At 64.7% G+C, this 56,408-nt stretch carries 52 protein-coding genes and 6 pseudogenes (1 of these 58 cut by a window edge); 35 read left to right on the top strand and 23 right to left on the bottom strand.

From position 1 onward, the window contains the following. The first annotated feature begins 30 nt into the window (after positions 1-30). The 19 genes from ACSQ86_RS33250 to ACSQ86_RS33160 all read left to right on the top strand — a co-directional run bounded on the left by ACSQ86_RS33250 (position 31) and on the right by ACSQ86_RS33160 (position 19,998). Positions 31-738, top strand: coding sequence for a cyclase family protein (locus tag ACSQ86_RS33250; protein ID WP_436310550.1), 708 nt, complete (start codon positions 31-33; stop codon positions 736-738). 13 nt (positions 739-751) lie between these two features. Next, positions 752-1,561 carry an ABC transporter substrate-binding protein gene (locus ACSQ86_RS33245; RefSeq protein ID WP_436310549.1) on the top strand — a complete coding sequence of 270 codons (810 nt, stop codon included), beginning with the start codon at positions 752-754 and terminating at the stop codon, positions 1,559-1,561. 8 nt (positions 1,562-1,569) lie between these two features. Then, a complete protein-coding gene (locus ACSQ86_RS33240) occupies positions 1,570-2,304 on the top strand; it encodes an amino acid ABC transporter permease (protein ID WP_436306955.1) in 735 nt (244 codons plus the stop codon). 43 nt (positions 2,305-2,347) lie between these two features. Next, complete coding sequence (locus tag ACSQ86_RS33235; protein WP_436310548.1) at positions 2,348-3,064, top strand: amino acid ABC transporter ATP-binding protein; 717 nt, start codon at positions 2,348-2,350, stop codon at positions 3,062-3,064. 767 nt (positions 3,065-3,831) lie between these two features. After that, complete coding sequence (locus ACSQ86_RS33230; protein WP_436306957.1) at positions 3,832-4,821, top strand: molybdopterin-dependent oxidoreductase; 990 nt, start codon at positions 3,832-3,834, stop codon at positions 4,819-4,821. 37 nt (positions 4,822-4,858) lie between these two features. Further along, the gene (locus ACSQ86_RS33225; protein WP_436310547.1) at positions 4,859-5,794 is read left to right on the top strand and encodes a transporter substrate-binding domain-containing protein; all 936 of its coding nucleotides are present in this window, start codon (positions 4,859-4,861) and stop codon (positions 5,792-5,794) included. 1,269 nt (positions 5,795-7,063) lie between these two features. Then, positions 7,064-7,978 carry a LysR family transcriptional regulator gene (locus ACSQ86_RS33220; protein ID WP_436310546.1) on the top strand — a complete coding sequence of 305 codons (915 nt, stop codon included), beginning with the start codon at positions 7,064-7,066 and terminating at the stop codon, positions 7,976-7,978. Between the two features lie 160 nt (positions 7,979-8,138). After that, the gene (locus ACSQ86_RS33215; protein WP_436310545.1) at positions 8,139-9,512 is read left to right on the top strand and encodes an SLC13 family permease; all 1,374 of its coding nucleotides are present in this window, start codon (positions 8,139-8,141) and stop codon (positions 9,510-9,512) included. 48 nt (positions 9,513-9,560) lie between these two features. Continuing rightward, a complete protein-coding gene (gene mdcA / locus ACSQ86_RS33210; RefSeq protein WP_436310544.1) occupies positions 9,561-11,243 on the top strand; it encodes a malonate decarboxylase subunit alpha in 1,683 nt (560 codons plus the stop codon). A 14-nt stretch (positions 11,244-11,257) separates the two neighbouring features. Beyond that, positions 11,258-11,590, top strand: coding sequence for a malonate decarboxylase acyl carrier protein (gene mdcC, locus ACSQ86_RS33205; protein ID WP_436310508.1), 333 nt, complete (start codon positions 11,258-11,260; stop codon positions 11,588-11,590). Then, positions 11,587-12,465, top strand: coding sequence for a biotin-independent malonate decarboxylase subunit beta (locus tag ACSQ86_RS33200; RefSeq protein ID WP_436310507.1), 879 nt, complete (start codon positions 11,587-11,589; stop codon positions 12,463-12,465). The genes mdcC and ACSQ86_RS33200 overlap by 4 nt, the downstream gene beginning before the upstream one ends. 14 nt (positions 12,466-12,479) lie before the next feature. Next, the gene (gene mdcE, locus ACSQ86_RS33195; protein WP_436310506.1) at positions 12,480-13,181 is read left to right on the top strand and encodes a biotin-independent malonate decarboxylase subunit gamma; all 702 of its coding nucleotides are present in this window, start codon (positions 12,480-12,482) and stop codon (positions 13,179-13,181) included. 14 nt (positions 13,182-13,195) lie between these two features. Next, positions 13,196-13,879 carry a malonate decarboxylase holo-[acyl-carrier-protein] synthase gene (gene mdcG / locus ACSQ86_RS33190; RefSeq protein WP_436310543.1) on the top strand — a complete coding sequence of 228 codons (684 nt, stop codon included), beginning with the start codon at positions 13,196-13,198 and terminating at the stop codon, positions 13,877-13,879. Further along, entirely contained in the window at positions 13,876-14,739 is an 864-nt protein-coding gene (mdcB, locus tag ACSQ86_RS33185; RefSeq protein WP_436310542.1) for a triphosphoribosyl-dephospho-CoA synthase MdcB, read from the top strand. Before mdcG ends, mdcB begins: the two co-directional genes overlap by 4 nt. After that, positions 14,736-15,644, top strand: a complete 909-nt coding sequence (locus tag ACSQ86_RS33180; RefSeq protein WP_436310541.1) for an ACP S-malonyltransferase — start codon at positions 14,736-14,738, stop codon at positions 15,642-15,644. The genes mdcB and ACSQ86_RS33180 overlap by 4 nt, the downstream gene beginning before the upstream one ends. A gap of 97 nt (positions 15,645-15,741) precedes the next feature. Beyond that, complete coding sequence (gene acs, locus ACSQ86_RS33175) at positions 15,742-17,664, top strand: acetate--CoA ligase (RefSeq protein WP_436310540.1); 1,923 nt, start codon at positions 15,742-15,744, stop codon at positions 17,662-17,664. A gap of 114 nt (positions 17,665-17,778) precedes the next feature. Further along, positions 17,779-18,324: an inorganic diphosphatase gene (gene ppa / locus ACSQ86_RS33170; RefSeq protein WP_436306967.1), complete on the top strand. Its 546-nt coding sequence runs from the start codon at positions 17,779-17,781 to the stop codon at positions 18,322-18,324. Continuing rightward, positions 18,321-18,977 (top strand): adenylate kinase, encoded by a 657-nt coding sequence (gene adk, locus ACSQ86_RS33165; RefSeq protein ID WP_436310539.1) that lies wholly within the window; start codon positions 18,321-18,323, stop codon positions 18,975-18,977. Before ppa ends, adk begins: the two co-directional genes overlap by 4 nt. A gap of 226 nt (positions 18,978-19,203) precedes the next feature. Continuing rightward, positions 19,204-19,998 carry a hydroxyacylglutathione hydrolase gene (locus ACSQ86_RS33160; protein WP_436310538.1) on the top strand — a complete coding sequence of 265 codons (795 nt, stop codon included), beginning with the start codon at positions 19,204-19,206 and terminating at the stop codon, positions 19,996-19,998. A 36-nt stretch (positions 19,999-20,034) separates the two neighbouring features. Here the strand turns inward: ACSQ86_RS33160 and ACSQ86_RS33155 are convergent. Together ACSQ86_RS33155 and ACSQ86_RS33150 are read right to left on the bottom strand one after the other, a co-directional pair. After that, a pseudogene (locus ACSQ86_RS33155) lies at positions 20,035-20,776 on the bottom strand (DDE-type integrase/transposase/recombinase); the annotation flags it as partial. A gap of 383 nt (positions 20,777-21,159) precedes the next feature. After that, positions 21,160-21,321 (bottom strand): hypothetical protein, encoded by a 162-nt coding sequence (locus ACSQ86_RS33150; protein ID WP_436310537.1) that lies wholly within the window; start codon positions 21,319-21,321, stop codon positions 21,160-21,162. Positions 21,322-21,409: 88 nt separating this feature from the next. On the opposite strand from ACSQ86_RS33150, the gene ACSQ86_RS33145 reads away from it, so the two are divergent. Both ACSQ86_RS33145 and ACSQ86_RS33140 read left to right on the top strand, forming a co-directional pair. Then, positions 21,410-21,862 (top strand): hypothetical protein, encoded by a 453-nt coding sequence (locus tag ACSQ86_RS33145; RefSeq protein ID WP_436310536.1) that lies wholly within the window; start codon positions 21,410-21,412, stop codon positions 21,860-21,862. Between the two features lie 41 nt (positions 21,863-21,903). Beyond that, positions 21,904-22,348: pseudogene (locus ACSQ86_RS33140) on the top strand (alpha/beta fold hydrolase); the annotation flags it as partial. Between the two features lie 405 nt (positions 22,349-22,753). On the opposite strand, the gene ACSQ86_RS33135 reads toward ACSQ86_RS33140, so the two are convergent. The 7 genes and pseudogenes from ACSQ86_RS33135 to ACSQ86_RS33105 all read right to left on the bottom strand — a co-directional run bounded on the left by ACSQ86_RS33135 (position 22,754) and on the right by ACSQ86_RS33105 (position 31,086). After that, positions 22,754-23,722 (bottom strand): ABC transporter ATP-binding protein, encoded by a 969-nt coding sequence (locus ACSQ86_RS33135; RefSeq protein WP_436310892.1) that lies wholly within the window; start codon positions 23,720-23,722, stop codon positions 22,754-22,756. Between the two features lie 98 nt (positions 23,723-23,820). Beyond that, complete coding sequence (locus ACSQ86_RS33130) at positions 23,821-24,840, bottom strand: ABC transporter ATP-binding protein (protein ID WP_436310535.1); 1,020 nt, start codon at positions 24,838-24,840, stop codon at positions 23,821-23,823. After that, a complete protein-coding gene (locus ACSQ86_RS33125) occupies positions 24,837-25,859 on the bottom strand; it encodes an ABC transporter permease (RefSeq protein ID WP_436310534.1) in 1,023 nt (340 codons plus the stop codon). Before ACSQ86_RS33125 ends, ACSQ86_RS33130 begins: the two co-directional genes overlap by 4 nt. A gap of 44 nt (positions 25,860-25,903) precedes the next feature. Continuing rightward, positions 25,904-26,880 (bottom strand): annotated as a pseudogene (locus tag ACSQ86_RS33120) (ABC transporter permease). Between the two features lie 55 nt (positions 26,881-26,935). Continuing rightward, positions 26,936-28,528: an ABC transporter substrate-binding protein gene (locus ACSQ86_RS33115; protein WP_436310533.1), complete on the bottom strand. Its 1,593-nt coding sequence runs from the start codon at positions 28,526-28,528 to the stop codon at positions 26,936-26,938. Positions 28,529-28,611: 83 nt separating this feature from the next. Then, positions 28,612-29,760, bottom strand: a complete 1,149-nt coding sequence (locus ACSQ86_RS33110; protein WP_436310891.1) for a M20 aminoacylase family protein — start codon at positions 29,758-29,760, stop codon at positions 28,612-28,614. Between the two features lie 147 nt (positions 29,761-29,907). Further along, entirely contained in the window at positions 29,908-31,086 is a 1,179-nt protein-coding gene (locus tag ACSQ86_RS33105; RefSeq protein ID WP_436310532.1) for a trans-sulfuration enzyme family protein, read from the bottom strand. Positions 31,087-31,231: 145 nt separating this feature from the next. On the opposite strand from ACSQ86_RS33105, the gene ACSQ86_RS33100 reads away from it, so the two are divergent. Beyond that, positions 31,232-32,146, top strand: coding sequence for a LysR family transcriptional regulator (locus ACSQ86_RS33100; RefSeq protein WP_436310531.1), 915 nt, complete (start codon positions 31,232-31,234; stop codon positions 32,144-32,146). Between the two features lie 141 nt (positions 32,147-32,287). Here ACSQ86_RS33100 and ACSQ86_RS33095 read toward each other — a convergent pair whose 3' ends face one another. Continuing rightward, positions 32,288-33,217: a LysR substrate-binding domain-containing protein gene (locus ACSQ86_RS33095; protein WP_436310530.1), complete on the bottom strand. Its 930-nt coding sequence runs from the start codon at positions 33,215-33,217 to the stop codon at positions 32,288-32,290. Between the two features lie 118 nt (positions 33,218-33,335). Here ACSQ86_RS33095 and ACSQ86_RS33090 point away from each other — a divergent pair, with 118 nt between their 5' ends. The 6 genes from ACSQ86_RS33090 (at position 33,336) to ACSQ86_RS33065 (ending at position 41,048) form a co-directional block, all read left to right on the top strand. Further along, positions 33,336-34,424: a tartrate dehydrogenase gene (locus ACSQ86_RS33090; protein WP_436310529.1), complete on the top strand. Its 1,089-nt coding sequence runs from the start codon at positions 33,336-33,338 to the stop codon at positions 34,422-34,424. Between the two features lie 146 nt (positions 34,425-34,570). After that, positions 34,571-35,926, top strand: coding sequence for a dicarboxylate/amino acid:cation symporter (locus ACSQ86_RS33085; RefSeq protein WP_436310528.1), 1,356 nt, complete (start codon positions 34,571-34,573; stop codon positions 35,924-35,926). 17 nt (positions 35,927-35,943) lie between these two features. Beyond that, positions 35,944-37,248 (top strand): glycerate kinase type-2 family protein, encoded by a 1,305-nt coding sequence (locus ACSQ86_RS33080; protein ID WP_436310527.1) that lies wholly within the window; start codon positions 35,944-35,946, stop codon positions 37,246-37,248. A gap of 1 nt (position 37,249) precedes the next feature. Further along, the gene (gene pyk / locus ACSQ86_RS33075) at positions 37,250-38,665 is read left to right on the top strand and encodes a pyruvate kinase (RefSeq protein WP_436310526.1); all 1,416 of its coding nucleotides are present in this window, start codon (positions 37,250-37,252) and stop codon (positions 38,663-38,665) included. A 12-nt stretch (positions 38,666-38,677) separates the two neighbouring features. Next, a complete protein-coding gene (gene eno, locus ACSQ86_RS33070; protein ID WP_436310525.1) occupies positions 38,678-39,961 on the top strand; it encodes a phosphopyruvate hydratase in 1,284 nt (427 codons plus the stop codon). 109 nt (positions 39,962-40,070) lie between these two features. Beyond that, entirely contained in the window at positions 40,071-41,048 is a 978-nt protein-coding gene (locus ACSQ86_RS33065; RefSeq protein ID WP_436310524.1) for a Bug family tripartite tricarboxylate transporter substrate binding protein, read from the top strand. A 361-nt stretch (positions 41,049-41,409) separates the two neighbouring features. Here the strand turns inward: ACSQ86_RS33065 and ACSQ86_RS33060 are convergent, their stop codons facing one another. The 3 genes from ACSQ86_RS33060 to ACSQ86_RS33050 are packed head-to-tail and all read right to left on the bottom strand — an operon-like array spanning position 41,410 to position 44,463. Continuing rightward, complete coding sequence (locus ACSQ86_RS33060) at positions 41,410-41,937, bottom strand: TniQ family protein (protein WP_436307746.1); 528 nt, start codon at positions 41,935-41,937, stop codon at positions 41,410-41,412. Positions 41,938-41,969: 32 nt separating this feature from the next. Then, entirely contained in the window at positions 41,970-42,794 is an 825-nt protein-coding gene (locus tag ACSQ86_RS33055) for a TniB family NTP-binding protein (RefSeq protein ID WP_436310523.1), read from the bottom strand. A gap of 37 nt (positions 42,795-42,831) precedes the next feature. Then, on the bottom strand, positions 42,832-44,463 hold the full coding sequence (locus ACSQ86_RS33050) for a Mu transposase C-terminal domain-containing protein (RefSeq protein WP_436306978.1): 1,632 nt from the start codon (positions 44,461-44,463) through the stop codon (positions 42,832-42,834). Positions 44,464-44,651: 188 nt separating this feature from the next. Here ACSQ86_RS33050 and ACSQ86_RS33045 point away from each other — a divergent pair, with 188 nt between their 5' ends. The 3 genes from ACSQ86_RS33045 to ACSQ86_RS33035 are packed head-to-tail and all read left to right on the top strand — an operon-like array spanning position 44,652 to position 45,551. Further along, positions 44,652-44,996, top strand: coding sequence for a VapC toxin family PIN domain ribonuclease (locus ACSQ86_RS33045; protein WP_436306979.1), 345 nt, complete (start codon positions 44,652-44,654; stop codon positions 44,994-44,996). Between the two features lie 47 nt (positions 44,997-45,043). Then, complete coding sequence (locus ACSQ86_RS33040; protein ID WP_436306980.1) at positions 45,044-45,388, top strand: hypothetical protein; 345 nt, start codon at positions 45,044-45,046, stop codon at positions 45,386-45,388. Positions 45,389-45,398: 10 nt separating this feature from the next. Then, positions 45,399-45,551, top strand: a complete 153-nt coding sequence (locus tag ACSQ86_RS33035; RefSeq protein ID WP_436306981.1) for a hypothetical protein — start codon at positions 45,399-45,401, stop codon at positions 45,549-45,551. A gap of 326 nt (positions 45,552-45,877) precedes the next feature. Here the strand turns inward: ACSQ86_RS33035 and ACSQ86_RS33030 are convergent, their stop codons facing one another. Next, positions 45,878-46,195, bottom strand: coding sequence for a hypothetical protein (locus tag ACSQ86_RS33030; RefSeq protein WP_436306982.1), 318 nt, complete (start codon positions 46,193-46,195; stop codon positions 45,878-45,880). 333 nt (positions 46,196-46,528) lie between these two features. Here ACSQ86_RS33030 and ACSQ86_RS33025 point away from each other — a divergent pair. After that, a pseudogene (locus ACSQ86_RS33025) lies at positions 46,529-46,759 on the top strand (DUF3363 domain-containing protein); the annotation flags it as partial. 121 nt (positions 46,760-46,880) lie between these two features. On the opposite strand, the gene ACSQ86_RS33020 reads toward ACSQ86_RS33025, so the two are convergent. The 7 genes and pseudogenes from ACSQ86_RS33020 to tnpA all read right to left on the bottom strand — a co-directional run bounded on the left by ACSQ86_RS33020 (position 46,881) and on the right by tnpA (position 52,427). Continuing rightward, positions 46,881-47,399, bottom strand: coding sequence for a hypothetical protein (locus ACSQ86_RS33020; protein WP_436306983.1), 519 nt, complete (start codon positions 47,397-47,399; stop codon positions 46,881-46,883). Between the two features lie 38 nt (positions 47,400-47,437). Next, positions 47,438-47,665 (bottom strand): annotated as a pseudogene (locus ACSQ86_RS33015) (transposase domain-containing protein); the annotation flags it as partial. A gap of 25 nt (positions 47,666-47,690) precedes the next feature. Next, positions 47,691-49,763 (bottom strand): recombinase family protein, encoded by a 2,073-nt coding sequence (locus ACSQ86_RS33010; protein WP_436306984.1) that lies wholly within the window; start codon positions 49,761-49,763, stop codon positions 47,691-47,693. Continuing rightward, positions 49,750-49,950: a hypothetical protein gene (locus ACSQ86_RS33005; RefSeq protein ID WP_436306985.1), complete on the bottom strand. Its 201-nt coding sequence runs from the start codon at positions 49,948-49,950 to the stop codon at positions 49,750-49,752. The genes ACSQ86_RS33010 and ACSQ86_RS33005 overlap by 14 nt, the downstream gene beginning before the upstream one ends. 308 nt (positions 49,951-50,258) lie before the next feature. Continuing rightward, a pseudogene (gene tnpC, locus ACSQ86_RS33000) lies at positions 50,259-51,614 on the bottom strand (IS66 family transposase); the annotation flags it as partial. Between the two features lie 82 nt (positions 51,615-51,696). Further along, on the bottom strand, positions 51,697-52,044 hold the full coding sequence (tnpB, locus tag ACSQ86_RS32995; protein ID WP_012745822.1) for an IS66 family insertion sequence element accessory protein TnpB: 348 nt from the start codon (positions 52,042-52,044) through the stop codon (positions 51,697-51,699). Next, complete coding sequence (tnpA, locus tag ACSQ86_RS32990; protein ID WP_436306986.1) at positions 52,041-52,427, bottom strand: IS66-like element accessory protein TnpA; 387 nt, start codon at positions 52,425-52,427, stop codon at positions 52,041-52,043. Before tnpA ends, tnpB begins: the two co-directional genes overlap by 4 nt. 761 nt (positions 52,428-53,188) lie before the next feature. Between tnpA and ACSQ86_RS32985 the strand changes: the two genes are divergently transcribed. After that, positions 53,189-54,418, top strand: coding sequence for an acyl-CoA dehydrogenase family protein (locus ACSQ86_RS32985; RefSeq protein WP_436306987.1), 1,230 nt, complete (start codon positions 53,189-53,191; stop codon positions 54,416-54,418). A gap of 397 nt (positions 54,419-54,815) precedes the next feature. Here ACSQ86_RS32985 and ACSQ86_RS32980 read toward each other — a convergent pair whose 3' ends face one another. Together ACSQ86_RS32980 and ACSQ86_RS32975 are read right to left on the bottom strand one after the other, a co-directional pair. Further along, positions 54,816-55,130, bottom strand: coding sequence for a type II toxin-antitoxin system RelE/ParE family toxin (locus ACSQ86_RS32980; RefSeq protein ID WP_436306988.1), 315 nt, complete (start codon positions 55,128-55,130; stop codon positions 54,816-54,818). After that, positions 55,127-55,408 carry a YlcI/YnfO family protein gene (locus ACSQ86_RS32975; protein ID WP_436306989.1) on the bottom strand — a complete coding sequence of 94 codons (282 nt, stop codon included), beginning with the start codon at positions 55,406-55,408 and terminating at the stop codon, positions 55,127-55,129. The genes ACSQ86_RS32980 and ACSQ86_RS32975 overlap by 4 nt, the downstream gene beginning before the upstream one ends. A gap of 423 nt (positions 55,409-55,831) precedes the next feature. On the opposite strand from ACSQ86_RS32975, the gene ACSQ86_RS32970 reads away from it, so the two are divergent. Then, positions 55,832-56,113: a helix-turn-helix domain-containing protein gene (locus ACSQ86_RS32970; RefSeq protein ID WP_436306990.1), complete on the top strand. Its 282-nt coding sequence runs from the start codon at positions 55,832-55,834 to the stop codon at positions 56,111-56,113. Further along, positions 56,110-56,408, top strand: partial view of a type II toxin-antitoxin system HipA family toxin gene (locus tag ACSQ86_RS32965; protein WP_436306991.1) — the start only. 991 nt of this gene lie beyond the right edge of the window; only the first 299 of its 1,290 coding nucleotides appear in the window; its start codon is at positions 56,110-56,112; its stop codon lies beyond the right edge, outside the window. Before ACSQ86_RS32970 ends, ACSQ86_RS32965 begins: the two co-directional genes overlap by 4 nt.

Here is a 56,408-nt window from a genome sequence, read left to right as displayed (position 1 = left end):
TACACTTTTGCCGAAATAGGAGCCCGACGCATGGTTGTTGATCTTTCGCATGTGTTTCACGACCGAATGCCCGGCGTTCGCTTCAAGAACGACGCTGGCGAGCCGATGGAGCTGACCGCCCGAATGCGGCCTTTCATGACCCATTCGCAGTCGTGCGCGCACTACGAAGGAAAGGCGTCCTTCGAGATTACCGACGTTGCGTTCCAGACCTCAGTGGGAACCAAGATGGACGCGCCGCGCCATCGCTTCGAGGGCGCCGCCGACATCGCCTCCATCGCACTCGACCGATTGATCCTCGACGGCGTCGTCATCGACGCCCGCCATGCAGGACCGGAACAGGAGCTAGGCCTGGGCGACCTTCGGATTCCCAGCGATATCGCGGGCAAGGCGGTGCTGTTCAACTTCGGCTGGGACCGTCATTGGGGAAGCGAAACATACCGCGCGCACCCGTTCGTCTCACGCGAGGTGCTGACACGACTTTGCGACGCAAACATCGCATTGTTCGGGGTGGACTGCTCGAACGCCGACTCGACCAAGGATCCGGAGCGCCCGGCGCACACTTGGTTCCTCAAGAAAGAGATCCTTATCGTGGAGAACCTGACCCGCCTCGAAAGCCTGCACGGCAGGTCGTTTGACTTCTTCTCCATTCCGCTGAAGGCGCGCGATGCGGCCGCCTTCCCGGTCCGGGCTTTCGCGCAGCTGCATCCGCCGATCGAGCTCACGTCCGATCCTCGATAAAAGGAATAGTCGCATGTCCAAGTTACTTGTATTGCTTTGTCTGTGGGCCGGATCTCTTGGAAGTGTCCATGCGCAGGAGATCAAACCGCCGGCGCAGCTCGTCACGCCGGGCCGGCTGACCTATGCGGTGGCCGGCACTTTCGCGCCCTTCGCGTTCATGAAAGACGGGGCGCTCACCGGCTTTGACATCGACATGGGCGCCGAGATCGCAAAGCGCATGGGTCTTGCCGCCCAACCCCTGAGCATCGAGTTCAAGGGCGTCATTCCCGCACTGCAAGGCGGCCGCGTGGACTTCATCAACGCCGCGATGTACATGAACGAGGCGCGCGCCAAAGAGGTGGACTTCATTCCCTACTTGCGCATAGGCACCGAGGTCGTCGTTGCGAAAGAGAACGTGAAGAAGATCACCGGCCGCGACGACTCGTTGTGCGGCAAGCGGGTGGCAGTCACGCTCGGCGGCATCCAGGAGACGTATGCGCGCGGCGACGACGCTCGCTGCAGGGCCGCGGGCAAGGACGGCGTCATCGTCATGACCTTTCCCACGGCGCAGGACTCGCTCCTGACGGTGCGGCAAGGCCGGGCAGACGCACTGTTCGACTCGACCCCCGGTGCCATCAAGGCCATGAGCGAACTGCCCGACGTGTACGTTCGCGTCGGCAGCACCTTCGAAGCGAACACGCGGCTTGGGTACGCCGTGCGCAAGGGCGATCAGGCCATGCGGCAGGCGGTGGAGGACGCACTCAAAGCCGTGGTGCGAGACGGCACCTACAAGCGCCTTGTCGTGAAGTGGGGCTTCCCCGCAACGATGTCCATCTTCGAATAGGCAACGCGATGACGCTGTCGCCCGAGCTTGTCCTCCAGTATGTCTTCTCGATTCCCTTCGCCAAGGGCGCCGGGGTGACACTGTTACTCACCGTGGCGTCGCTCATCTGCGGCTTGGCCATCGGGATGATGCTGGCGCTGGCGCAGGACTCGCGGCTTCGCCTCTTTCGCGGCAGCACCATCGCTTACTTATGGCTGTTTCGCGGCACACCGGTGCTGTTCCAGATCATTTTTATCTTCAACGTGCTGCCGACATTAGGCGTCACGCTGACCGGCTTTGCCAGCGCGGTGCTAGCACTCTCGCTCAATGAGGGTGCCTATATGGCCGAGGTGGTGCGCTCCGGCCTTCTCGCAGTGAAGAATGGCCAGCGCACTGCGGGACTTTCGCTCGGCATGCGGGATTGGGAAGTGATGCGTCACGTCGTGATTCCGCAGGCGCTGAAGGTGATCCTGCCGCCGCTGGGCAACCAGATGATCGGCATGCTGAAGCTCAGTGCGTTGGTGTCGGTGATTGCTGTCGAAGAGCTGCTGTTGATTGCCAATCAAACCGCAAGCGCCAACTTCAAGTATTTCGAGGCGCTGACCGCCGCAGGCATCTACTACCTCGCGATGACAACCGTCTTTATGGGCATACAGGCCCTGACCGAACGTGCCGTCAATCCTCGTGCGCGACGCACCGCAGCCTCCTCTTCGCTGACGCAACGCCTGCTCGGTATCACCGCGACCCGTACCCCCATCCGGTAAGAGCATCATGTCTTCATCCCTCAGTCGCGACGAGCTACTCTGCATGACGGGCATCCAGAAATACTATGGTGAACACCATGCGGTGCGGAACTGCTCCTTGACAGTCGCCCCTGGCAAGACGGTCGTGATCGTCGGCCCCTCGGGCTCCGGAAAATCCACGCTCCTGCGTTGCATCAACCTGCTGGAAACCATCAACGAAGGCTCAATCATCTTCAACGGCCAGGAGGTCGGCCGTGATCGCTCAAAGGCGTACCTGACCCGCAGACAGATGGGCATGGTGTTCCAGAACTTCGAGTTGTTCCCCCACCTGAGCGTACTGGAAAACATCATGCTCGCGCCGGTGCGCATCCTTCGCGCGGATGCAAGCCGGACACGCCGCGAAGCGTTCGAGCTGCTGGAGAAGGTCCGCATTCCTGACAAGGCGCATGCGTACCCCGACGATTTGTCCGGCGGCCAGCAACAGCGCGTGGCCATTGCTCGTGCGCTGGCCATGAAACCCCGCCTCATGCTGTACGACGAGCCGACATCCGCGCTTGATCCTGAGATGATCAAGGAAGTGCTCGATGTCATGGCGGACCTCAGCGAAGGCGGCATGACGAGCGTCGTTGTCACGCACGAGATGGGATTCGCAAAACGAGTCGCAGATCAGATCATCTTCATGGACGCCGGAGAGATCGTCGAGAACACCGCGGTGGACGCTTTCTTTTCGGGCGATATCACGCCGCGAGCCCAACGCTTTCTGCAGCAGATCGTTCATTGACGAGGTCCGCGGTCCTCAGGAGCACGCGTTCAGGGAACGCCCGATGGGCGCCTTAGGTCGTTTGACCTTCGACTATCGGGCTGCCATCTTCCAGCTACCGAAAAAAGGAACACTCCAGCGGGCTCTGCCACGACAGCGCCCCACTGCTCGCGCTGGAGGCGTTGGCAACCGAGGTCGTCCGCCTCATTCATTGCGGCGGCTTGAATCAGACGATGTTCGCCGAGCTGCTGTTAGCGGTAGCTTCTGCTGGCCGGAGAACCTGTACCCGAAGCCGGCAAGGCAGGGCACATCACCGGGCTGCTCCGGCGGTGTGATCGAGCGGTTCGCCCTGCCGATCATCTTAGATGAGCAGAGCTTTTGCGCCCCATTTTCTTCGCGAGCGCCTGCGCTGGTTCAGCGTCGGGACATGATGCTCGAGGGACCTCATCGCTCGACACCACCAGCTGAACGCCAGCCCCCAACCTGCCAGAGTTCTTCCAATGGATATCGCTGCCGCTGGAAATCTACATGCCCGGTCCTGCCGCCCTGACAGAGGACTGGCTCGACGAAGCACGCTGTCGACATGCCTGGTAGTTGGGCTATCGGGATGAGCGGGCATCGCGCCAGCCGACCTATATCAATACGGGATAGAGATGTGCCGACGTTCTATTGTTGTTCACAACCTAGAGAACATAGACTTTGCAGATGCTCCAGCGTCGTCAGCCTCCAGACACAACCCTTCCGCAGCCGTCACGCGACTACGCCGCGATTGCCAGTGCGATGTTGTCATGAGCGCCTACTGGTCCACCGGCGTCGACCTGCCGAACCTACAGCAACCTGCCCTTGCCCGGTTGACCGACTTTGTCACGCCGCTAGAGCACGTCTTCTTCTTACGCCACATGGCTATGCCGGAGATCGACAGGGCGACCTGGCGACTTGCCGTCGGCGGGCTGGTCCAGTATGAGTTGTCGCTCTCGCTTGCCGATCTCGAAGCCATGCCGCAGACCGAGGTCTGTGCAGTTCATGAGTGCGCGGGGCACCCGTTGCACCCTACGGTGCCGGTGCGCCGTGTGGCGAACGTTGTCTGGCGCGGTGTGCGTTTGTCCGAAGTGCTGAAGCAGGCGTGCGTATCGCCTGCCGCGCGTTTCGTCTGGTCCTACGGCGCAGATGGAGGCGACTACCACGGCATCGATATTCCCGCCTATGTCAAAGACATGCCAGTTTCGGAGCTGCATGGCGGCGAGGCGATGCTCGCCACGCACATGAACTCAGAGCCACTCAGTGACAAACATGGTGGACCGGTGCGCCTGGTCGTGCCTGGCTTCTACGGAACGAACTCAACCAAATGGCTGGTACGACTCGCGTTAAGCGACACGAGATCTCCGGGTTATTTCACGACAGTCATGTACAACGACCGCGTCGTCAAAGACGGCATTGAGCAGCTTTCTCCCGTCTGGAGGGTGGCACCTCACGCGGTGATGGTTCAGCCATCTGAGCACGCACGACTAACCTCCGGCAGTCAGAAGATCGTCGGTTGGGCATGGGGCGCTGATGCAATCACGCGCGTCGAGGTCAGCACCGACGAAGGCACAAGGTGGGCAGACGCACAACTTGACGCGCGCAATGACCATGCATGGCAGCGATTCGAGTTCGAGTGGTCGCCGCCATCTTCGGGTACCTACCAGCTGCGTTGCCGTGCGTTTGACAGTACCGGCCTCGGTCAGCCAGAACATGGTGTGCGCAATGCAGTTTTCTCGATCTCCGTCACCGTCGAGTAGTCGACATTCACCGCGTTCCATCCCCTAGGATTTAAGAATGAAGAAACAACTATTGGCCGTCGCACTCGCCGCGATGACAACGGCCTGCGTGTTCGCACAGACAGACAACACAGTCGCCAAAGTCAAATCTTCAGGCACCATCACCATGGGCGTGCGCGAGTCGTCGGGCGCCCTTTCGTACATGATTGGCGACGGCAAGTACGCAGGCTTTCATGTGGACGTTTGCCAGCGCGTCATCTCGAACCTGGAGCGCACGCTAGGCACGAAGGTCGAGGTTCGTTATCAGGCAGTGACCTCGCAGAATCGCATCCCGCTCGTGCTGAACGGCACAGTAGACATTGAGTGCGGCTCGACCACCAACAATCTCGCCCGCCAGAAGGACGTCGCCTTTGCGCTCACCACCTACGTCGAAGAAGTGCGCGTTGCAGTCAAGGCCGACTCCGGCATTGACTCGCTCACGCAACTGGCGGGCAAGGTGATCGTCACCACGACAGGCACGACGTCCGTTCAACTACTGCGCAAGCACAACCGCACAGCGGAACTCAAGTTCAAGGACGTGTTGTCCGGCAAAGATATGGCGGACAGCTTCCTGCTGCTGGAGTCAGGCCGTGCGGACGCCTTCGTGATGGACAGCCAAGTGCTGGCCGGCAACATTGCCACCTCAAGAAGTCCGGCCGACTACCGGATCGTCGGCGAGCCGATCAGCATCGAGCCAATCGCGATCATGCTACGCAAGGACGATCCAGCATTCAAGAAGGTGGTCGATGACTCCATTCGCGAACTGATCAAGACAGGAGAACTGGCCAAGATGTATGACCGCTGGTTCGTGCAGCCCATTCCACCGAAGAACATCAAGCTGAACGTCCCTGCCAGTGCTGCGACACGGGCCGCATGGGCCGATCCCAACGACAAGCCGCTGGAATCGTATGTGTGCAGCCCGCCTTCGTGCGTGCCGCCAGCGCCGGGTCGGTGACTCCGGCGTCTGCGCATATGCAGTGAAGCGCTAAGATTGAGAAGTCACCTTTCCGGCGAGTAGATCGCCGGCCTGCCCGCCGAGATGTCCCGGTTCCCCGATGACGAGGTGGCGATGCTGGCGCAGGAGGCCAAGCGCTATGGCAAGCGCATGGCTGCGCACGCCCTGTCCAGCGAATCGGTGACGCAGGCGTGCGCCACGACATCGAAATGGTCTACCACGCCAGTTTTGCCGTGCCGAGGCCTTGGACATACTCAAAGCTGCAAGGGACAGGCATTACGTCGCACCCGGGCATCGGTTGGTTGATCCGCACTACCTAAAATGCCGCCGAATTCGGCATCACCGAGGCCGCAGCCACGCGGATGGGCTACAAGCAAGGAAGTTGCGTGGGCTTCGCTGCGCGAAATGCACAAGCGCGGGGTCCGCATCCTCCCGCGCAGCGACCTTGGCTTTGCGTGGATGCCGCACGGCACCAACGCCAACGACCTGCAGCACTTTGTCGACTCCATCGATGACGTCCACGTTGGCTTTGCTAGCTGCAACTCAACTCGGTGACCAGATCATGCAAAGACCTGACGAACTCGGCCAATTGAAGGCGGGCTCACTGGCAGACATCGTTCTGGTGGACGTGATCCCTTGATGAATCTGGCTTTGCTCACGAATCCGGCCAAGGTTCAAAGCGCAATGAAGGAAGGGACGATCTACAAGGACTGCGCAACACCAGTGCCTCCAGGTGCGGCGCTGAACCAGGATGGCGCCCGACTCTCCGTTGCGAGAGCAGGGTATCCGGGAAGCGCTTGCCGAGATGAGCTGATTCGCACGAGAGAACGTGCGCGGCCGCCACATCTTCTGCGGACTTGTCAAAGCGAAAAGCGCGACTTTGGTTCTCGACAAAAAGGGATCAGGTCGAGAGGTCGAGACTGTCACGCCCGCTTTGGGGCTTGAAGCCGACACAGGCGACGGCGACACAAAGGGTCTCGGCCGATTCCGGCGGTCCGCCACATTCTGCCCTGCTCGCCGCTCTTGCCAGCGCCCTGCTTTGCGGTGCCGGTGGACTGCGCCCCCGCCTATCACTCTCTCCTCCTGGCATTTGGCTCGAGGTCCCCTGCGGCACGGACGGCGGTGGAGGAGGCTTTGGGTCAGGCTCGCCGTCGTAAGGCTCGCGGCTGGCTCCGCCCTGCCAAGACGAGTTCAAACTAACTGCAAAAAAGCAAGGTAAGTTGAGAACCGAGCTCAGAGTTACGATTGGCTTCCATCCGTAAGCCGCCCATGCTCCTCCGCGTCGACGAAGAGATCACTTTCCGCAAACTCGAGATCCTCCTGGCCTTCATGGAGACCGGCAATCTCGCCCGCGCGGCCGAAAAGCTTGAGATCAGCGCCGTCAGCGTGCATCGCGCCCTGCATGCGCTGGAAACCGGGCTGCGCTGCGCGCTGTTCCGGCACGAAGGCCGCAACCTGCACCCGACTGAAGCCGCGCACGCATTGGCCGAGGTGGCCCGCGAGGTGCTTCGCACGATGTCAGAGGGCATCCGCGCCACGCGAGAAGTCGCCGGGTACTCGGCCGACCGGATCCGCATCGGTTCTCTCTATTCGCTGACGAGTCGCACGGTGCCGCAGCTGATCATGGGAATGAAACTGCGCAAGCCGGAACTGCACACCGAGCTCGTCCTCGGGTCCAATGCCGACCTGCTGCAGAAGCTTCGGGAAGGCGCGATCGATGCCGCCCTCATGGCGATCCCCGAAGATGCTTCCGACGTCGAATCGGAGCCGCTGTTCCAGGACGACATCCAGTTCGCCGCACCAGTGGACTCTCCTTATTCAGCGCAGAAGGAGATCGACCTGAGCGCCTGCGCCGGCGAGCGCTTCGTGAGCCTGAGCGAAGGCTTCGTCACCTACAGCGGTTTTATGGAGTCGTTTCGTGTGGCCGGCTTCACACCGAACGTGGTGATGAAGACGGGCGACATCTTCTCCCTGATGAACCTGGTAAGCGGGGGCGTCGGCTACACGCTGTTGCCGGGCCGTGTGCGCGGCGCCATGCCTCAGAAGGTGCAGTTGATCCCGTTGCAGCCCAAGTACCTGATGCGCCAGACCATCGCGCTCAACTTTCTGCGCACTCGCGAACGCGATCCCAACCTGCTCGCGTTGCTGTCAGTGTGCCGCCTGGCGAAGGCGGAACTCGGCTGAACGGGAGCCATCGACTGGGCTCGGGTTAACCCTCGATCGTTTCAATTCGCGTAAGGATCGACGCGACAGCTTCATTGATCGTCCTGGAGGGGGTGCGTACCTTACGCACCCAGATGCACAGCCCGATGCGTCGAACCCCAAAACCCCCGGAGACGCGTTGATGAGTTCTCATTGGATTTCGATTTACGCACTGGTCGGCATGTTCGTGCTCGCCACCGTGCTGCCGATCAACATGGGCGTGATCGCCTTCGTCGGCGCCTTCCTGGTCGGCACGCTGGTAGCCGGCATGAACGCCAAGGCGATCATGGGCGGCTTCCCGGCCGACCTGTTTCTCACCCTGGTCGGCATCACCTACCTGTTTGCGCTGGCGCAGAACAACGGCACCATCGACTGGCTCGTCAAGCTGGCGGTGCGCGCGGTGCGCGGGCGCATCGCCGCCATTCCGTGGATCATGTTCTTCATCGCCGCGCTGCTCACGGCGGTGGGAGCGGTCAGCCCCGCGGCGGTGGCCATCATCGCGCCGATCGCGCTGGGTTTTGCCGCCAAGTACGGCATCAATCCGCTGCTCATGGGGCTCATGGTCGTGCACGGCGCGCAGGGCGGCGGCTTCTCGCCGATCAGCATCTACGGCGGTATCACCAACAAGATCGTCGCCAAGGCCGGCCTGCCGCTCAACGAGATCGCGACGATGCTGGCGAGCCTCGGCGTCAACCTGTCCGTGTCGCTGCTGCTGTTCTTCCTCATGGGCGGCATGAAACTGCTGCGCCAGAAGGCCGACGTGACCGGCGCAGTGCCAGCAACGCGTCGCACTGCGCATGCACAGGGCGGAGCGCAAGTGTTCGGCGGCGCGGAGGCCGAATCGTTCGCGGAAGAGCGGCGGGTCGCGACTGCGGCTGGCGAGTCGCTCATGGACGCGGCGCCGGCGGTCCCGGCCGACCAGGGTTCGCGCCTCTACCAGATCGTCACCGTGCTGGGTCTGCTGGCGCTGGCCGTGCTGACGCTGTTCTTCAAACAGGACATCGGCTTCGTGTCGATCACCATCGGCCTCTTGCTGACGCTGATGGCCCCCAATCTGCAGAAGCGCGCCCTGGGCCAGGTGTCGTGGCCCGAGATCATGCTGATCGTGGGTGTCAGCACCTACGTGGGCGTGATGGACAAGATGGGCACCATCGATTTCGTGGGCCACAGCGTGGCCGGTCTCACCTCGCCCATGGTGGCCGCGTTGCTGTTGTGCTTCGTCGGCGCCGTGGTCTCGGCCTTCGCCTCGTCGACCGCGGTGCTCGGCTCGCTGATCCCGCTGGCGGTGCCGTTCCTGCAGGGCGACACTGGCGTCAGCGCAATCGGCTTCATCGCGGCGATGGCCGTGTCCTCGACCATCGTCGACGTCAGTCCGTTCTCCACCAATGGCGCACTGGTGCTCGCCAATGCCAAGGGCGTGGACCGCGACGTGTTCTTCCGGCAGCTGATGGTGTACGGCGCCATCGTGACCCTGGTGGCCCCAGTGGTGGTGTGGCTGCTCTTCGTGGTGCTGTGAGGCGGCGCTCTCATTCGGCCGACATCCATTCAACCCTATCGGACTCCAATGAACTCCAGATCCTGGACCTCCAAGGCCGACGACCGCGCCGCCCGGCTGGCGCGCGCAGCCGATGCACTAGGGACGCGGCTCGCCGGCAAGCGTGTCGAAACGCAAGCGATCGCCACCCTGCTCGAAGCGGTGCTCTCGCCCGGCGACCGCGTCTGCCTCGAGGGCAACAACCAGAAGCAGGCCGACTTCCTGGCGCAGGCGCTGGTGCAGGTCGATCCGCAGCGGGTCCATGACCTGCACATGGTGCAGTCGGTGCTGGCGCTGCCCGAGCACCTGGACATCTTCGAGAACGGCGTGGCCGCCCGACTGGACTTCAGCTTCTCGGGGCCGCAGGGCGCGCGCCTGGCCAAGCTGGTGTCGGCCGGGCGCATCGAGATCGGCGCGATCCACACCTACCTCGAGTTGTTCGCGCGCTACTTCGTCGACCTGACGCCCAAGGTCGCGCTGGTCGCGGCGCAGGCGGCCGACGCCGAAGGCAATCTCTACACCGGCCCCAACACCGAAGACACGCCGGCCATCGTCGAGGCCACGGCGTTCTCCGGCGGCATCGTGATCGCGCAGGTGAACGAACTGGTCGACGGCAAGACCACGACGCTGCCGCGCATCGACATCCCGGCCGGCTGGGTGAGCTTCGTCGTGAAGGCGCCGCGCCCGAACTTCATCGAGCCGCTCTTCACGCGCGACCCGGCGCAGATCAGCGAGGTCCAGGTGCTGATGGCGATGATGGCGATCAAGGGCATCTATGCCGAGTACGGCGTGCAGCGCCTGAACCACGGCATCGGCTTCGACACCGCGGCCATCGAGTTGCTGCTGCCGACCTATGCCGAGTCGCTGGGCCTCAAGGGCAAGATCGGCAAGCACTGGGCGTTGAACCCGCACCCGGCATTGATCCCGGCGATCGAGGCGGGATGGGTCGAATCGGTGCACTCCTTCGGCTCCGAGCTCGGCATGGAGGACTACATCCGCGCGCGCTCCGACGTGTTTTTCACCGGCCCCGACGGCAGCCTGCGCAGCAACCGGGCGTTCTGCCAGGCGGCCGGCCACTACGCCTGCGACATGTTCATCGGCTCGACCTTGCAGATCGACCTCGACGGCAACAGCTCCACCGCGACACTGGGCCGCATCGCCGGTTTCGGCGGTGCGCCCAACATGGGCGCCGACGCGCGCGGCCGGCGCCATGCCAGCCCGGCCTGGCTCAAGGCCGGGCGCGAGGCGCGTGCCGGGCGCAGCGGCGCGGCCGGCACGCCGCGCGGCCAGAAGCTGGTCGTGCAGATGGTCGAGACCTTCCGCGAGCACATGCAGCCGGCCTTCGTTGAAAAGCTCGACGCCTGGACGCTGCAGGAGCAGGCCGGCATGGACCTGCCGCCGATCATGATCTACGGCGACGACGTCTCGCACATCCTCACCGAAGAAGGCATCGCCAACCTGCTGCTGTGCCGCAGCGACGCGGAGCGCGAGCAGGCGATCCGCGGCGTGGCCGGCTACACCGCGGTCGGTTTGGCGCGCGACAGGCGCGCAGTGGAGAACCTGCGCGACCGCGGCGTCATCCGCCGGCCGCAGGACCTGGGGATCGACCCACGCCAGGCCACGCGCAACCTGCTGGCCGCCCGCAGCATGCGCGACCTGGTGCGCGCCTCGGGCGGGTTGTACCAGCCACCCAAGCGCTTCAGAAACTGGTAACAGGAGATTCGACCATGAGCGACGTTCCCGCAGGGCTCGAAACCCTGGACTTTTTCTTCTCCGGCGGCCGGCCGGCCGGCGCCTTTGCGCCAGTGCTGGTCGGCGTCGTCGGCTCCGGCAACCTCGAAGTGATGCTCGAGCCGGCCGACGGCAATGACTGCGCAGTGCGCGTCGAGACCTCGGCGCGCGGCTTCGGCCCGATCTGGCAGGCCGTGATGAACGACTTCCACGCGCGCCATCCGCTGGCCGGCGTGCGCGTCTCGATCAACGACATGGGCGCCACGCCCGCGGTGGTGAGCCTGCGGCTCGACCAGGCCGTAGCCGAGATCACCGGAGGCAAGCCATGATCAGCTATGCCGAATGCTCGGCGCGCGAGCGGCTGGCGCTGCTGCTCGATCCCGGCAGTTTTCACGAGTGGCTGCCACCGAGCGAACGGGTCACCAGCCCGCACCTGGCGCAGCTCGGCGTGCCATCGGCCTTCGACGACGGCGTGGCGATCGGCCGCGCGACGCTCGACGGCCACGAGGTCTTCGTGGCCGCGCAGGAAGGCGCGTTCATGGGCGGCGGCGTCGGCGAGGTCCACGGCGCCAAACTGGTCGGACTGCTGCAGCGCGCCCTGCGCGACCGGCCGGCGGCGGTGCTGTTGCTGGCCGAATCAGGCGGCGTGCGATTGCACGAGGCCAATGCCGGATTGATCGCGGTGTCGGAAGTGATGCGCGCACTGCTTGACGTGCGTGCCGCCGGAATCCCGGTGATCGTGCTGATCGGTGGCGCCAACGGCTGCTTCGGCGGCATGGGCATCGTGGCGCGCTGTGCCGACCACATCGTGATGAGCGATGCGGGGCGCCTGGCGATGTCGGGGCCCGAGGTGATCGAGGCATCCCACGGCGTGGAGGAATTCGATTCGCGCGACCGTGCGCTGGTCTGGCGCACGACCGGCGGCAAGCACCGCTGGCTGACCGGTGACTGCGACGCGCTGGTCGAGGATGACGTCGCGGAATTCCGCGCGGCGGCTGTCGCGGCGATCGATGCGTCGAAGCCATTGACCCTCGCGGCGCTGGAGGAGGAGCACGCGTTGCTCACGGCGCGCCTGCACGCACTGCCCTCTGACACGGTCGGCCGCGATGAAGCGACGCTGCTCTGGAGCGCACTCGGCATCGCCGACGCGCAGCGGGTCCCGGAGCTTCCGGTGGAAGCCATGCGCGCGCTGCGCGCTTACTAACCGAGGCGCATCACATGCAATGGAATTCCCTTGTCACCCAGCTCTTCGGCTCATACCACGGCATGCGCGCGGACGGCGACTTTCTACAGGGCGAGGTGATGTTCGAAGGCGAGCCGCTTACGGTGATCGGCACCACGAATCACGCGCCGATCGGGGTCCGGCTCGCGCTGGCCCAGGCCCGTGTGGTGCTCGACACCATCAAGCAGCACCCAGGTCGGCCTATCCTGCTGCTGATCGACACGCAGGGCCAGCAGCTGCGCCGACGCGATGAATTGCTCGGCATCAACCGTGCGATGGCGCACCTCGGCGCGAGCATCGACCTGGCGCGGCGCCGCGGCCACCGCGTGATCGGCCTGGTGTACGACCAAGCCCTCTCCGGCGGCTTCATCACCTCGGGGTTGATTGCCGACGCCTGCTACGCGCTGCCGGATGCCGAGATCCGGGTGATGCGTATTCCCGCCATGGCGCGCGTGACCAAGCTGCCAGAGGACAAGCTCACGGCGTTGTCGAAGTCCAACCCGGTATTCGCACCGGGCGTGCGGAACTACGTGGCGATGGGGGGCGTGCGTGCGCTGTGGGAGGGAGACTTGCAGGCCGCGCTGCACGATGCGCTGGCCCATACGCCGACGCAAGATCGGCGCGCGCAGGACGGCGCCGAGCGCGGTGGACGCCAGCTTGCCGCCGCCGTCGTGCAGCGGGTGCTGGACGCCGCCTGACCGTCGCAAGCGCCATGGTCTTCCTGCGCCGCCACCAACTCGCCCGGCTCTCGGAGGCTGGGTGGTCCGCCGTCCTCGCCCGGCCCTGGGACAGGCATGCGCGCGACTGCCTGACGCATTGGGCGACGCATCGACTGCCGCTGGTGGTGACACGTCAGTCAATCGACGCCGCCGCCAACGGATGGATCGCACTGGGTCTGCCGTCGCCTGAGCGTTGGGAAAAGCGTCGGCTGGCGCTGCAGGTGTCGCGCGCTGCGGTGCTTGGCCTTGACGAGTTCCCGCGCCTTGCCGAAATCCAAGGGCTGCTGCCGCCGTCGGCGCGACGCGCGGTGAGCGATCTTGGTGACGAGCTCGACGCGTGCCATGCGGCAGCGCGCGTCTTCGGAAGCTACGGCTGGCAAGCGATCAGCGGTCTCGATCACGTGCGGCCGGACTCCGATCTCGACATGTGTTTGGCGGTCGACGGAGCGGCGCACGGGGATGCTGTGACGCGTGCGCTCCAGTCCTTCAGCACCACACGGCCCCGGCTGGACGGCGAGCTCGTGTTCGGCGACGGCGCGGCAGTGGCGTGGCGCGAATGGGCCGCATGGCGCGCCGGACACACGCGGGCGGTGATGGTCAAGCGAATGGACGGCGTGACCCTGCAGCGCGACACCGCATGGTGCCAACGTGTCGCATTGCCGGAGTTGGACGAATGACGACCGTTGCGCTTTCATTGCAACCGGATCCGCGGCTCACGCCCGCGGCGATCGGGCGCGCGGCCACGCTTGCGCTGTATGACGAGCTGTCGCTGACACCCAAGCCCGGACTGGTGACATTGATCGACTGCGGCAGCCACGAAGACATGGACGCGCACACCTTCATGCGCAGCCTGTTCGCGCTGCGCCGCTACTTCGCCCAGATCGCCGAAGGCGGCTTCGGCGGCGCAGATTTCGCCCTGCTGGAGCGGTACGGTATTGCCGCGGAAGCACGCATGCTCGCCGCCACCGGTGGCATCAACACGCATCGCGGCGCGATCTTCATGCTCGGCCTGCTGTGCGCCGCGGCGGGCGCCGCCCTGCGTGAGCACGGCGGCGCATTGCATCCACTTCAACTGCGTGATGCGTTGCGCCGGGACTGGGGCGATGCCCTGGCCACGCGCAGCCGACGCCCACCCACCCTGCCCGGGGGCATCGCCGCACGCCGTCACGGCCTGCGCAGCGCGTCCGAAGAGGCGGCGCTGGCGTTCCCGGTGCTGTTCGAGACGGCGCTACCCGCGCTGAGGGCCGCGCTGGCCCGCGGCCTGACGTCGCAACAGGCTCGGCTCGACACCTTGTTCCACATCATGGCGGTCCTGGACGACAGCAATCTCGCGCACCGCGGCGGCCTCGCCGGATTGCGCTACGCACAGCGCGCTGCGCGAGAGTTTCTGGATCGCGGAGGTGTCGCTCGGCCCACCGGACTTCAGGAGGCGCATGCAATTGCCGACGAATTCGTGGCGCGGCGCCTGTCGCCCGGAGGCGCGGCAGACACGCTCGCCGCAGCATGCTGGATCACGCGTGTGTGTGGAGGTCCATGAGCTTCGCGCTGCTGTTCTCCGGCCAAGGCAATCAGCACCCGGCGATGCTGCCGTGGATTGCCGACGATCCAATCGTGCGCGACATGCGAGCGCGCCTCGGTGTCAAGGACTGGCGCGCAGCGCTGGCCGATCCTGGCTGGGCCGAACGCAACGACAACGCGCAGACTCTGCTGACCGGCCTCGAACTGGCAGCGTGGAATCAACTGGCGCCCTTCGTGGCGCCACCCGCCGCGATAGCGGGCTACAGCGTAGGAGAACTGGCAGCCTTCAGCGCGGCGGGCGTGCTCGCTCCCGATTCAACCATCGAGCTTGCACAGCGGCGGGCCCAGGCCATGGATGAATGTGCGGCGAGTGCCCCCGGCGGACTGCTGGCCGTCACCAGTCTTTCCATTTCCGCAGTGGAAAGACTTCGCGCGGCAACCGGCCTCGCACTCGCCATCCGCAACGGCGAGGACAGCGTGATCCTCGGCGGACCGATGGCTGCATTGGTACAGGCGGAGCGAATGGTCTTGCTCGAAGGTGCACAGTGCACGCGGTTGCGCGTCAATGTGGCATCCCATACGCCGTGGATGCGCGAGGCGGCTGACAGCTTTGCGCGCACGCTTGAGAACGCTTCGTTCCATGCGCCACGAGTCGCCCTGTTCAGCAATGCAGCGGACCGCATCCGGGACGCAAGGTCTGCACGCGTCGCGCTGGCCGCCCAGATCGCCACGACGGTTCGTTGGGACGAATGCATGGAAAACGTCATGGCACGACACATACGCTGCGTGCTGGAGATCGGCCCGGGCCAGGCGCTTGCGCGCATGTGGAATCAGCGTTACCCGACTGTTCCGGCTCGCGCCTGCGATGACTTTCGCAGTGCTCCAGCGGTCGCTGCCTGGCTGAACAGCCATGCGGACCGATGAATCAACCCCGTCCTTTGGACGTCTTAGCTCAAGGCTACACAGGAGATCTACCGTGAACGAAAAAGAAACAAGGACCCATTTGATTCCAGTCCCGGATATGAAGGACGCCCATGTACCCGGCATGGCGGCCTACGACAAACTGGTAGCCGAGGCCGATGCCGATCACAGCGCCTACTGGTCGCGCCTCGCGCGCGAGTTCCTGATCTGGAAGACGCCGTTCACGAAGGGGCTCGACGACAGCCGGGCGCCGTTCTTTGAATGGTTCGAGGATGGCACGCTGAACGTCTCGTACAACTGCCTCGATCGTCAGGTCGAGCGCGGCCTGGGCGACAAGACGGCGATCATCTTCGAGGCCGACGACGGGCAGGTGACGCGCGTCAGCTACCGCGAGCTGCTGGCGCGCACCTGCCGCATGGCCAATGCGCTGAAGGCGCGCGGCGTCAAGAAGGGCGACCGCGTGGTCATTTACATGTCGATGAGCATCGAGGGAGTGGTCGCGATGCAGGCCTGCGCGCGCATCGGGGCCACGCATTCGGTGGTCTTCGGCGGCTTCTCGGCGCAGAGCCTGCGCGACCGCATCCAGGATGTCGGCGCAGTGATGGTCATCACCGCCGACGAGCAGCTGCGCGGCGGCAAACAACTGCCGCTCAAGGCGATCGTCGACGACGCCATCGCCCTGGGTGGCTGCGAGAGCGTGAAGGATGTCCTCGTCTACCAGCGCACCGGCGGCCCGATCGGCTGGAACCCCGCGCGCGACCGCTGGCTGCACGAGGAAATGAAAGACCGGGCCGAGACCTGCGAACCCGAATGGGTGGGTGCCGAGCATCCCCTGTTCGTGCTGTACACCTCAGGCTCGACCGGCAAGCCCAAGGGCGTGCAGCATTCCAGCGGCGGGTACCTGCTGCACGCGGCGTTGACCACGAAGTGGACCTTCGACCTGAAGGACGACGATGTGTTCTGGTGCACCGCCGACATCGGCTGGGTCACTGGCCACACCTACATCGCCTACGGCCCGCTCGCGCTGGGCGCAACCGAGGTCGTGTTCGAGGGCGTGCCCACCTATCCCGACGCAGGCCGCTTCTGGAAGATGATCCAGGACCACAAGGTCAGCGTGTTCTACACCGCGCCCACTGCCATCCGCTCGCTGATCAAGGCAGCTGAGGCTGACGAGGCGGTGCATCCGAAGCGCTACGACCTGTCGAGCCTGCGCATCCTGGGCTCGGTCGGTGAGCCGATCAATCCCGCTGCCTGGGAGTGGTTCCACCAGCACATCGGCGGCGGCCGCTGCCCGATCGTCGACACGTTCTGGCAGACCGAGACCGGCGGCCACATGATCACGCCGCTGCCGGGCGCGACGCCGCTGGTCCCGGGCTCCTGCACCCTGCCCTTCCCGGGCATTGCCGCGGCAATCGTCGACGAGACGAGCACCGACGTGCCCAACGGCCAGGGAGGCATCCTGGTGGTCAAGAAGCCCTGGCCAAGCATGATCCGCACGATCTGGGGCGACCCGGAGCGCTTCAAGGCGAGCTACTACCCGCCGGAGCTCAAGGGCTACTACCTCGCTGGCGATGGCGCCATCCGCGATGCAACGACGGGTTACTTCACGATCACCGGCCGCATCGACGATGTGCTCAACGTCTCGGGGCATCGGATGGGCACGATGGAGATCGAATCTGCGCTGGTGTCTTGCACCGATCTGGTGGCGGAAGCCGCGGTGGTCGGCCGCCCCGACGAAACCACGGGCGAGGCGATCTGTGCCTTTGTCGTGCTGAAGGGTCCCCGCCCGAGCGGCGAGGAGGCGAAGAAAATCGCCAATGAACTGCGCAACTGGGTCGCCAGGGAGATCGGCCCGATCGCCAAGCCCAAGGACATCCGCTTCGGTGACAACCTGCCGAAGACGCGCAGCGGCAAGATCATGCGCAGACTGCTGCGCTCGGTCGCCAAGGGCGAGACCATCACGCAGGACACGTCGACGCTGGAGAACCCGGCGATTCTGGAGCAGTTGGCCACGAGGAACTGAGGGAACTAAGACGGTCGATGTGGCCTTCGGCCCGACCGATGTACCTCTAGACAAAATGCCCGCGAGTTCACCTTGATCCTGCGTGGAAGTTCGCCAACCATCAATCAACATCCCATGCCCTTCGACAAAGTCTCCCCAGGCAAAGACGCTCCTGAAGCCTTCAACGTCATCATCGAGATCCCGATGAATGCCGACCCGATCAAGTACGAGGTCGACAAGGAATCGGGCGCGATCTTCGTCGACCGCTTCATGACGACCGCGATGCACTACCCGACCAACTACGGCTATGTGCCGCAGACGCTCTCGGGCGACGGCGATCCGGTCGACGTGCTGGTCATCACCCCCTGGGCGCTGGTGCCCGGCGTGGTGGTGCCGTGCCGGCCGATCGGCATCCTGATGATGGAAGACGAGGCCGGCGTAGACGGCAAGGTGCTGGCCGTGCCCACTGACAAGGTGCTGCCGATCTACAGCCACTGGAAGAAGGTCGAGGACGTGAACCCGATGCGCCTGAAGGCCATCACGCACTTCTTCGAGCACTACAAGGACCTCGAAGCCGGCAAGTGGGTCAAGGTGCTGGGCTGGGAAGGCATCGATGCCGCCAGGAAGGAAATCATGGACGGCATTTCCCGAAACGTCCAACGCATGCCGGAGACGCCATGAGACTGATGCTGTTGGGCGCCCCCGGGGCAGGCAAAGGCACGCAGGCAGCCTTCATTTGCCAGAAATACGGCATTCCTCAAATCTCGACCGGCGACATGCTGCGCGCCGCCGTCAAGGCCGGCACACCGCTCGGGCTCCAGGCCAAGGCCGTGATGGATGCCGGCGCCCTGGTGAGCGACGACCTGATCATCAACCTCGTCAAGGAACGCATCGCGCTGCCGGACTGCACCCAGGGCTTTCTGTTCGACGGCTTCCCGCGCACCATTCCGCAAGCCGAGGCCATGCGCTCGGCGGGCGTCAAGATCGACTACGTGCTCGAGATCGACGTGCCTTTTGCCGACATCATCGAACGCATGAGCGGGCGCCGCTCGCATCCGGCGTCGGGGCGCATCTACCACGTCAAGTTCAACCCGCCGAAGACCGAAGGCAAGGACGACCTCACGGGCGAAGACCTGATCCAGCGCGAGGACGACAAGGAAGAAACCGTGCGCAAGCGGCTCGAGGTCTACAGCCAGCAGACCCGGCCGCTGGTCGACTACTACTCGGCCTGGGCCAAGGCGGACCCGGCCACGGCGCCGAAGTACCGCGCCATCAGCGGCGTCGGCACGGTCGACCGGACCATGTCCTTAGTTCGGGCGGCGCTCAATGACTGATTACGCAGCAGCTCTGTCCGAACTTGCACAGCGCTGCGGGCGTTACGATTCTTGGTGGCTGGCCCTTTTTTTTTCGAAAGATGGTTTGGGAGCTTTGTAACAGCCACCTATCAATCCCTTTGCCAGCGACCTCCCCTTCTCTTCAAATTTAGCGACTTACGCCCCTGCCTTCAACGCCATGGGCCTTAAGTAAAGTGCCATTCGTATCTGACACCTGGAGCAACGCATGATCGTCGAGCGCATCTGGACCGGCAATGCCTATCGCAACTACAACTACCTGATCGTTTGCCCCGAGAGCGGCGAGGCTCTCGCCATCGATCCCCTGGACCACCAGAAATGCCTGGCCGCCGCCAAGGAGAAGGGTTGGCAGATCACGCAGATCCTCAACACGCACGAGCACCACGATCACACGGGCGGCAATGCAGCCGTCGTCGCGGCGACCGGCGCCAAGGTGATCGCGCACCACCGGGCAGGTTCCCGCATCGAAGGCGTGGATCGCGGCGTCAAGGCGGGCGACGTGATCAAGGTCGGCAAGACTGTCGAGCTCGAATGCATGGACACGCCCGGCCACACCATGTGCCACATCTGCCTGCGCTCCCACACCGAGCAGCCGGCGCTGTTCTCCGGCGATACGCTGTTCAACGCCGGCGCGGGCAACTGCCACAACGGCGGCAACCCGGAAGATCTCTACACCACCTTCGTCGAACAGCTGGCGAAGCTGCCCGCCGAGACGCGCGTCTATCCGGGCCACGACTACATCGAGAACAACCTGCGCTTCACGCTCGCGCGCGAAGCCGACAACGCGGCCGCCAAGGCGCTGCTGCCCGAAGTGGCCGGCCACGATCCCGCGACCGTGCGCGTCACCACGCTGGCGGAAGAAAAGCAGATCAACACCTTCCTGCGCCTGTCGAGCCCGAGTGTCATTGCGGCGCTTCGCGAGGCCTTTCCCGACCTGCCCGAAAAGCCGGATCCGAAAACCGTGTTCGTCAAACTTCGCGAGCTGCGCAATACATGGCGCTAGCTAACACTACTGCGCCTGCGTCTGCGCTTCGGCATCCACGAAGTCCGTGCGCATCGAGCTGCTGACCCGCCAGCCCACAAGGCGACGGGCGAACACATCGATTCACGAAGGCCACGTTAGCCAGCCCTGCCACGTGACACGTGACACGTACATGAAATCGCTGACCCACAGTTGATTCGGGCGCTGCGCGCAGAACTGCCGGTTGACCGGATCCAGCGGGCATGGTGGCATCGCTGATCGTGGTCTTCACCACCTTGCCGCGCATCACGCCTCGCAGCCACAGGCGCCGCCTCAGCCGCTCGACTGTGCAGCGCGCCGCCGCAGTGCCCTCACGCACCAGTTGCCTCCACACCTTGTCGGCGCCATGAACCTGCATGTTGGCCTGCCAGACCTGTTGTATCTCTGATGCGAGGTCATCGTCGCGTTGCGCTCTGGCGCGGCGCCTGTGCGGCTCGAGCAGCAGCGCCGCGAGGCGCCGATAGCCCGACAGGGCCATGTGCAGACCTTGCAGATCGGTTCGATCCCGAAGCTGTCGCGATGCTTTTCGATGGCGAAAAACGCGCTCGCCAGTTTAAGGATCTCGTTAGTCCCGCGCAGCTCCTTGGCCTCGCGCTCGAGTTCCTTCCTCCGCTGGGCCGCGCTGGTCGTGACCCTTCGCGCACGCCGGAATCAACCTCGCCGCGCTTGACTCATTCATGCAGGGTATGCGGCACGCAGCCGATCTCGGTGCAATCGATTCGATCGCAACCGGGTGCTCTCCACGGTGTTCCTGCACCATCCTCACCGCGCGCTCACGGACCTCGGGTGAGAACTTGTTCGACTTCTTCGTGGCTCAAACCACTCAAAGTGTTGAGCCTTCACAGGACCCGGGTGATTCAACATATGGATATCTTTAAACACGGTTTGCTTTCAACTAAATCTCCACACTTGGGCCCGATGGTCGTGCGTTTTCTTCTGCTAAGCTGATGGTCCAAACGACTCTTGAGGCTTCCGTGGGCGCCTTTGCTGAACTCAGTGAACCAGCTTTGCCGCTAAGCGCGCGTGGATGTCAGCGTCACAAGGACTTGATTGCAGCGGCGCTTCGCGTATTGGTTCGTGACGGGCATCATGCTGTAACTTTGCGCACTGTTTCAGTGGAAGCCAATGCAAGTCATGGGGCGATCAACGGGTCTGATCGCCGGCGGCCACTGTGTGACGACTTACTACACCGCCGCCGTCGCCAAACGTGAGCTTCCAGCTCTTGTCACTGAGCTCAAGGCTCAAATAGAGATCGCCCGGCGTAGGCGTTTCCTTGCGATGCAGCGCGGCCTGTGTCGTAGACATTTCCAAGCTCCTTTCGACAAACTGGGCCCCCGTTTTACGCCCCCAAGCCCTCCATAGCATCTATTACTTCGGCTCCCGAAGCGCCTTGATGTGCGCGGTCGCTGAAGATGTCTGCCGTCGAATTGCAAACCACCTTGCTCTCATCACTCCTAAGCTCGAGCAATGCGCGGACGATGCCGATCAGTTCGCCACTGTTCTTGCGGAGCACAACATCAAATATATGGTGAATGACCGTGCCATGGGCATGGCCATCACAGAACTGACGCTTGCCGGGGCGCGCGACGAAGCGTTGCGTGGCGTACTCGTGAAATGGGGAAAGATGGATGCCAGTCTGACGCGGAATAGCTTTCTGAAGCTTGGATCCACTGATCCAGATTTGGACTATGCTTTCGTGTTGAATTCTCTTGGCGGGCTTATCATGGCTCAACTCGCGATACCGCGCCGCGACTTCGAGGCGCGAATTCTGCGGCCTTCCTTGCTTCGGCTTGTTCGCAGTATCGCCAGCGAAAAACCGAATAACCGCTCGCGCGACATTTCGTAGTTAATCGATGGTCGAGAGGTTTTTGCGAGATCGCGGGCTGGCTGAAGACCGACAAGAACCCGGGCGGCCTCCCGATCGAGGTGTTCGACGGCATCCGCAAGGGCGAGTTGGAGAACCGCTCGCAGCTGTATCTCGACATTGCCTCGGGCCCGTTCTTCGGCTTCAACCGGCCGGGCGCGAAGGTGTCGCAGGGCTCCATCCAGTCGTTCTGGGCACAGGGCATGCAGGGCGGCCACAAGAGCACCTACGACTCGATTGCCGCGTTCTCTGCCACCCTTCACCGAAGACCTGAAGCGCTTCGACGTGCCGACCCTCGTCGTGCACGGTGACGACGATCAGATCGTGCCGATCGACGCATCGGGGCGGGCTTCCGCCAAGCTGATCAAGAACGCCAAGCTGATCGTCTATGCGGGCGCACCGCACGGACTCGCCGACACGCACAAGGATCGGCTCAACAACGACCTGCTGAATTTCATCAAGGAATAAGCAGGCTCCGCGGCGAGACCCTCCCCGGGACCATCGGCTTCCTGGCGCATGCGACATGCGCCAGGAGGCCGCAAGCTTTTGAAGGGGTCCCTGGGCAATGCCGCTCGGCGAATGCCCAGTGCCTAGTCCAGCGGGAGACGCCCCCAGATAGCATGAGCGCTGCCAACGAGAGATGCGTCTAACGGCACGCAGCACCCGGGTGTTCTCGCCATGCTCTCGCCCTTAAAAGTACCCCTCGTGTGAGGAAAACGGACGCCGTACTGCGGGTACATACGTCGCAAGTCGGGGCACGTCTCTATCTCGCCGTCGAGGCCCAATAGCTCGGAAGCCTGTCAGCAGCGCCGCCTGCATGCGCATGATGGGAAGCAACTGGATCATATAGATCAGACCGGCCCAGGTGTTCTTTCAGCTGTTGAGGTGACACGCGGACCAGTGCCCTGGCGCCACGGTCTTCGGCTGCGGACTCTCCGTGGCGCAGACCGGCATCGCGTGCGGGCACCGAGGATGGAAGGCGCAGCCGCCCGGAGGATTCATCGGGGAAGGAAGCTCTCCCTTGATGGGCACGTAGGTGCGCGAGCCGCCGTCCAGGCTCGGTACCTCGTCGAGCAGTGCACGGGTGTAGGGGTGTGCAGGCCTTATGAACAGTTCGCGCGCCGGCGCGGCTTCCACGATGCGACCAAGGTACATGATCAGCACGCGGTCAGCGATGCGTTCGACCACCGCGAGGTTGTGGCTGATGAACAGGTAAGCCAGTCCCATGTCGCGCCTCAGGTCCATGAACAGGTTGAGCACCTGCGCCTGCACCGACACGTCGAGCGCCGCCACGGCCTCGTCACAGACCAGCACCTTCGGCCGCACGCCGAGCGCTCGCGCGATCACGATGCGCTGGCGCTGGCCGCCTGAGAACTGGTGCGGAAAGCGATGGCGGTACGACGGGTCCAACCCCACCCTTTGCATCAGCCCGGCCACGCAGTCGTCCAGCTCGGCCTTTGCAACGATGCCGTGCACGCGAGGCGCCTCCCCGATGGCATCGCCCACGCGGATGCGCGGGTTAAGCGAGGCGAACGGGTTCTGGAACACCATCTGCACGCCGAGCTCGAAGGCGCGTCGCCCGGCGCGGTCCATCGTGAGGACGTTCTCTCCACCGTAGCGGATCTCACCCTCGCTCGGTGGCGCGATGCCGGCAGCGATGCGGCCGAGCGTGCTTTTGCCGCAGCCCGATTCACCGACGAGGCCGACCACCTCGCCCGCGTGCAGCAACAGTTCGACATGGCGAACGGCATGTACCTCGCCGGGGGGGTTACCAATCCCGAACCGTGCCATCCAAGCGGCCGCCGCGGAGGGGTGTACGCCGAAGCGTTTCTCGATGCCCATGAGTTCGAGCAGTGGCTGCCCCGGCGCCGGGCCTGTGTCAGCGGTGGTGGTGGTCGCTCCGGCGCGCTCGAGCTGTTCCGGTTTGCTGGTCATCGTGTTCATGCGCGTGCCTCCGAAGCGTCCATGCTCAGCGGAAACCAGCATCGCCACGACACGCCCGGCCGTGGGCTGGTGACCTCGGGCGCTTTCTCGCGGCATAGGACTTGCGCGTGCGGGCAACGTGGCGCAAAGGCACAGCCTGCGGGGCGCTCCAACGCACCGGGGGATGTGCCCGGAATCTGTGCCAACGGCTCGCCGTGCGCCCGCCCCATGCGGGGCACGGCAGCGATCAGCCCGGCGCTGTAAGGGTGGCGCGGGCGCTCAATCAGCTCACGCGTGGGGGCAGTTTCGACGATGCGACCGGCATACATCACGGCAACTCTGTCGGCAAGCCCTGCCACCACCGCCAGGTCGTGCGAGATCCACAGCAGGGCGGTGCGCGATTCGCGGCACAGCCGCTGCATCTCGTAGAGGATCTGGCTCTGGATGGTCACGTCGAGTGCCGTGGTGGGCTCGTCCGCGATGACCACGTCGGGCTGATGCAGCAGTGCAATGGCGATGGCCACACGCTGGCGCATGCCCCCCGAGAGCTCGTGCGGATACGCCGCCAGCCGCTTCTCCGGCGCGGCGATGCCCACCTTGATCAGGCTCCGCAGCGCGCGTTCCCGCGCTTCCTGTCGAGTGACCTTCACGTGCGCTGTAACTGCCTCAGTCATCTGTGTCCCGATCCGCATCACCGGATTGAGCGTCATCATCGGGTCTTGGAAGATCATCGCCAGCTTGCGCCCGCGCAGCGAGCGCATCGCCGAAGGCACTTCGCTCAGCAGTTCGCGCCCGTCAAGCAGCACCCTGCCCTGCAACACCCGCCCTGGCGGGTCGACCAAGCCCATGATCGAAAAGCCGGTCACGCTCTTGCCCGAGCCTGACTCACCAACCAGACCCAGGATCTCGCCACGGCCCAGTTCGAGGTCGACGCCGTCCACCGAGCGCACCGTTCCTCCGCGCGTCTCGAACACAGTGTGCAGGTCCTGCACCGACAGCACCGGCGAGGCCGCTGACAAGACGTCAGACGGCTTCATCGCGCGGCCCTCGGATTCGCGATCTGTCGCAGACGGTCACCCACTATGTTGAAGGCGAGGATGGTGATCGCCAGCGCCAGCCCAGGGAACAGACTCAGCCAATAATTGCCTGATATGAGATAGTCGAAACCATTGGCAGTGAGCATGCCAAGCGACGGCTCGCTCACCGGCACCCCAACGCCCAGGAAGGACAGCGCCGCCTCGGCGGCAATGGCCTCGGCAAAGCCGATGGTGGCTAGCACCATCAACGGCGGCATGCAGTTGGGCAGCAGGTGTCGCACCAGGCGCCGCGCCGGGCTGAAACCCAGACCCTGCGCGGCCTCCATGTACTCCTTGTCGCGCTCGACCATTGCCGCAGCACGCGCCGCACGCGCAAGGAAAGCCCAGCCGCCGACGATCAGCGCGATAGCGACCTTGTCGACTCCCTTGCCCAGAATCGACAGCAATATGAGCGCGATCAGCACGCCCGGTAGCGCCAACTGGATGTCGACGATGCGCATGATCAGCGCGTCAGCCCAGCCGCGCGCATAAGCGGCGATGAGCCCCATGAGCGTGCCGATTACCAGCACCCCGCTGACGGCGAGCACCCCAACATAGAGACTGATGCGCAGCCCATAGAGGATGGCCGACAGCAGGTCGCGGCCCTGCTCGTCGCTGCCCAGCCAGTAGCGCATGCTGCCGTCGCCAGAGAGGCTGCCGGGGGGCAGCTTGGAGTCAAGGATCTCAAGGCTTCCGAGGTCATAGGGGTTCTGCGGTGCGATCCATGGCGCCAGCACTGCGGCCAGCACGACAATGCCGAGCAATATGGCGGCCGCGCCGGCGATGCGACTTTCGAAAAGCTGCGCGAACAGGTTGCGCCATGCGGCACGGGTACGAGGGGGAACGGAGGCGGCAGCAACCTGTACAGCTGCATCGTCCTTCAAGGGCTGCGCCGCAGGTGCGGAAGCAGCCGCGAGAACGGGCTCCTGCGATGCAAGCGCGCTGCCCGGCAGCCCTTCGACGGAGGCATCGGCGCACATGCCTTCCGCGGGATCAGGGGAATGCGGATGAACAGGTACTGCACTCATGCGGCACGCCTCTTGAGCCGGATACGCGGGTCGAGAATTCCATACATCAGGTCCGCCAGCAGGTTGAGCACCACCAGGAAACTGACCACCACCATCACATAGGCCACCACAACTGGCCGGTCCAGCGCCAGGATCGAATCGATCAGCAGCTTGCCCGCGCCCGGCCACGCGAAGATCGACTCGGTGATGACCGAGAACGCCACCAGCCCGCCGAACTCCATGGCCAGCACCGTCACCAGCGGCACCATCAGGTTGCCCAGCAGGTGCACGCCCACGATGCGAGAGGCGCGCAGCCCCTTGGCGCGCGCGAACTGGATGTACTCACTCGACACGATCTCCATCGCCGCCCCGCGCGTGAGCCGCGCCAGCAGCGCGATCTTGGGCAGCGCGAGCGTGAGCGCCGGCAGCACGAGGTGGCGCAGCCATCGGCAGTGAGAAAGCTCCACTGGATGCCGAACATCTCACGCGTCTCGCCGCGGCCGGACGAAGGCAGCACACCCGCCCACACCGACAGCACCATGATCAGCACGATCGCGATCCAGAACGACGGCAGGCTGAGCCCCACGATGGAAAAGCCCATGCCCGCGCGCGACAGCCACGCCTCGGGTCGCACGGCCGCCAGCAGACCGAGCGGAATGCCGACCAACGCCGCAAGGCCCATGGCCGCCACTGCCAGCTCCAGGGTCGCCGGCGCGCGCTGGAAGATCAGGTGCATCGCCGGCTGTCCCGCCATGAAGCTCTTGCCGAAGTCCGCGTGCAGCGCGTCACCCAGGAAGCGCGCGTACTGCACCCACAAGGATTGGTCCAGGCCTAGAGCGCGGGCCACGCCCAGGCGCTCCTCGGGCGTGGCCAGGGGGCTGATCATCACGTCGACCGGGTTGCCGATCACATAGACGCCAGCAAACACCAGCGCGGACACCGCCAGCAGCACGACGGCGGTTTGCAGCAGCCGGGAGGACAGGAAGCCGAGCATGTGGAATCCTGGTCGGACGCGGTTGAGGAGTAAAAGGCCTGCCTGGTGCAGCGGCCTACTTCGCCGATCGCGCGACGGCGGCGTCGGGGCGCACGTTCTGCGACAGGTACAGCTGGTCGGCGCGTGGCACGTAGTCGAAGCCGCGCCGCATGGCAACGGCCGATTTCTCGAAGTGCAACGGAATCACTGCCACGTCGTCGACGGCTGCCTGCTCCACCTTGCGGGTCAGGGCGACGCGCTCGGAATCGTTGAAGTCCACCGCAGCCTTGTCGATCAACGCCGTGAGTTCGGGGTTGCGGTAGCGCCCGTAGTTGGTGGCGCCGTCGGCCGGGCGTTCGCCGCGTGGGGCGAACATCGCACGCAGGCGGTCGGTCGACGACGTGTCGGCCCAGCCCGCGATGTGGCTCGGGTACTCGTACGCCACCAGGTTCTTGAAGAAGATAGCGGTGGTGGGCGTATCTAGCGCCACTTTCACGCCGATGCGCCCCCACATCGAGGCCACTGCCTGCGCGAGCTTGGCGTCGTTCACGTAGCGGCCGTTGGGTGCGCCGAGCGGCATTGCGAAGCCGTTGGGATAGCCAGCCTCCTGCAGCAGCTTGCGCGCGCCGGCCACGTCGGCCGCAGGCAGCTTGGCTCCGCTGGTGCCACCTTCCATCATGGGCGCGATCACGTTCACCGTCGGTTGCGACATGTTCTCCATGATGCGCTCCCCAAGCACCTTGCGGTCGATGGCCATGGCCAGCGCGCGGCGCACGCGCACGTCCTGCAAGGGATTGGCCTCAATGCCGGCCAGCTTGGGCGGCGCGATGTCCAGGCCGATGTAGATGATGCGCGCCGTCAGCGCCGTGGCCACCTTCAGCTGCGGATCCTTGGCCAGGCGCGGCAGGTCGTCCGGCGAAGGGTCTTCGACGATGTCGACGCCGCCGGACATCAGCGCGCTCAGCCGCGCGGCCGGATTCGGAATGACGCGCAGCACCACGCGCTGCCACGGCACCGGCGCGCCCCAGTAGTTCGGGTTGCGTTCCAGCACGATCTCCGCGCCCCGGTTCCAAGACGTGAACGCGAAGGGTCCTGTGCCGACCAGGCCATCGCCGCCGTTGAGCTGCGAAGTCGTCTTGCCCTCTGGTGCGGGGCCCGAGGCGCGCTGCTTCGACATGATCATCACGCGCTCCACCATGCGCGGCAGGTTGGGCGTGCGCGTGGCGGTCTCGATGCGCACGGTGAGCGCGTCGACCGCCGTCACCTGCTTGACCCCGCGCACCAGCAGCGCGAGCGGCGAGGGGCTATTGGGCACTTTGGCCAGCCGGTCGAACGAGAACACCACGTCCTGCGCCGAGAAGGGCGTGCCGTCGGAAAAGCGCACGTTCGGCCGCAGCTTGAACTCCCACACCGTGGGCTCGACGGCCTTCCACTCGGTGGCCAGCGCGGGCTGCAGGCGCAGATCTGGCGTCGAGGTGACCAGCGCATCGAAGATGTGGCCGGCCACCTGCATGTCGGTGGTTATGGCGCGAAATGCCGGATCGAGCGACATCGGCTCGCCTTTCATACCCACCGTCAGCGTCTGCGCATCGGCCGGTGCGGCGGCAGCCAGGGCGAGTGCGGTTACGACGAAACCCAGTTGCCGGAGGGCGCGAGCAAGCTGCTTCATGGTGGTTCCTCTGAAATGACAGACGTTTGGGATCGGGTTCGATTGACAGAGCGGAGTGCCGGCTTCAGGTCACATGGATGCCTTCATACTGCGTCCGCGCGCAGGTAGCGTTCCACCAGCCGCACCCAGTAAGTGGCGGCAATGGGCAACAGGTCGTCGTTGAAGTCGTAGCCAGGGTTGTGCACCATGCAGCCACCGGTGGCGTGTGTCTCGCCCACGCCATTTCCCACGATGAAGTAGCAGCCGGGAACCGCTTCGAGCATGAACGAAAAGTCTTCGCTGCCGGTGACCGGGCGCACGCCATCCATCAGGCATTCGGGCCCCAGCCACTCGACGGCAATGTCCCGCGCGAAGCGGGTTGCGGCGTCGTCATTGATCGTGGCCGGACAGCCCAGGCGATAGTCGACCTCGGCGGTGCACTGCAACGCTGCCGCCTGCCCTTGCGCCACTTCGGCAATGCGCTGTTGCAGCTGTTCGCGCACGGCCGGGTCGAAGGCACGCACCGACAGCGTCAGCCGAACCTCGCCCGGAATCACGTTGGAAGCCTCGCCACCGTGGATCGCGCCAACTGTGATGATCGCCGTGTCGCGCGGATCGACGTTGCGCGAGACGATGGTCTGCAGCGCCAGCACGATGTGCGACGCTGCCACCACCGTGTCGTTGGCGCGGTGCGGGTTGGCTCCGTGCCCGCCCTTGCCCTTGACCACGATGTGCACCGTGTCTGACGAGGCCATGAAGCATCCCGACAGAAAGCCGAAGCTGCCCACTCGCGCGCCCGGCATGTTGTGCAGTGCAAACACCATGTCGCACGGGAACATTTTGAAGAGCCCCGCCTTGACCATGATGTCGGCGCCGCAGTCACGCTCCTCTGCTGGCTGGAAAATCAGGTGTAGCGTGCCGTCGAATTCGCGCGAGCGGGCCAGGTGGCGCGCCGCCGTCAGCAAGATCGCGGTGTGGCCGTCGTGGCCGCAGGCATGCATCACGCCGGGGTTGCGGCTGGCGTAGTCGAGGCCGGTCTCCTCGTGGATGGGCAGCGCGTCCATGTCGGCGCGGATGCCCACGCGCCGCTTACCGTTGCCCAGCTTCAGCGTACCGACCACGCCGGTGCCGGCCAACCCGCGGTGCACTTCGTAGCCCCATTCGGCCAGCATTTGCGCTACCAGCTCGCTGGTGGCGCGCTCCTTCAGCGACAGCTCGGGGTTCGCGTGGATCTGGTGGCGCACGTCGACCATCTCTTGCGTGATGGCGCGCACGCCTGGGAGCACCTTGTCAAAGTGCGGGGGAGTCGCGACGTGAGCGTGAGCGTCCGCGTGCGTATTCGTTTCAGTGTGCGTGTACATGGATGTGCGGTTGGAAGGGGTTGGCGGCGACGCGAAGCGTCAACCCGCCACCAGCGCTTGCTCCAGATCGGCGACGAGGTCGTCGGGATGCTCGAGCCCGACCGACAGCCGCAGCAGCCCTTGCGGCACGGTGCTGCGCGGCCCTGCGATCGACGCGTGGTGCTCGACAAGGCTCTCGACGCCGCCGAAGCTCGTGGCGCGGGTGAAGAGCTGCAGCCTGGCCGCCAAAGCCATGGCCGCCTTCATGCCTCCCTCGACTTCGAACGACAGCATGCCGCCGAAGCCGCGCATCTGCGCGCGGGCCACGTGGTGCGTGGCGTGACCGGGCAGGCCGGGGTAATGCACCGCCGTTACGCGCGGGTGCCCGACCAAGTACTCGGCAAGGCGCTGTGCATTGGCGCAGTGCACTCGCATGCGATGCGGTAGCGTCGGCAGCGAGCGCATCAAGAGCCAGCAGTCGAAAGGCGACAGCACGCCGCCGCCATACACCTGTGCGGCGCGCACGGCCTCGAAATGATCGTCGTTCTCGCGCGAGACCACCACGCCGCCCAGAACGTCGCTGTGCCCCCCGAGGTACTTGGTGGTCGAGTACGTCACCATGTCGCAGCCCAGCCGCAACGGCTGCTGGACCACGGGGCTCGCGAAGGTGTTGTCGACAACCACGCGAATGCCGCGCGCATGGGCCAGTTCGGTCACCGCAGCAATGTCCACGCACCGCAGCATCGGGTTCGACGGCGTCTCGATCCAAACCAGCCGGGTCTGCGGTGTCAGACTCGCACGCAGCGCGTCAAGCGAAGTGAACTCCACGAACGAGCGCTGCAGGCCCCACTTGGCAAAAATGCGGTCGAGCACGTTCACCGTGCCGTAGTAGCCCTGGGCCGGCGCCACCACGTGGTCGCCAGGCTGCAGGCCCTGGAAGATCGCCCCCGCTGCGGCCACGCCGGAACTGAACGCGGCCGCCGCCGCGCCGCCGTCGAGCAGCGCCACCGCCTCTTCCAGCGCGGCGCGCCCAGGATGGCGGTTGCGCCCATACATGAAGCGACGCGGATAGCTGCCGTCCACGTCGCGCTCGAAGGTGGTTGACAAGTGAATTGGCAGTGCGACCGCGCCGGTGCCTTCGTCGATCGCGCGCCCCGCGTGGATTGCCAGTGTTTCCAGCCGCAGGCCGGCCGCTTCCACCCCCTTGCCGCCTTCACCGCCGTCGCTTCTCGTGCGCATGCTGTTCATTCGTGGGCTCCCGATCGCCGCTGCAACGGACATCGATGCAGCGCGGACATGAATCTAGGGCTGACCAAAAGCAAAGTCCAATGCATTGTTGTATTGAATATGATGACTACGATTCATCATTTAAGGCGGCTCTCCGATGACCCTCGTTCAACTGCGGCATCTCGTCTCCCTTGCCTCCACCGGCTCGTTCACTCGTTCTGCCCGCGAGACATTCGTGACACAGCCTGCGCTCAGCCGCAGCATCCAAGCGCTGGAGGAAGAGCTTGGGCAGCCTCTGTTCGACCGCGTCGGCCACCGCGCAGAGCTCACCAACTTCGGCCGCGAGATCGTGCGGCGGGCGCGCCAATTGCTGATTGACGCGGACGAGCTCGTGACGTGTGGCGGCCGCACCGCCGACGGCCGCGCGGGGACCCTGCGCGTGGGGCTGGGCTCTAGCCCGGCCGCGATGCTGATGGCGCCCATCTTGCAGCTCGCCGCGAAGCACAAGCCCACATTGCGTGTGGGCGTGTCGCACGGCGACTCCAACCAACTTGCCATGGGCCTGCGCAGTCGCGATCTGGACGCGCTCGTGGTCGAGGTCCGGTCGCTCGAGCCCGCCACCGACCTGCACGTGGAGACGCTCGTGCAAATGCAGGGCGCTTTCCTGTGCCGCCCAGGCCATCCGCTCACGCGAGTGCGCGGCACCATCGGTTTCGACGCCCTCGCGCGCTATCCGCTCGCGTCCACCCTGCTCGACGACGACATCGCCCGCAGCATGATCGAGCTCTACGGCCCTCAGGCGCACCCCGACCATTGCCTATCGCTTCAGAGCAACGACCTCGCCAGCCTGGTCAAGGTGGCGCGCGAGAGCGACGTGGTCATGCTGGGAATTCCCCGTGCCGCTCCCGACTTGGTGGTGCTGCCCGTCAAGCCCATGCTGCCCGGTGCGGCACGCTTCGGACTGGTGACGCTCGCGGGGCGCACCGAGGCCCCGGCCATGCCGCTGTTGCGCGAGGTGTTGAGGAATGCGCTCGGCGATTTTGGAGGCTCCGCTGCTGATGAAGACTCATGAGACGCCAAGCTGAGATCCCGGCTGGGCAGGTCAGAATCGGCCAACCGCCGGATTCAGCTGCAGACTTTCGTCGAGCCACTGAGCTCCGTGCAGCTGACATTGCGCTCCGGACTTGCGGGCCCCGGGCTTTTTCTACACAGGCTACGCTTTCGCGCTCGCCGCCTGCTGAGTGAATGACAACGCCAAGAAGTCCACGAAGGCCCGGACCCGCGCGGCCAGTTGGTGCCGCTGCGGGTACACCGCGTAGATGTCGGCATCGGGCGTGAAGTACTGCGGCAGCACCTGTACCAGCCGGCCGTTGCGAAGATAGCGTTCGATGTCCCACTCGGCCCGCATCAGGATGCCGTGGCCGTCGAGCGCCCAGTTGACCGCGATCTCGCCATCGTTGGTCGCCAGGTTCCCGCGCGTCTTGACCGCTTCGGTGTTCGCACTGCGGCCTCTCCCGCTCGCCAGCCGCCAGACGCCGTAGGCTTCCTCGCCCTGGCGGATGCCGATGCAGTTGTGCTTCGTCAGGTCGTTCGGAACCTTCGGGATGCCATGCCTGGCCAGATAGGCCGGCGCCGCGCACAGCAGGCGGCGGTTGGCCGCGATGCGCCTGGCAATGACGCGGCTGTCCGGCGGTGCGCCGAATCGCACGCAGACATCGAATAGGTCTTCGGTCGGCGCCGGAGGGTTGACCGACAACTGCAGCTGCACCTCGACCTCCGGATACTTGCGCACGAACCGCGAGATCAGCGGCGCCACGTGGCTGCGCCCGAAGCCCAGCGTGGCATTCACCCGCAGCAGGCCCTTCGGGACCGCCCTGGAAACGCCGAGCAGTTCTTCCATGTCATCGATCTCTCCGAGGATCCGCCGCGCATGCTCCAGGTACAACTCGCCTTCGGGCGTGAGACTCATGCGGCGCGTCGAGCGATTGACCAGCGACACCCCGACGCGTGACTCCATCAGCGCGAGATGCTTGCTCACCGCAGGCGTGGTGATCCCGAGTTCTCGCGCCGCGGCGCTGAGACTTCCCGCACCGGCAAGCACGGAGAAAAAGCCCAGGTCCGCCGGCAGGATTGCACTGGTCATGGTCGCTCCACTGTTGAACTCAGGTTAACAATGGATTCACTTTAGCGCCGCTTCGATGGGGTGTCGAATTCTTACAGTACCCCTACCCCTTCAACACCACCCCCTCGGAGACAACCCCATGAAGACGTACAAGATCGCAACCATTCCCGGCGACGGCATCGGCAAGGAAGTCGTGCCCGCCGGCCAGCAAGTGCTGGAAGCCCTGGCCTCTGCCGGCAGCAGCTTCAAGTTCGAGTTCGAGAACTTCGACTGGGGCGGCGACTACTTCCGCGAGCACGGCGTCATGATGCCGGACGACGGCCTGAACGCCATTCGCGACAAGGATGCGATCCTGTTCGGCTCGGCCGGCGACCCGCACATTCCCGACCACATCACCCTCTGGGGCCTGCGCCTGAAGATCTGCCAGGGCTTCGACCAGTACGCCAACGTGCGCCCGACGCGCATCCTCCCCGGCATCGACGGCCCGCTCAAGCGCTGCGGCCCGGACGACCTCAACTGGGTCATCGTGCGCGAGAACTCCGAAGGCGAATACTCCGGCGTCGGCGGCCGCGTGCACCAGGGCCATCCGATCGAGGCCGCCACCGACGTGTCGATGATGACCCGAGCCGGCGTCGAGCGCATCATGCGCTTCGCCTTCAAGCTGGCGCAGTCGCGGCCCCGCAAGCTGCTGACCGTCATCACCAAGAGCAATGCCCAGCGCCATGCGATGGTCATGTGGGACGAGATCGCGCTGCAGATCTCCAAGGAGTTCCCGGACGTCAAGTGGGACAAGGAACTCGTCGATGCATCGACGGCCCGCATGATCAACAACCCGGCGTCGCTCGACACCATCGTCGCGACCAACCTGCACGCCGACATCCTGAGCGACCTCGCCGCCGCGCTGGCCGGCAGCCTGGGCATCGCGCCCACCGGCAACATCGATCCCGAGCGCCGCTACCCGTCGATGTTCGAGCCGATCCACGGCTCGGCCTTCGACATCATGGGCAAGGGCCTCGCCAACCCGGTCGGCACCTTCTGGTCGGTCGTGATGCTGCTGGAGCATCTCGGCGAGACCGATGCCGCGAAGCGCGTCATGCAGGCCATCGAGAAAGTCACTGCCGACAAGTCGCTGCACACGCGCGACCTGGGCGGCACGGCAACGACAGCTCAAGTCACCCAGGCCGTGTGCGACCAGGTGGCCGGCAGCGCGCAACGCAAGGCGGCCTGACGGCCCCTGACCCCGGCCGCCGGCGGCCGGGCTTTCCCTTTAGCTGAACCGATGGGCCGCGCGGTACGCGCCGCCTCTCAGCCTGAAGCGGCCGCCAAGCGCCGCAGGGACGAACTCGTGCCCACACATCCACCAGGAGACAAACCATGCGCCGCTTCTTCGGAAAGCTGTACGTCCAGGTGCTCGTCGGCGTGTTCGCCGGTGCGGCCCTCGGCTTCTTCGTCCCCCACATCGGCAGCGACTTCAAGCCGTTGGGCGACGTCTTCATCAAGCTGATCAAGATGGTGTTCGCACCGATCATCTTCGCCACCGTGGTGCTCGGCATCGCCCGGATGGAGAACATGAAGGAGCTCGGTCGCGTCGGCGTCCGGGCCCTGATCTATTTCGAGATCCTGTCGACCTTCGCGCTGGCACTCGGCCTGGTGGTGGTCAATGTCGTCGGACCTGGCAAGGGCATGAACATCGACCCCACGCAGCTCGATACCAAGGCCATCGCCGGTTACACCGCCGCCGGCGCCAAGCCCGAAGGCTTCATCGACTTCCTCATGCACCTGGTGCCGACCAGCGTCGTCGACGCACTCGCCCGCAACGACATCCTGCAGATCCTGGTCTTCGCCACCATGTTCGGCGTCGCGCTGTCCCACATCGGGCCGCGCGCCAAGCCGGTGGTGGACTTTCTCGACTCGTTCACGCACGGCGTGTTCTCGATCGTCGGGATGATCATGCGGCTGGCGCCCCTGGCGGCCTTCGGCGCGATGGCGTTCACCGTCGGCAAGTACGGCCTGGGCTCGGTCGTCTCGCTCGGCAAGCTGATGGGAACGATGTACGTCACCTGCTTCCTGTTCGTCGCTGTCGTGCTCGGATTCATCGCGCGGCTGTCGGGGTTCAGCCTGTGGAAGTTCCTCAAGTACATCAAGGACGAGCTCTTCACGGTGCTGGGCACCAGCTCTTCCGAATCCGTGGTGCCGCAGCTGATGCGCAAGCTGGAGCACGCCGGTATCTCGAAGCCGGTGGTCGGCCTGGTCGTTCCCTCCGGCCTGACGTTCAACCCGGATGGCCAGTGCATCTACTACACGATGGCCGCGATCTTCATCGCGCAGGCCACCAACACGCCGCTGACAATGACCGATCAGCTGGTGGTGCTGGGCGTGTTGCTGCTGACTTCCAAGGGCTCCGCCGGGGTCACGGGTTCCGGCTTCATCACGCTGGCCGCCACGCTCGCCTCGATGGGCAAGATCCCGGTCGCCGGCATGGTGCTGCTGCTCGGTGTCGACCGCTTCATGTCCGAAGCACGGGCCATCACCAACACCATCGGCAACGCGGTTGGCACCATCGCGATCGCCCGCTGGGTCGGTGCGGTGGACCGCGATCGCCTGGCGCAGGTACTCGACGGCAAGAGCGATCCAGAGAACCTGGACGAGCTGTACGAAGGGGACGACGACGAGGCAAGCAACGTCAAGCCGATCCGCGTCGAGCTCGGCGGCGCACGGATCGCGGCCTGAATCGGATGGCTGCTGCCATGAATTCCGCAGACCCCCGCAACGTCCTGCACGCCATGTTCGACGCCGCGATCGCCGCCGCCCAGCCTGCGCTGTGCGTGCCGCGCCACCTGCCGTCGCCGCCGAAAGGCCGACTGGTGGTGATCGGCGCCGGCAAGGCCTCGGCCGCGATGGCCCGGGCGGTCGAAGATCATTGGCGCGGCCCGCTGAGCGGCCTGGTCGTGACGCGCTACGGCTACGCCGTGCCCTGCGAGCGCATCGAGATCGTCGAAGCCGCGCATCCGGTGCCCGACGCCGCCGGCGAGGCCGCGGCGAGACGCATGCTGGAGACGGTCCAGGGTCTCACCAGCGACGACCTGGTGCTGTGCCTGATCTCAGGCGGAGGCTCCTCGCTGCTGCCGCTGGCGCTGCCGGGACTCACGCTGGAAGACAAGCAGAGGCTCAATCGGTCCTTGCTCGCCAGCGGGGCCAGCATCACCGAGATGAACTGCGCGCGGCGCCACCTGTCGGCCATCAAGGGCGGACGACTGGCCGCGGCATGTCATCCCGCTCGCGTGGTCAATCTGCTGCTGTCCGACGTGCCGGGTGACGATCCCATCGACATCGCCTCCGGGCCCACCGTGCCCGACCGCACGACCTGCGCCGACGCGCTGGAGATCCTGCGTCGGTACGAGATCGACGTGCCACCACGGGCCCTCGCGCTGCTTGAAAGCGGCGAGGGCGAGACGCTGAAGGCGGGCGATCCGCGCCTGCCTCCCATCGAAACCCGCTTCATCGCGACACCGCAGATGGCACTGGAGGCCGCGGCGGTGGTCGCCCGCAATGCGGGCCTGAGAACTTGCATCCTCGGCGATGCAATCGAAGGCGAGGCGCGCGAGGTTGCACGGACCCTGGCCGGCATCGCGCTGCAGGTGGCACGCCATGGCCAGCCGGTGGCGGCGCCGTGCGTGCTGCTGTCCGGCGGGGAGACCACCGTCACCCTGCGAGGACGCGGTCGAGGCGGGCGCAACGTCGAATTCCTGCTGGCGCTGGGCATTGCGTTGAACGGCGAGCCCGGCATCCACGCGCTCGCCGGCGATACCGACGGGGTCGATGGCCAGGAAGAGATCGCCGGCGCACTGCTGGCACCCGACACGCTGGCCCGCGCCCGCGCGCAGGGCCTGATGCCGCGCGAGCACCTCGACGACAACGACGGCCACGGCTTCTTCGAGGCGCTCGGCGACTCGGTGGTGACCGGTCCGACCCTGACCAATGTGAACGACTTTCGCGCGATCGTGATCGCTGCCGGTCCCGGCAGCACCGAGCGCGTCCATAGGAGAAACTGAGATGCGAAGAGAAAAGCACGCGAAGATCGTCGCGACCCTCGGCCCCGCAAGCGACGAGCGGCAGACCATCCGGGCGTTGTTCGATGCCGGCGCCGATGTGTTCCGGCTCAACTTCAGCCACGGCACGCACGAAGACCACAAGCGGCGCCTCGATCTGATCCGCGAAGTCGAGCGCGAGAGCGGGCGCCCCATCGGCGTACTGCTCGACCTGCAAGGGCCCAAGCTGCGCATCGGCACCTTCCCCGATGGCCCTGTCGAACTGGTCGAAGGCAACACCTTCCGGCTCGACCTGGACACGAAGACGCCCGGCAGCGCGGCGCGCGTCGCACTGCCGCACCCCGAGATCTTCGCGGCGCTCGAAACGGGCACCGACCTGCTGCTGGACGACGGCCGGCTGCGACTGCGGGTGCAGAAGTTCGGCCGCGATTTCGCCGAGACGCGGGTCGTGAACGGCGGCCAGCTGTCGGATCGCAAGGGCGTGAACGTCCCCGGCGTGGTGCTGCCGCTTTCCGCCATGACCGCGAAAGACCGCGCCGACCTGGACTACGGGCTCACGCTGGGCATCGACTGGGTCGCGCTGTCGTTCGTGCAGCGCGCGGAAGACATCACCGAAGCCCGCGCGATCATAGGTGGGCGCGCCGGGATCGTGGCCAAGCTCGAAAAGCCGGCCGCCATTGCATCGCTCGATGCCATCGTGGCCGAGACGGATGCGGTGATGGTCGCCCGCGGAGACCTCGGCGTCGAGATGCCTGCCGAGCAGGTCCCCTCGATCCAGAAGCGGATCATCCGCGCCTGCCGGCGGGCCGGCAAACCGGTGATCGTCGCCACCCAGATGCTCGAGTCGATGGTCAGCGCGCCGGTGCCCACGCGGGCTGAGGCCTCGGACGTGGCGACCGCGATCTACGAAGGCGCCGACGCGGTCATGCTGTCGGCGGAATCGGCCAGCGGACGCTATCCGGTCGAGGCGGTGAAGATGATGAGCAGCATCATCGCGCACACCGAGAGCGATCCGAACTACCGCACCGCGATCGATTCCTCGCGCGCTGAGCCACTGGCGCGCACGGCCGACGCCATCGGCTCGGCGATGCGCGACATCACAGGCCTGCTCAACGCGGCGGCCACTGTCGCCTACACAAGCTCGGGCTACTCGGCGCTGCGCATGGCGCGCGAGCGGCCGCGCGCGCCCATCATCGGCATGACGCCGCGGCTCGCCACGGCGCGCCGCCTGGCGCTCGCATGGGGCGTCCACGCCGTGCTCTGCCACGAAGTGGTGGACGTGCCCGAGATGAGCGAGCTCGCCTGCCGCACCGCGCAGAAGGAAGGCTTCGGGGCCGTGGGGCAAACCATCGTGATCTCGGCCGGCATGCCCTTCGGAACCTCCGGCACCACCAACCTGCTGCGCATCGCGCAGATCTGAACGGGAGCAGACATGGCATCGATTCAACACATCCGCGGCTTCGAGATCCTGGACTCCCGCGGCAATCCCACTGTGGCGGCCGAGGTGGTGCTCTCGGACGGCGCCAAGGGCTTCGCTGCATCGCCCTCCGGCGCTTCCACGGGCGCCCGGGAAGCCATCGAGCTGCGCGACGGCGACCCGAAGCGCTACTTCGGCAAGGGCGTCACCAAGGCAGTCGGCCACGTCAACGGCGAGCTGAGCCGGGCGCTGGTCGGCCGTGCCGCCGAAGACCAGGCCGCGCTCGACCGACTGATGATCGACTTCGACGGCACCGCGACCAAGTCACGGCTGGGTGCGAACGCGATCCTCGCGGTGTCGCTCGCGGCCGCCAAGGCCGCGGCGGCCTCCAGCGGCGTGGCGCTCTATCGCCACATCGGCGGAGAACGCAAGCCGGTGCTCCCGCTGCCGATGATGAACATCATCAACGGCGGCGCCCACGCCGACAACAACGTCGACATGCAGGAATTCATGATCGTGCCGGTGGGCGCGCCCAGCTTCTGCGAAGCGATGCGCTGGGGCGTCGAGGTCTTCCACACGCTGAAGGGTCTGCTCAAGAGCAGGGGCATGTCGACCGCGGTGGGTGACGAAGGCGGCTTCGCACCCGACCTGCCATCGAACGAGGCGGCCATCGAGATCATCCTGGCTGCGATCGAACAGGCAGGGTTCAAGGCCGGAGCGGACATTGCCCTGGGCCTGGACGTTGCCAGTTCCGAGTTCCACAAGGGCGGGCAGTACGAACTGGCCTCGGAGTCCAGGCGCTTCGACTCGGCTCGCTTCGTCGACTACCTGGCGCGCTGGGTCGATGCCTATCCCATCGTGACCATCGAAGACGGCATGGCCGAAGACGATTGGGATGGGTGGGAACTGCTGACGGCGAAACTCGGCCGGCGCGTGCAACTCGTCGGCGACGACCTCTTCGTCACCAACACCGAGATCCTGCAGCAGGGCATCGCGCGCGGCGCGGCCAACTCGATCCTCATCAAGCCGAACCAGATCGGCACGCTGACCGAGACGCTCGCCGGCATCGCCATGGCCGACAAGGCCGGGTACTCCGCAGTGATCTCGCACCGCTCGGGCGAAACCGAAGACACCACCATCGCCGACCTGAGCGTGTGCACCGCCGCGACGCAGATCAAGACCGGCTCGCTGTGCCGCTCGGATCGCATGGCCAAGTACAACCGCCTGCTCCTCATCGAGGCGGAGCTCGGACGCGATGCCGTGTTCGCCGGGCGTGCGGCCATCCGATCCCTTCGCTGAGCTCGCCTGCACCGTTGAATTCAAGTTAACGCCGGATTCACTTTCGGGCCCGCATTGAACACCTCGCGGCTACCTACAGTCGCTTCACACCCACAAGGAGACAACCATCATGAAGACTTCCGCATTCCGCCCCCGCACCGCCCTGACCGCCATCGCTTTCGGCTTCGCCGCATCGCTCGCCGCCGCGCAGGCCTGGCCCGCGAAGCCCATCACTCTGATCGTGCCGTTTCCAGCCGGCGGAAGCTCGGACGCGCTGGCGCGCGCCATCACCACGCCGCTGTCGCAAAGCCTCGGCCAGCCGGTGATCGTCGAGAGCAAGCCCGGCGCCGGCGCAACCGTCGGCGCGGACTACGTGTCGAAGGCCAAGCCCGACGGCTACACGCTGCTCATGGGCGCGGTGCACCACACGATCGCCACCAGCGTCTACAAGAAGCTGCCCTACGACTTCGAGAAGAGCTTCGCGCCCGTCACCACGGTGGCCCTGGTACCCAACGTGCTGGTGGTCAATGCCAAGTCTCCGGCCACCGACGTCAAGAGCCTCGTCGCGCTGGCGAAGGCCTCGCCCGGCAAGCTGTCGTACGGCTCGAACGGCAACGGCACGGTGCAGCACCTGATCGGGACGCAGTTCTCCGGCATTGCCGGTGTCGACCTGCTGCACGTGCCCTACAAGGGCAGCGCGCCGCTGACCACCGACCTTCTCGGCGGCCAGGTCGACATGTCCTTCGACACGCTGACGCCGCTGGTGCAGCACATCAAGGCCGGGAAGCTGCGTGCGCTGGCGGTGACCACCGCGAAGCGATCGAGCACCTTGCCCGATGTGCCCACGCTGGCCGAAGCCGGCATCAAGGATTTCAACCAGGGCACCTGGTTCGGCATCCTGGCGCCGGCCGCGACGCCCAAGGAGGTGGTCGCGAAGCTCAACGCCGAGATGGTAAAGATCATCAAGTCGCCCGAGTTCAGGAAGCGCATGGATGAGATCGGCGCCGAGCCGGTCGGCGACACGCCAGCCCAGATGGCGACTCAGATCAAGGACGACACAGCGAAGTACTCCAAGCTCGTCAAGGATGCAAAGGTTGCGATCGAGTGAGTTGACGCCGGGTCACCTTGAGGTATCCGGCTGAGGCGGATAGAAGGCAGAGTGGAGCATCGAACAAAGGGCCGCTGAGGGCAGCGTTGCGGACATTCGACGCGAGGGATTCAATGCCCGCAGCGGGCCCACAAGAGACCTTCGCATCAAGCCCAAAACTGACGTACGTGCGCGGCGCGCGCGAAGCTCCCAGCGGCGCCAGTCTCGCAGCTCGACCCTCCGTAGTCGCGCACTGCAAAAGGCAACGTTCCGCGACTCAAAAGGCTGCAAAAGGCAAGGTCCGGCGCCTCACCGAGGCAAAGTGCGGCTACTCACCCGTCTGCTTTCTGAGGGAGGCTGCGCGCGCCAGGTGTTGTGGCTCTTAGATCCTGCCAATAGGCCCATAGTTGATGCCAATGCCGCCTCGACGGCCCTTCTCTTTCAGCATCTGCTCATGCCTGCTGACTGTTCGAATCAGTTTCAGCATGTTGGCGCTTCCTCTGACCCGTGCGGCAGGCAATACAGTCAGACGCTCCTTGTGGATCGGACAGACGGATGCCGTCGGCAAGAGCCAGTCCCGTTTCCAATAAGGCGACTCGACCTCCAGCGGATTGAGGAATACGCATCGGCGGCAGTACGAAGTGCCTCTGGCTTTGACCGGAGCTGGCTCGACCGCCAGGGCCGAGATTGCCGCGGCCGGAGAGCGTGTGAGCCAGCCAAGTCGTTCGAGTGATTCCCAAGACATCGGCTCCGGCGACAACCATGCGAGTGGTCCGCTCAGATCGAGTCCGAGTTCGTAGTCCGCGTCGAGTTGCGAAACGCCAATCCTGTAACGCGCTGCCAGTCGGCCGATCCAGCTTCCCAGCGCTTCGTCCGGGAACGCACGAGGTGCAAATGGCAGCGGCCTCACGTGCGTAGCCCTGTCGAAGTACCGGAGTGCTTTCAGGCCGCCAACTGCGCGACCTCTTCCAAATGCGCGAGGCCGATGCGCTCGCTGCCGTCGCGTATAGCGATCTCGGCGGCCAGCGTCAGAAGTTGCGCGACTGCACCGGTCAGTCCGCCGGTGGTGGCGAGCACGAACCGCACCAGATCCCGCTGCGCGAGGGACGAAGGGCGCCTCAAAGGCAATAGCTTCTCGAATGCGTGCAGGAAGCGCCGGAAGTCTTCGCTCTCGCTCCAGCGGGGCAACTCCACCGGCGAGAACCGGCTGCTCATCTGTGGATCCGTTTGCAAGGCCACGACAGCATCAGCGGTCCCGACAAGAACCACGCTCATCTGCAGGTCATTGGCGAGGTACTTGAGAAGGTTCATCGAGGCGCGTTGCTCGCGATAGTTGCCAGCGAGCAGGTGGTGCACTTCGTCTACGACCAGCATGCGCGGCTTCATGGCACGCAACAGAGCACGGGTCAAGCCCTCCAGAACGGACACGCCAGCTTTTGGGTTGTGGGGCGCGCCGATCTCGAAGAGAAGCGCGCTGTAGAAGCGGTGCTGGTCCGGAACCGGCGGCATCTGCATGCTGATGACCTGACGCTTCTCAACGCCGCGCCGATCGTCAAAGCTCGGCGGATGGTCACGGATGAACTTGCGTACGATCTGCGTCTTGCCGATGTTCGACTCGCCGTGCAAAAGCAGGCACGGCATCCGGTCGCGCTCCGGCGTGGCCAGGAGACGGCCCAGCAGATGGAGCACCGCGCTGGCGCGAGCGTAGTCGATCCAGCGATCACGCTGCATTGACTGGATGCGTGCCTCATCGTCCAGGAGCAGCATCTCCCGCACGCCAGGCGCGAGGTGGGCAGCAGTGCTGTCACCAGACTTCGACATACGACTCCTCCGGCACCTGGCTGTAGTCGACCTCCGGCTTGGGCTCACCTGTGGCTGGGGCAGTTTCGGGCCAGGGTGTGTCGCGAAGCCGAGAGCGACGGGTAGAGGCGGTGACAGCGCTCATCCGCCTGGTTTGAGAAGAGGCGCTCGCCACGATCCGGCGCTGTCGCTCGATCGTCTTGAAGATCAGCGCTTCGCTGATGTCGGGAGAGCCAGACGCCCTTAACGCTTTGCGCGCCATGCGTTGCTCCCAGAGGGAAATGCGCGGTCGCCTCAGATCGGCGAACCGAGCTTCGACATAAGACTTGCCGTCGGCGCTGACGAATAGTCGAGACAGATCCTCGGGGTGGTAGCGCACGCTCACCTTGCTGCGTGTCTCGCGCCAAGCCGCAAAGATCGGATGCCAGTAGCGCAGATAGAAGATCGTCAAACCGTCATGCTGGATGGTGCGCGTCGCCATCGGCAGGAACTGGACGAGAAAGCGCAGCTGCTTGGACGGATCGCTGGGTAGTGCCCGAAGAGCGTGCGCGGCGGCCAGGGCCTGCCATGCGCTCGCGGGCGTCGCGCCCATCAGTCCCCGATGCTCACTGTGGTGATACCGCTGGGCGATCTCGAGTGCGAGCCATTGCTCGAACTCGCGCAGCGTCAGCTGCGCCGTTTGCTCGGGCGGACGCACCCTCTTCGTCCGCCTTGCCTCGATTGAAACAGTAGCCCCTGGCAGGCCACGCAACCGGTCCATCAATGTGCGGTTCAATCGCTCGATATGTCCCCCGAACTGCGGACGGCGCACAGGGCGGTAAGTCAACTCGATGCCGTACTCACGACAGCCGCTTCGCAGAGCGCGGCTCTTGAACTCCGCGGCGTTGTCCAGGTGCAGCGTCTGTGGCACACCGCTCATCGGCCACTCCACGTCAGCCAAGCCGAGCGACGCCAGCCAAGCCGCCTTGGGAAGCGCGACCCGGGTCAGCAACAAAGCCACGGTGGCGGCGTTGGGCCGTTCCATCGCGAGATAGATGCCGACCACGGCTCGGCTGGCCACATCGATGGCCACCGATAGCCATGGGCGTCCGATGGCACGGCGGGTCGCCTCGTCGACGACGAAAAGATCTGCCTGGGTATGGTCGATCTGAACGAGCTCCAGCGGCTTGGTGGCGATCAGGTGGCCTGGTGGTATGGCAGCGCCGGGTTCGTTGGCCAGAGCGAGCGCTTGCTGTGCGCGCAGCGCCTCCCAGCGGCGCGCAACTGTGGCGCGCGAGACCGGTTTGATTCCGGCTCGCTTGCAGTTCCTGCGCACCTCCATGGTCACGTCTCGCATCGGATGGGCAAGCTGGCGCTGTCGCGGCAGCCATTGGGTCAACACGGCGTCAACAATGCGCTCGGCACTGGGCGCCAGCGTCCGAGCGCCCGTTGAAGGCCCTGGCGCCTGCGGCCGCAGGGACGATGCGACCGGGTCGGCCAGGAAGCGCTTGCGCAGGCGATAAACCGTCGACCAGGAAACACCTAGCAGCTTCGCAGCCGCCTTCGCCTGGCTCAGGCTGAGCGGACCGTCGCCGAGCGCGCGAAACACCTTGGCAATTTGAACTTCGCGCTGCGCTGGTTCTGGATGTGCTGCCATCCGACGCATTCACTCACAGGAGAGATTGCACATTGGCGTGATCTTTGAGCCAAACACGGACATTTGCAACAACCGGGAGCCGCTGGGGCAATGCCTGTTGGCTGACGGCAACAAGTCAGAACGCCTCGCATAAGCAAGAAATCACTTCAAATTCAATAACTTACGGCGTCTAGTCATTCGCACGATCCTTGAGCGCCATTCGTAGGATCTTAGATCCACAACAATTGCAGGCAGATCTGGTTCTGACGCATCCGATGATCGTTGCAGAGCTAGCATGCGGGACCCCGCCGGAACCGCGACTGCGAACGTTGGGCGATCTGGACCTTATGGAGAAAGTTCAGCAGGCGACTCTCACCGAGGTCAGGGATTTGATCGAACGAGAACGTCTCTATGGGCTCGGTTGTGGTCTGGTGGATCTCTCATTGCTCGCATCCACGATGCTCATGCGGCCCGCCAAACTCTGGACGCTCGACAAAAGCCTTGGCGCCCTTGCCATGCGTTTTGGCGTCATGCATCGGCCAGCACTGCACTGAGCGCTTGCGCGATCGGCCGTCTTCGCCATGAGGACGCCGGGTGCGGAGTGATCCACAATTCAATTGGCTTCGACGATGCAGCGAGCCTGCCCAATCCCAGTTGGCGCAAGCGCTCCTCTCCCGGTGCGGGGGCATCGGTCCAGTCCGCCACGGTGATGGGTTACTTCCGGGCCGAAAGCGCGCTGGGCAGCAAAGTCAGCCGATTGGTCGGCGAAGGCAAACCGATGTTGAAACACGCGCGAGGTCCGCACTACCTGGTAGGTGCAATACATGGCGCGACAATCTCAGCTCTTCCGCTTGACCCCTTCTTCGCGCTGGCTTCGCCGTGCAAGAACGAAGACCGTGTCGACATCGGCAACATGCCGATAGAGAACGACATAGGCATGGCATAGGCATAGGCACGTGAGCCCCGCCGATCACCACACGGGCGGCGGCAGCGAACGACGGCAGCTCACCGAGGTCTATGAAATCACCGGCCCGCTGCAAACGGAGTTCGGCCTCCGTCCGCCACGGCATCCTGACCTGCGAGCCATGCTCGCGCGGCTGATCGCCTGAGGCGGGCGGGGAGCAACGATCTCGTCGGGCCAGATCCGGTGTGCTCGGCGATCCCGCTCGCCACCGGGCGGGCGGCCGCTCATGAACCCCTTGTTGTGCGCCGGCGCCTCCAAGATTGCCCTCGCGACCGCGCCGCACGGCGACGAGGTCCTGCACACCTTCTGGCCATGCTCGACGCAAATCGCACTTCCCGCTGCACGCAAGCGGTGCGGGGGCGCTGGCCATCGCCGGCATCGCTTCTCGACTCCGGTGCGCCGAGGCGCTCCCGTACCTTCACGGCGCCCCGGGCACGCCGGCGGCAGCTTTGCTCCGCGGTTGTCCCTTTCTCATCGCATTCGCGCGTGGCGCAGCGAATCCGCGGCATCCGGGAGGCCCGCGCGTTCGCAGGTGTGTTCGAGTTCCTCGATCAACAAGTCGATCTGGCCCAGAAACGCAGCCTTGTCCAGCGGCGGGCGCTGTATGCACAAGGCCCACGACAGCTCTGCCAGGCGCCGCTCGTCCGCACAACGAGCCCATGGACGCATTTCGCAATAGCACAGCGTCGCAAGCTGCGCCAGATCGAGGTCGCGGCGCGCATGCAACACCTCCGCCGCGAGATCCTCGAGGGCGAAAAGAAGGCTGCCAGACAAGGTCGAAGCGGTCATGTTGCAATGCAGCATTCTGAGCGCCTGCGGCCCGACGTCAAGCGTGAAATTAGGGTGCCCGCTCCATCCCGGGATAATCGTATCTTTGATAAAAATTGATACGGTCGCCCCAAGAAAACTCCAAATGCGACAAGTACTTACGGACCGCGTCCGGACGTCGCCGGGCGCTCCGCGTAACGTATTGAATTCAAAGGGAAGATCTCCCGCCACCGTGTCAATTTCGCAAAAGATGCGGTTACCCCGACGCATGGTCCTCGCACGCCATCTGCTGGCAAGCCTGCACGAGAGGGATCAGGAAGCAGCCGGTAAAGCCCTCCAGGCCTCCAGGACCAGACCGCGCACACCTACCGCCCGGTGAAGGACAACAACCGCGCAAACGGCATCTACCGCAGCTCAGTTCAGCTCGCCAGTGGCCGCTTCGCAATGCTGGATGACGGAATAGGCTTAGCTTGGTGGCCGTGGAGGCCTGTCGTGGAACAGCGTTTGGGGCAGCAGGTGTCTGCGATTGTGCGTGGGTCATCAGCTACTTGGCAACTGAAGAAAGAGCGGGACATCTCCATTTGAGTCCGCCGTGTGTTGTCTGCTTGCGTCGCTTCGACGCGAACAGATGCGCCGCGCGCAGTTAAATAGTAAGCGCGGGCTCAAGACCCTCTTGACGGCGGCAGCCGTGTAGGGGACCTGGCGCTCAGATGTCGAGCACGTGGCGCAGCATGTGGAACGGCACGCGCCACGATTGGCCGTTGCCGGTGTCGACGGTGGCCGTTCGCTGGTTGATGCGAACCACGGTGCCCACTTGGGGTTGGAGGTACTTGTCGTCGAACGAGACCTTCTCGCCACCGCGGAAGTCATTGCGTGAAGCTTTGAGCGGTGGTGGTGGCGACGGTGCTGCTGCCGCCGCCGGCTGCGCGGTCGCAAGCGGAGGCTCGACGGCCGCATAAGGCAGCTTCCACTCGCGCCGCGTGCCTTCCTCGTGCAACGTGACCTGCGTGTCCTTCATCGCCACGACCTTGCCGTTGCGCATCTGGCCGTCGCGCCAGTCGAGGAAGCGCACGGTTTGCCCCAGGTTCATGTTCGTGCGCACGGCGATGATCCGTCGCGGATCGGCCAGCAGGCGTTCGATGATGGTGCTCAGCTGGAACAGCTCCAGGCTACTCGCGCGGTTGAGCGCATCGATCAGCTTCGGGTCGGTGCCTTGCAGGTTCACTGCGTCTTCCTTCGTTGCGCAGCCTGGTCGAGTGTGGGTCAGGCTGCCAGTCGTTGCCCAACGTGGTGGCCGCCGATGTTCCACGGCAGCAACTCGTCGATGCGGTTGATCGGATGGTCGGCAATGCGTGCGAGCACATCGCGCAGGTACGCCTGCGGATCGAGCCCGTTCAGCTTGGCCGTCTCCACCAGACTGTAGATCGCCGCGGCGCGCTCGCCTCCGGCGTCCGAACCCATGAAGAGATAGTTGGATCTTCCAAGGGCAATGACCTGCTCATAGTGCCCCTCTTCGTTAAGTGCTTGAAAACATTGAAATCTGCTTCTCGCCGTCGGCGTGACACGGGCGATCTGTTCGCCCCACGGCATCGGTCACCTTAGGATCGAGCAGGTCGCTGGCCCGAATCTGGTACGGCGCGCGGGGCACGACCTGCTCGGCTGGTAGCAGCCCATCCTTGATCAGGCGTCGAATGCGATGGTTGTTGACGCCGAGCGTGGCTGCCGCCTCCGACATGGTCAACCAATCGCTGTCCTTGTGTGCCGAACGATAGGCCCGAATATCGTGCACCCTGCGCGTTGAGGAGACTCGGTGCGCAGTCCAAGTCTTGCCCTGTCCGGTAGGCAGGCCCATGCGGTTGAGCGATGCGGCGATGTGCTCATCGGACCACTTGCCAGCCATGCTGCGTATGACGGCCAAGGCGTCTTCAGGTGTGCGGCAGCCATGCTCGCCGGTGCGCGGCTTGATCACGCGGATTTGAGAGTGCTGCCCGCCGCGCCAGTGAACCGTGAGCACCACTTCGCGCGTTGCGTCGTCGACGTCGGCAATGATGTCCTTGACGAGCGTGCGCAGCAATTTCTGGCGCGACCGCATCGTCACTCCCGGGGCATTCCATGCCGCCTGGAGATCCTCGGCAAGACCGTCCAGGTTTGGGGCCGGCGCGGCATCCTGCTCCTGATCGAAGGCTGCAACGCGCTGTTCGCAGCGGCGCACGCGCTCCAATGCAGCTTCCCAGCCCTTCTCGAGCTGAGAGGCGATCAAGCGATGGTCGGGATCGCACGCCGCGTAGCGCCGCTCAGCGAGAGACGCTTCATATCGCGCCTGCTGCAGATCCAATTCCACGATGCGCCGCTGTTCGGCCTGAACTTCCATGTGCCTCCGTTGGGCCTGCATTGCCGCTTCGATCGCCAGTGGCTCGACGGCGCGCAGCAATTCGCGTGTGATCGCCTCATCGGGCCGCCGGCCTCCAAAGGTGAAGCATCGTGGCTGCCCCAGATAGTTATTGGGGCGATCGCACCGGTACACCGCCTGACGAATACCGCCGCCCACATAGTTCACCGTGAGGCGTCGACCGCATCGTCCACAACACAGCATCCCGGACAGCAACGCCCGACCACCGCGACCCGACTTCACGCCGTCCACTCTACCGTATGCGTTGATCGCCAACAGCTTCTGATTGCGCTCGAACTCTGCCCAGCCAATGTAGGCCTCGTGGTGATCCTTGATCACCACATCCCACGTATCCGCCGGCTTGCCATGGCCATAGCTCTTGCGCAGACGCCCCTCGACGAGGGTCGTCCGCTTCTCGCTCTTGCCATAGACGTAGACGCCGGCATAGAAGGGATTCTTGAGCACCGAGATCACGTTGCGGTAGCGGATCGGCGTCCAGTCGAAGCTCACCATCTTCTTGCCATCCGATGGTCGTGGGAAATGAACGCCGTCGGCGGCCAGCGAGAGCAGCACCTGCCTGGCGCTGCCCAGCTTGCGAAAGCGCTCGAAGATCAAGTGGACCGCCTCCTGCAGACGGGCATCGGGATCGAAGCCCAGACCGACTTCACGATGCCAGATGTACCCCACCGGAACGCTGATGCGCAGTTCACCGCGATGGGCCTTGGCGCGAGCTGCCTCGAACATGCGCGCCCGCAGGACGCCGAGTTCGAACTCGCTGATGCTGCCCTTCATCCCCAGCAGCAGGCGATCGTTGGGCCGACACGGGTCGTACACGCCATCCAGGTCGATGACCCGCGCCTCCACCAGGCCGCACAGTTCAAGCAGGTGATGCCAGTCGCGGCCGTTGCGGGCCAGCCGTGACGCGTCGAAGCACAACACGGCGCCGACTTCGCCGGCACACAGCCAAGCGACGAGACGGTCGAACCCCGGGCGAGCAACCATACCGCTGGCGGAGCGTCCGAGGTCGTCATCGATGACTTCGATCTGCGCGAAGCCGCGACGGCGCGCCTCCTGCACGAGATCGTATTGCCGGCGTTGACTCTCCAGGTTCGTCTGGACCTGCGTCTGGGTGGACTGGCGTACGTAGACGACGGCCTTGCGCCGCAGCACGGTGGCAGGCAACAGTTCAGAGTTCGTCATCGTCATCCTCCGTGGGCCGGCCGGCGGCTTGCAGAAGCAGGGTGGCCAACTGCGCGACCACGCTGGCCCGCTCGTTCGCGGTCAGGTCCTGGGTTACTGCTGACTCGAACGCCATGTTCATCTGGCGCGGCGTCGCAGGGCGCGACGCACTTGAGATCGTCGACTTCGTGTGCGGTGACAGAGTCATGTGGCTTCTCGCTGGTGGTGGTGTAAACACCGCAGCTTCGTCGAACTCCGCGCTGACACAACAGCAGATGCAACTCGCCCAGTGCCTCCAGCGACGCTCTTGGTGGCCCCAATTCCATCGCGGCGCAGGACGCCGCGTTGAGCATCCACGCTGCGACAACGATGACGATCCCCGGCGAGGCCTCGACGTGAACTACTTCACCGTTGGCCCGTTGCTCGCTGTATTGCCGTCGCACTCGGCGCCCGTACAGCGGATGCCAGCGGTAGAAGACCTCGACTTCTTGCCCGACATGGGCAGAATGACCCCGTGATTGCCACACCACGCAATGCGCGCTCGGCAGCGTTGTTGTCGATCTCGATGCGGCCATCGTCACGGTAACGGGTGAGCGATTTCCAGCGTGTCAGCGAGTAGCCGATCGCCTTGGCCAGTTCCGACTTCGTCGACACCTTGCTAAGCATGCTGGTGAGCCAGGCACGCAAGTCTTCCAGCAACGGTCCGGCGCGGGCTTGCCGCACCTGGCGTCTCACATCGGGCGGCTGACCCCGGATCTGGGCTTCGATCGCGTACAGCGCCGCAATGCGCTGCAGCGCCTGCTCGGCAATCGAGCCGGGCACGAAGCCCTGGCTCTCGTGCAGATCCCAGAACGGTCGACGCGCGTGCGCCCAACAAGATGCTTCGAGGACGTGCCCGCTCGCGTAGATCTTCCCGTAGCCACCATAGGCATCGGCCTGCAAGATGCCGCTGTAGTTCGCCAGGTGTGCCTGCGGATGCTCGCCCTTGCGGTTCGGCGAGTAGCGATACCAGGCCGCAGGAGGTTCGGTGTTTCCGGCCGGCCGGTCGTCGCGCACGTAGACCCACAGCCTGCCGGTCTTGGTGCGGCCGCGGCCCGGATCGAGCACGGCCACCGGCGTGTCATCGGCATGCACCTTCTCGCCGGCCAGCACGTAGCGTCCGAGCGCGGCCAGCAGCGGGTCAAACAGCTTCTCGCTCTGGCCCACCCAGCCCGCCATGGTCGAGCGGTCGATGACGACGCCGTCGCGCCCGTAGATGCGGCTCAGGCGGTGAAGTGGGATGTGATCGCAGAACTTGGACACCAGCACATTGGCGAGCAGCCCAGGGCCGGCCACGCCGCGGGCGATCGGTCGGCTCGGGGCGGGCGCCTGGAAGATTGCTTCGCACGCCACGCAGGCGAGCTTCGGGCGCACATGGCGGATCACCTTGAAGCGCGAGGGCACGTACTCCAGTTGCTCGGAGACGTCATGCCCGATCAGGCGAAGACGACCACCACAGGCGGTACAGCCGCAAGCCTGGCCGTTTGCGTCATGGTGATCGGTGCTCGTTTCTGGCCGGTACACCTGGCTCTCGCGCGGCAGGTGGGCGGGGAGTTTGCGATCGATCTGCGGTGCGTTCGCAGCATCGGGCGCAGCCACAGCTATCGGCGCCGGACGTTCATACAGTGGTTCGCCTTCCAGAAGAGCGATTTGAGGGTCATCGAGCTGCTCGCTGGACGATCCGAACCGCGCCCGAAGGCTGCGCAGCAACTGCAGCTTGAGCTTGTCGACCATGAGCTTGAGAAGCACCACTTCGGCGTCTCGCTCCTCGACCACTCGCAGCAAACCTTCGACGGTGTGGGGCGTGGTGGAGTCGTTGATCGGCGTCGTCACGTCCTCTACTGTGCCTGGCCCGCGGGACGACGAACATCAGTGCTACACCGGAGGATTCTTCATACAGTGGTGGTGCAGTTGATCACGCTGCCAGCAATGGCTCATGCGTACGCACCGGCATGCGCCAGTCGATGCCTTCGAGCAGCATCGAGAGTTGCGCCGGCGTGAGCGAGACGCTACCGGACGTGGCCTGGGGCCAGACGAATCGGCCGCGCTCGAGCCGCTTGGCCAGGAGCATCAGGCCCTGGCCATCGAACCACAGCACCTTCAGGATGTCGCCGCGCTTGCCGCGGAAGACGAAGACGTGGCCGCAGAACGGATTCGCCGCGAGTGCCGTCTGCACCATGGCGGCCAAGCCGTCGAAGCCCTTCCTCATGTCGGTGTGGCCGGCCACGATCCACACGCGCGTGTTCGAAGGAAGGCCGATCACGCAATGGCACCCAGCAGGCGCAGCACGCAGCGCACGCTAGCTTCATCGACTGCACCTCGCAGTCGCACGCGTGTGGCACCAACGTCGATCTCGATCACGCCGCTTGATGGGCGCGGCGTGATGGGCTTGTTGGTCTTGGCCGCGGGGTCCATCTGCACCGTCACCGGCAATAGCGTTGGAGGCGCTGCACCTTCAACCGCTGGAGCTTCGGCGCGCAGGCGCAGCCGGCGCCAGTTGAACAGGAGGTTCGCGTTGATGCCATGCTCCTGCGCGATGGCGGCGACCGATGCGCCAGGTTCCAGGCTGCGCTCGACCAATTCCTGCTTGAGCTCTTCGCTATGCCTGCGCCGGGTGTCCTTGCCCGAAGTGACTCGCTTGTCCATGTGTGCACGTACCGGTTAAATGCACACATCCAAGTGTGAGCACGATCAGGCGATCCTGCTCACGCCCGCGTGATCTCGCCAGAGGGCCTTGAGGCCTCGCTTACGTTAAATATTCGGGTCGGTGAGAGAGAAGCACCGATACATCAGGATCGCTCGGAAAGCCGGATCTCTTCCCGGAGGTCGTTCGCAAAGGCGTTTGCGAGTGACAAGCGCGCCCCCGCCTCCGGAAAGATGATTCCGAGTCGCGAAGCGAACGCCTCCTTGATTGGCCGAACCACGACCTGCGGTCCTGCGAAGGGTTTGGCCGTGTGTTCCCCGAGCGAGGTGTGTGCCATGCAAGGGGCCGGCCGACAGAACATGCGCTGCCCGAGACCAAGAGTTCGGCATCCATGCTCGAGGCTGAAAGCGTTCTCCCCGGCTACGAGCTGAAGCATAGTTCGCCTTTATGGCATCCGCTATGCAAAGGGCAATTCTTCTTGACTAGGACGCGCGCGCGTCATGCAGGAGACAGCCTGGCGGGCCCGGGCCGGGCAACATGGAGCGCTCTTCCATTCGACTGCACACCACGCCCGTGCTGAACCGAGACGACTTACAACAATACGTCGGCCAATCGATCGGCACCTCGTCGTGGTGTGAGCTGACGCAATCGCGCATCGACGCCATTGACGAAGGCACGGGAACGCAAGCCTCAACCGGCGCTGATGGCTATCACCCTCGGCCTTCTCTCCTGACCCACCACCCCTAACCCGAAAGACATCCGCATGGAGTTCGCCTACACGCCCAAGGTCCAGGATCTGCGCACCCGCCTGCTCGCCTTCATGGACGCGCACATCTACCCGAACGAGCAGCGCCATGCCGAGGAAGCGCATCAGTCCTACCTGAACGCACAGAAGAGCAGAGGCTTCTACACCGGGCTGCCGCTGCTGGAAGAACTCAAGGCAAAGGCCCGGGCAGCCGGCCTGTGGAACCTGTTCCTGCCCGAAACCGCGCACGGCGCCGGGCTGACGAATTTGGAATACGCGCCGCTATGCGAGATCATGGGCCGGCGCTACTGGAGCGCTGAGGCGTTCAACTGCGGCGCGCCGGATACGGGCAACACCGAGGTGATCGAGCGCTACGGCTCGGCCGAGCAGAAGGCTCGCTGGCTGCAGCCGCTGCTTGATGGCCAGATCCGCTCTGCCTTCGCGATGACCGAACCCGCAGTGGCATCTTCCGACGCCACCAACATCGCCTGCAGCATCCGGCGCGAGGGCGATGAATACGTCATCAACGGGCGCAAGTGGTACATCACGGGCGCCATGAACGAGCGCTGCAAGCTGTTCATCCTGATGGGCAAGACCAACCCTGACAACGCCGATCGCCATCGCCAGCAGTCGATGATCATCGTGCCCGCCGACACGCCCGGCATCACGGTGCTGCGCGACATGGCCCTGGTCAATCACTATGACGCGCCCTTCGGCCACCCGGAGGTGCTGTTCGAGAACGTGTGCGTGCCGATGGGCAACATCCTGCTGGGTGAGGGCCGCGGATTCGAGATCGCGCAGGGCCGCCTCGGCCCGGGGCGCATACACCACTGCATGCGCATGATCGGCATGGCCGAGTCGGCGCTGCAGATGATGTGCGAGCGCGTGGTGTCGCGCGTGGCCTTCGGCAAGCCCCTGGCCGAACAGGGCGTGTGGCGCGAACGCATCGCGAAGAGTCGGATGCTGATCGACCAGACCCGTTGGATGGTGCTGCATGCGGCCTGGCGCATGGACACGGTGGGCAACAAGGTGGCAGCCCAGGAGATCGCGATGATCAAGGTGATCGCGCCCAACAACTGCATCCAGGTGATTGACGACGCGATGCAGGCCTTCGGCGCCATGGGTCTGAGCCAGGACACGCTGCTGGTGAACTTCTGGGCCTACGCCCGCCATCTGCGCATGGCCGACGGTCCAGACGAAGTGCACCGCAACGCGATCGCCAAGCACGAGCTCGCGAGCTATCGATAGCCAGGCTCACGCTCGCGCGACCTCGCCAGAGGGCCTTGAGGCCACGCTTACGACGATCGGATAGTCGACATCGTCGCAGAAGGCTTCGACTTGGCCCTCCGGCTCGACCGGCTGAGCGACTCAGCGTTGATTGCTAGAAGGATCGCGCCGCACAGATTCATCACTTGCGCAGCGTCCAAGTTTGGGTCTACAGCAGCGACCATCTGGCGGCCGCTGTCGACAGCCGCCCCATCGGTCGCCGGCAACTCGTAAGACATCCTCTCTCCCGGCAGCGCGCTGATCGTGGCAGCTGCTCTAACGGCAACTCCTTCGCTTCTACCAGCGCTGCTGCCGTTGGATCGGTCGCGCAGCCGCAGACAAGCGGTCCCAGCAACTCCCTGAGCTATGTGTCTTGGATTCAGTTGTAGTCGTCCTCGCGCTGATGCCTGACCGCAGCGATCGCGATCGAATCGCTGGACTCGATTTCGAACAGCGCAACGTAGCCGCTTTCCCCAAACGGAATTACGAGCTCACGAATGAACGGATCCGCTCCTGCTTTGCGGCAAGTGAAGGGCGAAAAGCTCAGTGTAGCGATGCCATTCTCAATTGCCTCCAGTGCTCGTTCGGCGAGCGCCAGGTCCCCGCCCCGGCTGAGCTCCCGCTCGAGCACAAAGTCGTACAGGCGCTCGAGGTCGTCTAGCGCCTCCCGCGTAAATCGAACGCCGTAGGTCACCGAGCACGCGAATCTTGCCGAGATCTTGCAGAATCCAGCTTCGCCCGAAGGCGACGCATCACTTCGCCTGCGTCGAAGTATTCGCCACTCCTTCTTGCACTTGTGAGCGAACTCACTCCGCGCGCTACGAACTCGGCTTGATCCTTTCGCTGACGCACCGAAGCGCGCACAGCCGCTTCGACAAACTGCGACAACGACTCGTCCTTACCGAGCACGCGTTCGACTTCATCGCGAAACTCAGGTTCCACGCGTACGGATGGGATCGTTGCGGTCTTCATGCCAAGATTGTATCGCGTTTGCGATACACCAGACAAGATGTATTGTCCGCTACCCTTCCGAGGTCGACCGTGCCGATCTCATGTTCCCGGGCGATTGGAACGCCCCACCTCCCACGTGCCCCGTGCGGAGCCTCTCCGCTGAGACTCGTGACGTCTTACAGCTATCTCCTCGAACGCGCGATCTGCCTGATGGCCTCGATCAGGTCCGTGGCTGAGAATTACTGCTTGAGCAGGTAACTGAGCAGCGTGTGGCCGCTTTGTTCGAGAGTCGGCAGGCACCCGGCCGGTGTGAGGCGATACCTGTTGCCCAAACCCTGCGCCATGAACTTCGTTCTCGATGAGGTTCTGCACGGCGGAGCCACTTTTTATCGTAAGTGATAAAAATCGCGTAAACTCACAGATCATTTATTCCAACGGATAAAAATGAACCTGACGGAGATTGGCCAAGCGCTCCGCGCCGCTCGAAAGCAACGGGGCCTCACCCTGCAGAAAGTGGCGGATGACCTGGGGATGAGCATCGCCACGATCTCTCGCCTGGAACGTGGTGACCTCGATGACATCGGAGTTCGTCGCCTGCTCCGGGTCGCTGAGTATGTTGGCATGCAGGTCCTCGTGCGGTCCGCCGGGTTCGGCATGACCCTTGATGAAGCCATGAAAGAGGCCGATAGGGACTTCCAGAGCGAAGGAAGGGGCCCGCGGCCATGAACGACCTCCTCTCGAAGATCGAAGCGAACGCGAAACGGCTTGACGTCCATGTGGCACCCCACAGAGCAGGCACCCTGGAGCGCGAAGGGGCCCAAGGTAGCGTGTTCGCCTACCTTCCCGAGACCGGCGAAGCCGACTTCGTCTCGTTGCTGATGCCCGTCAGGTTGCAGAGCTATGCGGCGGCGTCCACGCTGATTCCGGTGTTCCAGCAGAACCTACCAGAGGGGTTCTTGCGTCGAACGATCACGCAGCGTTTCGGAAAAGTCCTGGCCACCGATGATTTCGTACTGCTGGC

Source organism: Variovorax sp. LjRoot130 (genome assembly GCF_964253755.1).
Classification (GTDB): Bacteria; Pseudomonadota; Gammaproteobacteria; order Burkholderiales; family Burkholderiaceae_C; genus Variovorax.
This window is presented reverse-complemented; position numbering and strand designations above follow the sequence as displayed.

Bases quoted from the DNA above. Each gene is read 5' to 3' on its own strand.
- ACSQ86_RS33250 (WP_436310550.1), top strand. From the start codon at position 31: ATGGTTGTTGATCTTTCGCATGTGTTTCACGACCGAATGCCCGGCGTT.
- ACSQ86_RS33245 (WP_436310549.1), top strand. From the start codon at position 752: ATGTCCAAGTTACTTGTATTGCTTTGTCTGTGGGCCGGATCTCTTGGA.
- ACSQ86_RS33240 (WP_436306955.1), top strand. From the start codon at position 1,570: ATGACGCTGTCGCCCGAGCTTGTCCTCCAGTATGTCTTCTCGATTCCC.
- ACSQ86_RS33235 (WP_436310548.1), top strand. From the start codon at position 2,348: ATGACGGGCATCCAGAAATACTATGGTGAACACCATGCGGTGCGGAAC.
- ACSQ86_RS33230 (WP_436306957.1), top strand. From the start codon at position 3,832: ATGAGCGCCTACTGGTCCACCGGCGTCGACCTGCCGAACCTACAGCAA.
- ACSQ86_RS33225 (WP_436310547.1), top strand. From the start codon at position 4,859: ATGAAGAAACAACTATTGGCCGTCGCACTCGCCGCGATGACAACGGCC.
- ACSQ86_RS33220 (WP_436310546.1), top strand. From the start codon at position 7,064: ATGCTCCTCCGCGTCGACGAAGAGATCACTTTCCGCAAACTCGAGATC.
- ACSQ86_RS33215 (WP_436310545.1), top strand. From the start codon at position 8,139: ATGAGTTCTCATTGGATTTCGATTTACGCACTGGTCGGCATGTTCGTG.
- mdcA (WP_436310544.1), top strand. From the start codon at position 9,561: ATGAACTCCAGATCCTGGACCTCCAAGGCCGACGACCGCGCCGCCCGG.
- mdcC (WP_436310508.1), top strand. From the start codon at position 11,258: ATGAGCGACGTTCCCGCAGGGCTCGAAACCCTGGACTTTTTCTTCTCC.
- ACSQ86_RS33200 (WP_436310507.1), top strand. From the start codon at position 11,587: ATGATCAGCTATGCCGAATGCTCGGCGCGCGAGCGGCTGGCGCTGCTG.
- mdcE (WP_436310506.1), top strand. From the start codon at position 12,480: ATGCAATGGAATTCCCTTGTCACCCAGCTCTTCGGCTCATACCACGGC.
- mdcG (WP_436310543.1), top strand. From the start codon at position 13,196: ATGGTCTTCCTGCGCCGCCACCAACTCGCCCGGCTCTCGGAGGCTGGG.
- mdcB (WP_436310542.1), top strand. From the start codon at position 13,876: ATGACGACCGTTGCGCTTTCATTGCAACCGGATCCGCGGCTCACGCCC.
- ACSQ86_RS33180 (WP_436310541.1), top strand. From the start codon at position 14,736: ATGAGCTTCGCGCTGCTGTTCTCCGGCCAAGGCAATCAGCACCCGGCG.
- acs (WP_436310540.1), top strand. From the start codon at position 15,742: ATGAAGGACGCCCATGTACCCGGCATGGCGGCCTACGACAAACTGGTA.
- ppa (WP_436306967.1), top strand. From the start codon at position 17,779: ATGCCCTTCGACAAAGTCTCCCCAGGCAAAGACGCTCCTGAAGCCTTC.
- adk (WP_436310539.1), top strand. From the start codon at position 18,321: ATGAGACTGATGCTGTTGGGCGCCCCCGGGGCAGGCAAAGGCACGCAG.
- ACSQ86_RS33160 (WP_436310538.1), top strand. From the start codon at position 19,204: ATGATCGTCGAGCGCATCTGGACCGGCAATGCCTATCGCAACTACAAC.
- ACSQ86_RS33150 (WP_436310537.1), bottom strand. From the start codon at position 21,321: ATGTCTACGACACAGGCCGCGCTGCATCGCAAGGAAACGCCTACGCCG.
- ACSQ86_RS33145 (WP_436310536.1), top strand. From the start codon at position 21,410: ATGTGCGCGGTCGCTGAAGATGTCTGCCGTCGAATTGCAAACCACCTT.
- ACSQ86_RS33135 (WP_436310892.1), bottom strand. From the start codon at position 23,722: ATGGGCATCGAGAAACGCTTCGGCGTACACCCCTCCGCGGCGGCCGCT.
- ACSQ86_RS33130 (WP_436310535.1), bottom strand. From the start codon at position 24,840: ATGAAGCCGTCTGACGTCTTGTCAGCGGCCTCGCCGGTGCTGTCGGTG.
- ACSQ86_RS33125 (WP_436310534.1), bottom strand. From the start codon at position 25,859: ATGTGCGCCGATGCCTCCGTCGAAGGGCTGCCGGGCAGCGCGCTTGCA.
- ACSQ86_RS33115 (WP_436310533.1), bottom strand. From the start codon at position 28,528: ATGAAGCAGCTTGCTCGCGCCCTCCGGCAACTGGGTTTCGTCGTAACC.
- ACSQ86_RS33110 (WP_436310891.1), bottom strand. From the start codon at position 29,760: ATGGTCGACGTGCGCCACCAGATCCACGCGAACCCCGAGCTGTCGCTG.
- ACSQ86_RS33105 (WP_436310532.1), bottom strand. From the start codon at position 31,086: ATGCGCACGAGAAGCGACGGCGGTGAAGGCGGCAAGGGGGTGGAAGCG.
- ACSQ86_RS33100 (WP_436310531.1), top strand. From the start codon at position 31,232: ATGACCCTCGTTCAACTGCGGCATCTCGTCTCCCTTGCCTCCACCGGC.
- ACSQ86_RS33095 (WP_436310530.1), bottom strand. From the start codon at position 33,217: ATGACCAGTGCAATCCTGCCGGCGGACCTGGGCTTTTTCTCCGTGCTT.
- ACSQ86_RS33090 (WP_436310529.1), top strand. From the start codon at position 33,336: ATGAAGACGTACAAGATCGCAACCATTCCCGGCGACGGCATCGGCAAG.
- ACSQ86_RS33085 (WP_436310528.1), top strand. From the start codon at position 34,571: ATGCGCCGCTTCTTCGGAAAGCTGTACGTCCAGGTGCTCGTCGGCGTG.
- ACSQ86_RS33080 (WP_436310527.1), top strand. From the start codon at position 35,944: ATGAATTCCGCAGACCCCCGCAACGTCCTGCACGCCATGTTCGACGCC.
- pyk (WP_436310526.1), top strand. From the start codon at position 37,250: ATGCGAAGAGAAAAGCACGCGAAGATCGTCGCGACCCTCGGCCCCGCA.
- eno (WP_436310525.1), top strand. From the start codon at position 38,678: ATGGCATCGATTCAACACATCCGCGGCTTCGAGATCCTGGACTCCCGC.
- ACSQ86_RS33065 (WP_436310524.1), top strand. From the start codon at position 40,071: ATGAAGACTTCCGCATTCCGCCCCCGCACCGCCCTGACCGCCATCGCT.
- ACSQ86_RS33055 (WP_436310523.1), bottom strand. From the start codon at position 42,794: ATGCTGCTCCTGGACGATGAGGCACGCATCCAGTCAATGCAGCGTGAT.
- ACSQ86_RS33050 (WP_436306978.1), bottom strand. From the start codon at position 44,463: ATGGCAGCACATCCAGAACCAGCGCAGCGCGAAGTTCAAATTGCCAAG.
- ACSQ86_RS33030 (WP_436306982.1), bottom strand. From the start codon at position 46,195: ATGACCGCTTCGACCTTGTCTGGCAGCCTTCTTTTCGCCCTCGAGGAT.
- ACSQ86_RS33010 (WP_436306984.1), bottom strand. From the start codon at position 49,763: ATGACGAACTCTGAACTGTTGCCTGCCACCGTGCTGCGGCGCAAGGCC.
- ACSQ86_RS33005 (WP_436306985.1), bottom strand. From the start codon at position 49,950: ATGACTCTGTCACCGCACACGAAGTCGACGATCTCAAGTGCGTCGCGC.
- tnpA (WP_436306986.1), bottom strand. From the start codon at position 52,427: ATGGACAAGCGAGTCACTTCGGGCAAGGACACCCGGCGCAGGCATAGC.
- ACSQ86_RS32985 (WP_436306987.1), top strand. From the start codon at position 53,189: ATGGAGTTCGCCTACACGCCCAAGGTCCAGGATCTGCGCACCCGCCTG.
- ACSQ86_RS32975 (WP_436306989.1), bottom strand. From the start codon at position 55,408: ATGAAGACCGCAACGATCCCATCCGTACGCGTGGAACCTGAGTTTCGC.
- ACSQ86_RS32970 (WP_436306990.1), top strand. From the start codon at position 55,832: ATGAACCTGACGGAGATTGGCCAAGCGCTCCGCGCCGCTCGAAAGCAA.